Source organism: Aeromonas sp. R7-5 (assembly GCF_040908015.1).
In the GTDB taxonomy this organism is placed as follows: domain Bacteria; phylum Pseudomonadota; class Gammaproteobacteria; order Enterobacterales; family Aeromonadaceae; genus Aeromonas; species Aeromonas caviae.
Map to the genome: position 1 here is coordinate 450,369 of NZ_JBFOCZ010000032.1, position 48,546 is coordinate 498,914.

48 protein-coding genes, 1 tRNA gene and 1 riboswitch (1 of these 50 cut by a window edge) are annotated in these 48,546 nt (G+C 61.4%); of the genes, 32 read left to right on the forward strand and 17 right to left on the reverse strand.

Translation table 11 applies throughout. The features are described 5' to 3' along the window. The 4 genes from AB5Y53_RS15105 to AB5Y53_RS15120 form a co-directional block, all read left to right on the forward strand. Positions 1 to 617, forward strand: partial view of an alpha-ketoacid dehydrogenase subunit beta gene (locus AB5Y53_RS15105; protein ID WP_139736365.1) — the 3' portion only. It extends 370 nt beyond the left edge of the window; the window shows 617 of its 987 coding nt (coding positions 371-987); its start codon lies off the left edge, out of view; it ends in the stop codon at positions 615 to 617. 94 nt (positions 618 to 711) lie between these two features. Beyond that, positions 712 to 1,812 carry a dihydrolipoamide acetyltransferase family protein gene (locus AB5Y53_RS15110; protein WP_010675312.1) on the forward strand — a complete coding sequence of 367 codons (1,101 nt, stop codon included), beginning with the start codon at positions 712 to 714 and terminating at the stop codon, positions 1,810 to 1,812. 206 nt (positions 1,813 to 2,018) lie between these two features. After that, a complete protein-coding gene (locus AB5Y53_RS15115; protein ID WP_005302803.1) occupies positions 2,019 to 2,228 on the forward strand; it encodes a cold-shock protein in 210 nt (69 codons plus the stop codon). Positions 2,229 to 2,305: 77 nt separating this feature from the next. Next, positions 2,306 to 2,617 (forward strand): hypothetical protein, encoded by a 312-nt coding sequence (locus AB5Y53_RS15120; protein ID WP_103254967.1) that lies wholly within the window; start codon positions 2,306 to 2,308, stop codon positions 2,615 to 2,617. Here AB5Y53_RS15120 and AB5Y53_RS15125 read toward each other — a convergent pair. Beyond that, positions 2,604 to 2,852, reverse strand: a complete 249-nt coding sequence (locus tag AB5Y53_RS15125; RefSeq protein ID WP_010675310.1) for a TIGR02647 family protein — start codon at positions 2,850 to 2,852, stop codon at positions 2,604 to 2,606. The two genes, AB5Y53_RS15120 and AB5Y53_RS15125, sit on opposite strands and share 14 nt — an antisense overlap. Before the next feature lie 246 nt (positions 2,853 to 3,098). Between AB5Y53_RS15125 and AB5Y53_RS15130 the strand changes: the two genes are divergently transcribed. Next, positions 3,099 to 3,647 carry a hypothetical protein gene (locus AB5Y53_RS15130; RefSeq protein ID WP_368182442.1) on the forward strand — a complete coding sequence of 183 codons (549 nt, stop codon included), beginning with the start codon at positions 3,099 to 3,101 and terminating at the stop codon, positions 3,645 to 3,647. A gap of 94 nt (positions 3,648 to 3,741) precedes the next feature. Next, positions 3,742 to 4,134 carry a DUF2750 domain-containing protein gene (locus AB5Y53_RS15135; protein ID WP_010675308.1) on the forward strand — a complete coding sequence of 131 codons (393 nt, stop codon included), beginning with the start codon at positions 3,742 to 3,744 and terminating at the stop codon, positions 4,132 to 4,134. An 89-nt stretch (positions 4,135 to 4,223) separates the two neighbouring features. On the opposite strand, the gene AB5Y53_RS15140 is transcribed toward AB5Y53_RS15135, so the two are convergent. Both AB5Y53_RS15140 and AB5Y53_RS15145 read right to left on the reverse strand, forming a co-directional pair. Beyond that, entirely contained in the window at positions 4,224 to 6,074 is a 1,851-nt protein-coding gene (locus tag AB5Y53_RS15140; RefSeq protein ID WP_368182444.1) for an extracellular solute-binding protein, read from the reverse strand. 90 nt (positions 6,075 to 6,164) lie between these two features. Then, positions 6,165 to 7,058 carry an EamA family transporter gene (locus AB5Y53_RS15145; RefSeq protein WP_010675306.1) on the reverse strand — a complete coding sequence of 298 codons (894 nt, stop codon included), beginning with the start codon at positions 7,056 to 7,058 and terminating at the stop codon, positions 6,165 to 6,167. Positions 7,059 to 7,236: 178 nt separating this feature from the next. Between AB5Y53_RS15145 and AB5Y53_RS15150 the strand changes: the two genes are divergently transcribed. Next, on the forward strand, positions 7,237 to 7,425 hold the full coding sequence (locus AB5Y53_RS15150) for a hypothetical protein (RefSeq protein WP_010675305.1): 189 nt from the start codon (positions 7,237 to 7,239) through the stop codon (positions 7,423 to 7,425). Here AB5Y53_RS15150 and AB5Y53_RS15155 read toward each other — a convergent pair. Continuing rightward, on the reverse strand, positions 7,422 to 8,612 hold the full coding sequence (locus AB5Y53_RS15155; protein WP_041213169.1) for an HD-GYP domain-containing protein: 1,191 nt from the start codon (positions 8,610 to 8,612) through the stop codon (positions 7,422 to 7,424). The two genes, AB5Y53_RS15150 and AB5Y53_RS15155, sit on opposite strands and share 4 nt — an antisense overlap. Positions 8,613 to 8,784: 172 nt before the next feature. Between AB5Y53_RS15155 and rsuA the strand changes: the two genes are divergently transcribed. Further along, complete coding sequence (rsuA, locus tag AB5Y53_RS15160; protein ID WP_039040228.1) at positions 8,785 to 9,477, forward strand: 16S rRNA pseudouridine(516) synthase RsuA; 693 nt, start codon at positions 8,785 to 8,787, stop codon at positions 9,475 to 9,477. Positions 9,478 to 9,578: 101 nt separating this feature from the next. On the opposite strand, the gene AB5Y53_RS15165 is transcribed toward rsuA, so the two are convergent. Next, complete coding sequence (locus AB5Y53_RS15165) at positions 9,579 to 10,481, reverse strand: DMT family transporter (protein ID WP_010675302.1); 903 nt, start codon at positions 10,479 to 10,481, stop codon at positions 9,579 to 9,581. A 289-nt stretch (positions 10,482 to 10,770) separates the two neighbouring features. Here AB5Y53_RS15165 and AB5Y53_RS15170 point away from each other — a divergent pair, with 289 nt between their 5' ends. Both AB5Y53_RS15170 and yfcE read left to right on the forward strand, forming a co-directional pair. After that, complete coding sequence (locus AB5Y53_RS15170) at positions 10,771 to 12,408, forward strand: peptide ABC transporter substrate-binding protein (RefSeq protein ID WP_039040230.1); 1,638 nt, start codon at positions 10,771 to 10,773, stop codon at positions 12,406 to 12,408. A 10-nt stretch (positions 12,409 to 12,418) separates the two neighbouring features. Continuing rightward, positions 12,419 to 12,961, forward strand: coding sequence for a phosphodiesterase (yfcE, locus tag AB5Y53_RS15175; RefSeq protein WP_128318221.1), 543 nt, complete (start codon positions 12,419 to 12,421; stop codon positions 12,959 to 12,961). A gap of 43 nt (positions 12,962 to 13,004) precedes the next feature. On the opposite strand, the gene AB5Y53_RS15180 is transcribed toward yfcE, so the two are convergent. The 3 genes from AB5Y53_RS15180 to flgA form a co-directional block, all read right to left on the reverse strand. Then, the gene (locus AB5Y53_RS15180; protein ID WP_039040232.1) at positions 13,005 to 13,421 is read right to left on the reverse strand and encodes a flagella synthesis protein FlgN; all 417 of its coding nucleotides are present in this window, start codon (positions 13,419 to 13,421) and stop codon (positions 13,005 to 13,007) included. After that, a complete protein-coding gene (flgM, locus tag AB5Y53_RS15185; protein ID WP_010675298.1) occupies positions 13,418 to 13,738 on the reverse strand; it encodes a flagellar biosynthesis anti-sigma factor FlgM in 321 nt (106 codons plus the stop codon). Before flgM ends, AB5Y53_RS15180 begins: the two co-directional genes overlap by 4 nt. Positions 13,739 to 13,832: 94 nt before the next feature. Next, entirely contained in the window at positions 13,833 to 14,438 is a 606-nt protein-coding gene (gene flgA, locus AB5Y53_RS15190; protein ID WP_039040281.1) for a flagellar basal body P-ring formation chaperone FlgA, read from the reverse strand. 237 nt (positions 14,439 to 14,675) lie between these two features. Here flgA and AB5Y53_RS15195 point away from each other — a divergent pair, with 237 nt between their 5' ends. The 14 genes from AB5Y53_RS15195 (at position 14,676) to mgtE (ending at position 29,209) form a co-directional block, all read left to right on the forward strand. Continuing rightward, entirely contained in the window at positions 14,676 to 15,587 is a 912-nt protein-coding gene (locus AB5Y53_RS15195) for a chemotaxis protein CheV (RefSeq protein ID WP_010675296.1), read from the forward strand. A 17-nt stretch (positions 15,588 to 15,604) separates the two neighbouring features. Next, positions 15,605 to 16,429 carry a protein-glutamate O-methyltransferase CheR gene (locus tag AB5Y53_RS15200; protein WP_010675295.1) on the forward strand — a complete coding sequence of 275 codons (825 nt, stop codon included), beginning with the start codon at positions 15,605 to 15,607 and terminating at the stop codon, positions 16,427 to 16,429. A gap of 61 nt (positions 16,430 to 16,490) precedes the next feature. Further along, complete coding sequence (flgB, locus tag AB5Y53_RS15205; RefSeq protein ID WP_010675294.1) at positions 16,491 to 16,892, forward strand: flagellar basal body rod protein FlgB; 402 nt, start codon at positions 16,491 to 16,493, stop codon at positions 16,890 to 16,892. Further along, positions 16,889 to 17,308: a flagellar basal body rod protein FlgC gene (flgC, locus tag AB5Y53_RS15210; protein ID WP_005329775.1), complete on the forward strand. Its 420-nt coding sequence runs from the start codon at positions 16,889 to 16,891 to the stop codon at positions 17,306 to 17,308. Before flgB ends, flgC begins: the two co-directional genes overlap by 4 nt. Before the next feature lie 90 nt (positions 17,309 to 17,398). Further along, positions 17,399 to 18,136 (forward strand): flagellar hook assembly protein FlgD, encoded by a 738-nt coding sequence (locus AB5Y53_RS15215; protein WP_010675293.1) that lies wholly within the window; start codon positions 17,399 to 17,401, stop codon positions 18,134 to 18,136. A 10-nt stretch (positions 18,137 to 18,146) separates the two neighbouring features. Next, the gene (flgE, locus tag AB5Y53_RS15220) at positions 18,147 to 19,493 is read left to right on the forward strand and encodes a flagellar hook protein FlgE (RefSeq protein ID WP_139736370.1); all 1,347 of its coding nucleotides are present in this window, start codon (positions 18,147 to 18,149) and stop codon (positions 19,491 to 19,493) included. Positions 19,494 to 19,639: 146 nt separating this feature from the next. Beyond that, positions 19,640 to 20,386 (forward strand): flagellar basal-body rod protein FlgF, encoded by a 747-nt coding sequence (gene flgF, locus AB5Y53_RS15225; RefSeq protein WP_010675291.1) that lies wholly within the window; start codon positions 19,640 to 19,642, stop codon positions 20,384 to 20,386. Between the two features lie 14 nt (positions 20,387 to 20,400). Beyond that, positions 20,401 to 21,189 carry a flagellar basal-body rod protein FlgG gene (gene flgG, locus AB5Y53_RS15230; protein WP_010675290.1) on the forward strand — a complete coding sequence of 263 codons (789 nt, stop codon included), beginning with the start codon at positions 20,401 to 20,403 and terminating at the stop codon, positions 21,187 to 21,189. Between the two features lie 16 nt (positions 21,190 to 21,205). Next, positions 21,206 to 21,877, forward strand: coding sequence for a flagellar basal body L-ring protein FlgH (gene flgH / locus AB5Y53_RS15235; RefSeq protein WP_010675289.1), 672 nt, complete (start codon positions 21,206 to 21,208; stop codon positions 21,875 to 21,877). 60 nt (positions 21,878 to 21,937) lie between these two features. Further along, entirely contained in the window at positions 21,938 to 23,035 is a 1,098-nt protein-coding gene (locus tag AB5Y53_RS15240; RefSeq protein WP_010675288.1) for a flagellar basal body P-ring protein FlgI, read from the forward strand. 46 nt (positions 23,036 to 23,081) lie between these two features. Continuing rightward, positions 23,082 to 24,182 (forward strand): flagellar assembly peptidoglycan hydrolase FlgJ, encoded by a 1,101-nt coding sequence (flgJ, locus tag AB5Y53_RS15245; RefSeq protein WP_069652528.1) that lies wholly within the window; start codon positions 23,082 to 23,084, stop codon positions 24,180 to 24,182. A 3-nt stretch (positions 24,183 to 24,185) separates the two neighbouring features. Then, on the forward strand, positions 24,186 to 26,183 hold the full coding sequence (gene flgK / locus AB5Y53_RS15250; protein ID WP_048207975.1) for a flagellar hook-associated protein FlgK: 1,998 nt from the start codon (positions 24,186 to 24,188) through the stop codon (positions 26,181 to 26,183). A 3-nt stretch (positions 26,184 to 26,186) separates the two neighbouring features. Continuing rightward, a complete protein-coding gene (flgL, locus tag AB5Y53_RS15255) occupies positions 26,187 to 27,395 on the forward strand; it encodes a flagellar hook-associated protein FlgL (protein WP_010675285.1) in 1,209 nt (402 codons plus the stop codon). Between the two features lie 177 nt (positions 27,396 to 27,572). Next, positions 27,573 to 27,742: riboswitch (M-box (ykoK) riboswitch) on the forward strand. 123 nt (positions 27,743 to 27,865) lie between these two features. Further along, positions 27,866 to 29,209, forward strand: coding sequence for a magnesium transporter (mgtE, locus tag AB5Y53_RS15260; RefSeq protein ID WP_042017552.1), 1,344 nt, complete (start codon positions 27,866 to 27,868; stop codon positions 29,207 to 29,209). Positions 29,210 to 29,267: 58 nt separating this feature from the next. Here the strand turns inward: mgtE and ppx are convergent, their stop codons facing one another. From ppx to AB5Y53_RS15275, 3 genes are all read right to left on the reverse strand, one after another. Continuing rightward, positions 29,268 to 30,758 carry an exopolyphosphatase gene (gene ppx / locus AB5Y53_RS15265; RefSeq protein WP_041214872.1) on the reverse strand — a complete coding sequence of 497 codons (1,491 nt, stop codon included), beginning with the start codon at positions 30,756 to 30,758 and terminating at the stop codon, positions 29,268 to 29,270. Beyond that, a complete protein-coding gene (ppk1, locus tag AB5Y53_RS15270; RefSeq protein ID WP_201956279.1) occupies positions 30,748 to 32,817 on the reverse strand; it encodes a polyphosphate kinase 1 in 2,070 nt (689 codons plus the stop codon). The genes ppx and ppk1 overlap by 11 nt, the downstream gene beginning before the upstream one ends. A gap of 76 nt (positions 32,818 to 32,893) precedes the next feature. Beyond that, positions 32,894 to 33,406, reverse strand: coding sequence for a glycine cleavage system protein R (locus tag AB5Y53_RS15275; protein ID WP_010675281.1), 513 nt, complete (start codon positions 33,404 to 33,406; stop codon positions 32,894 to 32,896). A gap of 258 nt (positions 33,407 to 33,664) precedes the next feature. Here AB5Y53_RS15275 and AB5Y53_RS15280 point away from each other — a divergent pair, with 258 nt between their 5' ends. The 5 genes from AB5Y53_RS15280 (at position 33,665) to AB5Y53_RS15300 (ending at position 39,576) form a co-directional block, all read left to right on the forward strand. Next, positions 33,665 to 34,504: a DUF2726 domain-containing protein gene (locus tag AB5Y53_RS15280; RefSeq protein WP_368182447.1), complete on the forward strand. Its 840-nt coding sequence runs from the start codon at positions 33,665 to 33,667 to the stop codon at positions 34,502 to 34,504. Between the two features lie 239 nt (positions 34,505 to 34,743). After that, the gene (locus tag AB5Y53_RS15285; protein WP_041213159.1) at positions 34,744 to 36,162 is read left to right on the forward strand and encodes a sigma-54 dependent transcriptional regulator; all 1,419 of its coding nucleotides are present in this window, start codon (positions 34,744 to 34,746) and stop codon (positions 36,160 to 36,162) included. Positions 36,163 to 36,267: 105 nt separating this feature from the next. Continuing rightward, positions 36,268 to 37,302 carry a PAS domain-containing sensor histidine kinase gene (locus AB5Y53_RS15290; RefSeq protein WP_010675278.1) on the forward strand — a complete coding sequence of 345 codons (1,035 nt, stop codon included), beginning with the start codon at positions 36,268 to 36,270 and terminating at the stop codon, positions 37,300 to 37,302. 70 nt (positions 37,303 to 37,372) lie between these two features. Next, positions 37,373 to 38,707, forward strand: a complete 1,335-nt coding sequence (locus AB5Y53_RS15295) for a sigma-54 dependent transcriptional regulator (RefSeq protein WP_010675277.1) — start codon at positions 37,373 to 37,375, stop codon at positions 38,705 to 38,707. Positions 38,708 to 38,814: 107 nt separating this feature from the next. Next, the gene (locus AB5Y53_RS15300; RefSeq protein WP_010675276.1) at positions 38,815 to 39,576 is read left to right on the forward strand and encodes a Nif3-like dinuclear metal center hexameric protein; all 762 of its coding nucleotides are present in this window, start codon (positions 38,815 to 38,817) and stop codon (positions 39,574 to 39,576) included. 114 nt (positions 39,577 to 39,690) lie between these two features. On the opposite strand, the gene purN is transcribed toward AB5Y53_RS15300, so the two are convergent. After that, positions 39,691 to 40,329 (reverse strand): phosphoribosylglycinamide formyltransferase, encoded by a 639-nt coding sequence (gene purN / locus AB5Y53_RS15305; RefSeq protein ID WP_368182462.1) that lies wholly within the window; start codon positions 40,327 to 40,329, stop codon positions 39,691 to 39,693. Positions 40,330 to 40,361: 32 nt separating this feature from the next. Further along, a complete protein-coding gene (gene purM / locus AB5Y53_RS15310; protein ID WP_010675274.1) occupies positions 40,362 to 41,399 on the reverse strand; it encodes a phosphoribosylformylglycinamidine cyclo-ligase in 1,038 nt (345 codons plus the stop codon). 176 nt (positions 41,400 to 41,575) lie between these two features. On the opposite strand from purM, the gene upp reads away from it, so the two are divergent. From upp to hda, 3 genes are all read left to right on the forward strand, one after another. Continuing rightward, positions 41,576 to 42,202, forward strand: coding sequence for a uracil phosphoribosyltransferase (gene upp / locus AB5Y53_RS15315; RefSeq protein WP_005302745.1), 627 nt, complete (start codon positions 41,576 to 41,578; stop codon positions 42,200 to 42,202). Positions 42,203 to 42,342: 140 nt separating this feature from the next. Further along, positions 42,343 to 43,371, forward strand: coding sequence for a DUF2066 domain-containing protein (locus AB5Y53_RS15320; RefSeq protein WP_368182448.1), 1,029 nt, complete (start codon positions 42,343 to 42,345; stop codon positions 43,369 to 43,371). Between the two features lie 102 nt (positions 43,372 to 43,473). Continuing rightward, positions 43,474 to 44,175 (forward strand): DnaA inactivator Hda, encoded by a 702-nt coding sequence (hda, locus tag AB5Y53_RS15325; protein ID WP_010675272.1) that lies wholly within the window; start codon positions 43,474 to 43,476, stop codon positions 44,173 to 44,175. A 206-nt stretch (positions 44,176 to 44,381) separates the two neighbouring features. Here hda and aceA read toward each other — a convergent pair whose 3' ends face one another. The 4 genes from aceA to AB5Y53_RS15345 form a co-directional block, all read right to left on the reverse strand. Continuing rightward, on the reverse strand, positions 44,382 to 45,695 hold the full coding sequence (gene aceA / locus AB5Y53_RS15330) for an isocitrate lyase (RefSeq protein WP_041214877.1): 1,314 nt from the start codon (positions 45,693 to 45,695) through the stop codon (positions 44,382 to 44,384). Positions 45,696 to 45,764: 69 nt separating this feature from the next. Beyond that, entirely contained in the window at positions 45,765 to 47,372 is a 1,608-nt protein-coding gene (gene aceB, locus AB5Y53_RS15335; RefSeq protein ID WP_368182449.1) for a malate synthase A, read from the reverse strand. 692 nt (positions 47,373 to 48,064) lie between these two features. Further along, a complete protein-coding gene (locus tag AB5Y53_RS15340; RefSeq protein ID WP_010675269.1) occupies positions 48,065 to 48,205 on the reverse strand; it encodes a hypothetical protein in 141 nt (46 codons plus the stop codon). 256 nt (positions 48,206 to 48,461) lie between these two features. Next, positions 48,462 to 48,538, reverse strand: a tRNA-Pro gene (locus tag AB5Y53_RS15345). Between the last annotated feature and the right edge of the window lie 8 nt (positions 48,539 to 48,546).

The following is a 48,546-nucleotide window of genomic DNA, read 5'->3' on the forward strand; positions in this document are numbered from 1 at the left end:
ATTCACCCGAGCACCACAGCGAGAGCGTCGAGGCCCTGTTTGCCCATATCCCCGGGCTGCGGGTCGTGATCCCTTCGAGCCCGAAGCGGGCTTACGGCCTGCTGCTGTCGGCCATTCGGGATCCGGATCCCGTGATGTTCTTCGAGCCGGATCGCATCTATCGCTCCATGAAGTCGGATGTGGTGGATGACGGCATCGGTCTGCCGCTGGATGTCTGCTTCACCCTGCGTCCCGGCCGGGACATCACTGTGGTGGCCTGGGGTGCCTGCATCCAGGAAGTCATGCGTGCGGCGCACCTGCTGGCGGAGCAGGACATCCAGTGCGAGGTGCTGGATCTTGCCACCATCAAACCCCTGGACATGGAGAGCATCCTGACCTCGGTACGCAAGACTGGGAGGCTGCTGGTGGTACACGAAGCCTGTGGCAGTTTCGGGGTGGGTGCCGAAATCGTGTCCCAGGTGACCGAAGAGGCGATGACTGCCCTCAAGGCGCCGCCAAGACGCCTCACCGGCGTGGATGCCGCCGTCCCCTACTATCGCAACGAGGAGTATTACCTCATCACCGAGCAGGAGATCGCGCAGGCGGCTCGGCAACTGATGGAGAACCAGTGGCTATGACGCACGACAGGTACGGATGCGCAAGTGCCAGGGCCACAGGGCTCTATGGTGTCTGTCAATGTTTGGTGATGTCCCAGCAGAGGGAGAGCAGGTCATGAAATTTTTCAAATTGCCGGATCTGGGCGAAGGACTGGCCGAGGCCGAGATCGTCGAGTGGAAGGTGAGCGCCGGTGATACGGTGCAGGTAGATCAGGTACTGCTGTCGGTGGAGACAGCCAAGGCGCTGGTGGATGTGCCCTCGCCGGTGGCCGGGGTCATCGCCAGATTGTGCGGGCAGGAGGGGGACATCCTCCACATCGGGGCACCGCTGGTGGAGTTTGAAGGGGGCGAGGATGACGGCACCGTCGTTGGCAAGGTCAGCGCCCATCAGCAGCATATCGAGGATCATTTCGTGGTGGGGGCCATGGCGCCCGGCGGCACGCTGGTGCAAGCCATGCCAGCGGTACGTCTGCTGGCGCAAAAACTGGGGCTGGACATCGACAAGGTCAAGGGAACCGGCAGCGCTGGCATGGTGACCGAGCAGGATGTGCAACAGGCGTTCGAGGCCCAGCAGGAGAGTGGCAACGAATTCCTGAAAGGCTCGCGCCGGGCCATGGCCAAGGCGATGGAGCTCTCGCACCGGACTGTGGTGCCGGTGAGCATCACCGACGAAGTGGACTTGCGCCACTGGCGCCCGGATGAAGATGTGACGGTGCGCCTCATCAAGGCGATCGGCGTGGCGTGTCGGGCCGAACCCTCCATGAATGCGTGGTTTGACGGAGAGACCCTGTCGCGGCGTCTGTTCAGGGAGGTCAATGTGGCCATCGCGGTCGACTCCAAGCATGGGCTCTATGTGCCCGTGATGGAGAACGTGGCAGAGCGGGACCCGGCTGACATACGGCAGGGGCTGGATCGGATGATCGCCGATGTGAAGGCCCGTGCCGTGCCGCGGGAAATGCTGCAGGGGGCAACCATCACCCTCACCAACTTTGGCGCCATCGCTGGCCGTTACGCCAGCCCCATCGTCACACCACCCCAGGTGGCCATCATAGGAGCGGGCAAGTTGTTCGAGAAGGTGGTGTTCATCCACGGCGAGGCGCGCCCGGTGCGTGCACTTCCCCTGTCGATGACGTTTGACCACAGAGCCTGCACCGGTGGAGAGGCGGCTCGCTTCCTCAAAGCCCTGGTTCAGGCACTGGAGTCGGCACAGGTCTAAACCGCCGTACCCCGCTGCTGGCGGGGTACAAATTTGTTTGCGTAATCGACAAAGGCACGTATAATCTCAACCAGCTTGAAAGGGCGATAGTTATGTCAATGAATATGATGTTTTACATCTTTTCCTGTTGTTCATAAGTAATCCCGTTTTTTGAGCTTTACCCGCTGAAAAGCATAAGTAATTATTTTGAATACAGGTTTAAAGATATGTCTAACATGATCACCGGTACCGTTAAGTTTTTCAACGAAACCAAAGGTTTTGGCTTCATCCAGCAAGAAAACGGCCCGGACGTTTTCGTTCACTTCAGCGCCATCCAAGGTAACGGCTTCCGTACCCTGGCTGAAGGTCAGCGCGTACAGTTCTCTGTGACCCAAGGTCAAAAAGGCCCGCAGGCTGAGAACGTAACTGCTCTGTAATTCTTGCAGAATTTAAGAAAGCCGTGGTACCTCTGGTGCCACGGCTTTTTGTTTTCATGGCTTCATCAATACGCGTCATGACCCTGATCTCCTCCCTCTTGCTGACCGTGGCGTTGACCGGTCAGGCCAGCACGCCAACGCCGGATCCTGCGGTGAATGATGCCGTGTCCGTGTGTCAACAGTTTGTACATGTTCGTCTGGGAAACGCGGTGAAACCCGATGAGATCAGGGTACAGCCGGTGCCAAAACGGGCGGGAGAGTGGCTGGTCGATGGCAAGATAAAAGGACCCGAAGGTCCTTTGCTGTTTGCTTGTCTGCTGCGACAAGGAGAGCGCTGGGAGTTGCTCAACTTCTCGCTCTGGGCACCACAACCGCTCAATTCGGCTTGAGTGCGACCAGCAGGTGTTGGAGATGCTCCAGCATGGTCATGCCGAAAGGGGTCAGATAGCCGCCATCTGCTGCGGTGATCAGGCCCTGGCTGTGCAGGCGCGCTGCCGCCTGGCAAAGCGCTTCCGACATGTCGCTGCGCAGCTTGATCCCCAGGCTCATGTTGGCCGGATCAAAACACGCCAGTATTTTCAGCTCATTCACAAAATCGTCAGAAACCTGGTTGATCCCACTCATGGATGCACTCCTTACGCTAAAGATGTATGCAACCTAGCATCCCCGGTGCCTCTTTAGTGGGCGCTGGCTCAAACAATTGGCCTTTATCGGGGCCGCTCTGGTTCAAACGCTGCTTTTTTGGGCGCTATCTATCACCGGCCCGGCTGGACGCAAACGCCCCCAGCAAGGCAAACATGCTAGAATGGCACCCTCGTTCACCCTCATGACCAGGCGTGATGCCAGGTCATCTTGTTCAAGGCGCGTCTCATGATCACTGTTACTCTGGTCTCTCTGCTGCACTCTCTGGGTCCCCGTTTTCCTGTTTATGCTCCCTCCTTGCTGCTCCCTCTCCTGGCGCAACATCAAGGAGATCTCTGGCTGCCGACCATTCGTGGGGAAGACGTGACAACCCTGCGTCAGCATGGCAAGGATGCCCAGAGTCTGGCTACCTTGTCGGCAGGCTGGTGCGAGTTCGCGGCCCAGAGCAAAGAGACGCCGGAGCTCGATGCGCTGGCAAGCTACGATGAGGAGATGCTGGACAACCTGCAGATGTACTGGCGCCACCCGAGCAAGATAAACAGCCCGATCACCGATAACCTGTTCGAGTTGCGCCGTGAGGTGGTGGACGAGGCCCATGGCGGCACGCTGGTTGCTGCCTGGAGTGCCGCCCAGCAAGCACGGCTTGAGCAGATCATGGTGGGGGTCGCTGCGGGGCGGGATCAGCTCTGCTTTGTGGAAGTGGAGTCCGCCTATTGGCTGAGGGAGCGACTGGGTGAGACCGCGGGACTCCGGCTGTTGACCCCCGAGCTGGGGTGAGGCGATGGAAAGACGGATGACCCATTACTCCTGCTGGACAAGGGGTCGGCAAGATGTGAACATGTCGCCCTTTATTGAACGAGAGACTTGACCGATGAGCTATGAACTTAGCGACACCGAGCGCAATGCCGCGCTGCAACTGAACGCCGATTACCGCTTTGATCACTTCATCAGCAAGTTGGTCGAGCACGAAGAGCTGTTTGTCCTGACCGACGAACACGGCGTCATGATGCTGACGACCGAAGAGGAAGACTGTATCCCGGTATGGCCGCATCCCGACTACGCCAAGGCCTGGGCCGAAGGGGAGTGGGCCGAGTGCAAGCCGCAGTCCATCACCCTCAAGGTGTGGCTGGATCGCTGGGTGGACGGCATGGAGCAGGATGATCTCTGCGTGGCCGTGTTCCCGACGCCGGATCAGGAAGGCATTGTGCTGGACCCGGCCGACGTCGCCGACGCCATTGCGCAAAAGCAGGCCAAACGCGGCTGAGCGCCCTCCGCCTGGTGCCATCCTGGTTGTAACAAAGACCCCGCCAATGTGCGGGGTCTTTTGTTTTGGGGCTGACGGTGCCAGCTGCCCTATTTTTGCTGGTAGGTGGTATCCGTGATGGTCACTGGCAGGAAGGTCTGGCCCCCTTTGATGGCGGCCCGGGTCTGCGCCTTTGCCGCTTCGTCAATCCAGAGCAGGCCGCCGAAGCTGTAACCCGAGTTGGAGCCGTCAAGGGGCCAGTAGAGCAAGTCGCTCTGGGGGGTTGCCGGCACCTTGGGCAGGCGTACCCAGCGCCAGGCGCCGGCCCGGGTATAGGGCACCTGATAGGCGGGGACGAAGCTGGCGAGCTCATAGAGTCGCTGCTGGATCTGGCGGGAGAGGTCGGCCTTCTTGCCGAAATCGAACGCCTTGTCGTATTGCTCCACCAGGGCAGAGATCCTGTCGTCATCGATGTTCATGATGTTGTTGGTCTGGGGCTTGTTGGCATTGACCCTGTGGAAGTGTTCCCAATAGGCGGGATAGCGACCACCGCTCCAGGCCATCCAGGCACTCTGGTGTTTTTTCTCCAGCATGGATTTGAAGCCGGAAGACGCATCCATCAGATTGAGCTCGAGGTTGAGCCCCGCCTTTTTCGCCTCTTCCCGCAGCAGGGTGAGGCGTTGTGCATGTTCCGCCGTGGTGTAGGTGATGCTGAGGGAGAGGGGCTGGCCCTTATCGTTTCGCAAGATGCCATCCGGCCCGGTCTTGGTAAAGCCCGCCTTGGCAAAGAATTCGCGAGCAAGGGCGGGATCGAAGGGGCGCGCCTTGAGGTCGGTATTGGTGAAATCTCCCTGGCCCGAGCCATAGGTGTTGAGACGCTGGTAGTCCCCCCGCAGCAGGGTTGCGATCATCTTGTCCAGGGCGAGGGCGTGCTGGATGCCGAGTCTGACGTCGAGATTGCTCAGCAAGGGATCGGCGGTGTTGAGATAGAGCCCCATGGGGGGCTGAGGCGTCTGGTTGTAGAACCAGAGCCGCTCGATATAGCCCTTCTCGAATTCGGCGGTTTTGCTCTTGTCATGCCACCAGTTGGGCATCACGAGGGGGAAGGTGTCGAGCTCACCGCGCAGGAAGTGCTGCCAGGCGATGTTCTGATCCCTGAGCACCTTGATCTCGATGCGATCCGGATTGAAGCGGTGCTGGAAGTAGCGCTCGTCGTTCCCCCACCAATCCTTGACCCGGTCGAAGGTAACCGACTTGCCCTTCTTGAGCTCGCCAATCTGGTAGGGGCCGGTGACCGGCAGCACCTTCCAGTTGTACTCCTTGACCCAGTTGGCGGTCAGCTTGATGGCGTGGCTGGGCTCCGGGGTGAAGGGGAGAGCTTCGAGCAGATCTTCCCGGCTCTTCTCGGTGCCGCTGGTGATGGCGAGGGTGTGATCGTCAAACTTGGTCACTTCGCTTATCTGGGTGCTGTAGTAGTTGTTGTACCAGGGGTCGTTGATCTCCTTGCTGCGCATCATCTTGAGGGTGAAGACCCAGTCGTCCGCAGTGACGGGCTGGCCGTCCGACCAGCGGGCCTTGGGGTTGATACGAAAATAGAGCGTCTTGTTATCCGCGCCGAAAGCCCACTGGTTGGCCAGCATGGGGATGGGATTGCGCGTCACGGGATGGGTGCTCAGGAGCGGCAGGTTGGTCTCGCGCACGTAGGCCGCAAAACCGCCGTTGGAATCCGGCCCGTATTTGCGCAAGGTGAGCGGAAAGCTCGACATGAAATCCCGGAAGGTGCCGCCTCGCTTGGCCTCTGGGTCTGCATAGACGGGGTCGGTGTCGTTGCTCTCCCATTTGAGATCTGCCGGCAGGGTGGCACTCCAGCCGAACGGGCTCCAGCAGAAGGGGAGCAGCATGGCCGTGACCCGCATGATGCCTGGTAAAGAGGGGATGATCGAAAATGACGGATGACGCATGTCCTTGCTCTCCTGATGATGGCGTCCTGCCGAAATAACGGGGTGGGCCCAAGAGGGCCTGACCCATGATGGGAAGTTTCCCGGGCGAGGTCAATCCTCGGTTTGGGTCTTCAAGAAGCGCATCTTGCCCCCCAGCAGATGCACCACGAAGCCGAGCAGCACCAGACCCGAGCCCAGCCATTGCAGGGGAGTGGGGTGTTCATCGAGCAGCAGGGCTGCGGCCACCATGCCGACACAGGGCACCAGCAGTGAGAGGGGGGCAACCTGGGCCACCGGATAGCGCATCAGCAGCCTCCCCCACAGGCCATAACCGAGCCAGGTGGCGATAAACGAGAGATAGAGCACGCACAAGACGCCCTGCCAACGGATGTTGAGCAGGCTGCTTGCGATGAGTTCGGGCCCCTCGAACAGCCAGGAGAGCGCGAAGAAGGGCAGGATGGGCACCAGCCCGCCCCAGGCGACCAGGCTCGGCAGAGAGGTGCGATAGCGCAGACCTATCTGGCGATTGATGACGTTGCCAAGGCCCCAGCAGGCGGCTGCGCACAGTGTCAGCACAAACCCGATGAGGGTGAGGTTGCCCTCGCCATGGGTGGCAATGAGATAAAGACCTGCTCCCGCCAGCGGCAGTGCCACCCAGTGGTGGGGCTGCCAGCGCTCTCCCAGCCAGATCATGGCGAACAGCAGGGTGAAGACCACCTGGGATTGCAGCACCAGGGAGGCCATGCCGGCGGGCATGCCGAATTTCATGGCGCAGAACAGGAAGGCAAACTGGCCCAGGCTGATGGCACCGCCATAGGCCAGCAGCCAGCGCCAGGGCATGGCAGGCCTGGGGACCAGCAGAATGGCGGGGAAGACGACTCCGACGAAACGCAGTGCTCCCAGCAGCAGTGGGGGGATGCCTTCCAGCCCCCACTTGATGGCAACGAAGTTGAGTCCCCAGCAGAGAATGACCAGGGCGGCCAGACACTTGTCCTTGGTTTGCATGCAGCATCCTTGTTTGAGCGGCGCCGGCACGGCAGGGCGCCGAAGGGGTCGAGCATACCTGCTACAGGGTGGGCACCGTCAAGGGCGCAGGTGTCTGCCGGGCGAGTGCGGGCGGGCTAAGCTAAAAGTGAGAGCCCGGATTGACGGGCTGGCGTCGATGGCTGACCGGAGGTATTCCATGAGCGACCATACCCTGCTGCCCCATGGTGAAGACTTGCGCCGCGCGGTGCGCTGGCTCAGCGAACACCATCAACACGACATCCGGGCCATCGAAGAGGCCTGCCTGCGCTTCGATCTCTCCCCGCTGGATGAGGAGTTCCTGATTCGCCATTGCCGCGAGCAGCCGCCAACAAGCCGGACAGGTTAGACGAAGTTGGCCAGGTTGATGCCAAACTCCTTGGGGTCCACCGTGCTCTCTATGGTCTCCTGAACCCCGTTTTTGGCGAGATCCAGCCACTGCACCTCAAGATAATGGCGATGGCCTGCGTGATAGATCACCTTGACTACGGGCTTGAGCGGTTGCTGTTCGTTGCGCTGCATCACGATGGCCAGGCGCTGGTTGGAGAGCTGTACCAGGGTGCCCACCGGATAGACTCCCATGCACTTGATGAACCTGGTTACCAGGTCGGCATCAAAATGCAGGTCAACCCCCTTGAGCAGAATGCGAAACGCCTGGGTTGGCTGCATGCCCTGTTTGTAGACCCTGTCTGCCGTCACCGCATCGTAGACATCGACGATGCCGCTCATGCGGGTGTAGAGGGAGAGCTGATCCCCCTTGAGGCGCCGCGGGTAGCCGGTGCCATCGATCCGCTCGTGATGGTTGGCGGCCACCTCCAGCATGATGGGGGTGATGCCAGCGGTGGCGGCCAGGATGTCGTGGCTGTGGACCACGTGCTCGCGCATCACCTCCAGCTCCTCATCGGTGAGCTTGCCCGGTTTGTTGAGCACCTCGTCCGGGGTCATGATCTTGCCCACGTCGTGGAGCAGGCCACCGAGGGTCAGCTCCTTGAGCACGCTGCGATCCAGCCCCAGGTAGCGGCCGAAGTTCGCCAGGAGGATGGCGACATTCATGGAGTGCTCCATCAGGTAGGCATCCTTGGCACGGATCCGCGCCAGACAGAGCATGGCATCGCCGTGGGTGAACATGGTATCGACCATCTCTTCGGCCACGGCGGCAAGGGGCGTGATGTCGATGGGCTCTCCGGCCTTGAGATGGCGAATGAACTTGCCCTGGAGTTCGCGCGCTTCCTGATAGAGCCGACGGATCTTGAGCTCGCGCCCTTCACCACTGCCGATCTGACGAGAGGAGCCCGCCCCGTTTGTCACCACATCCGCCGGGCTTGCCGTGCCCCCTCCCGGCAGCTTGCTGCGGGCAAGATCCACCCGCACCGTCAGCACACCGCGCCGGATCAGCGCCTCCACCTGTTGGGGGTTGGTCACCATGCCGGTCTGGGCAATCTCCATGGCGCCGGTCTGGCTGGCAATGGCAATGACGTACATGCCAGGTTTTAGCTGGCTGACGGGGATGACGGGGTGAGACTTCGTCGGCTTCATGGGTACATCCTGGGCTTATTATTATGTGTGATGTCGGTCTGCTGACGGCAGTCTATCACTGGCACATCATGGCGTCAGGCGCCATCTTGAGTCCCTGTCGCTTAGTACTGGTGTTGTCGGGTCTGACCGATATAATGTCGCCCCCAATCATGATGGATTCCGAGGTTTTTGCATGCGGCTCGACAAATTTCTTTGCGATTGCTCCGATTTGACCCGTTCCCAGGCGGGCAAGCTGATCCGTCAGGGGGAAGTGCTGGTAGACGGCGTGCTGGTCAAGCAGCCCGCCTTTCACATCAATGAGCAACACCAGATCGAGTTTGACGGTGTGACCTTGACCCTGAACCTGCAGAATCGCTACTTCATGCTGCACAAGCCGGAAGGATATGTCTGCTCCAACGAGGATCCGGATCACGCCACCGTGTTCCACCTGCTCGACGAGCCGGCCATGGGCAAATTGCACGTGGTGGGGCGCCTCGACCTCGATACCACCGGGCTGGTGCTGATCACCGACGACGGCCAGTGGTCCCATCGCATCACGTCGCCCCGGCACGAGTGTGCGAAGACCTACCACGTCTGGCTGGCTGATCCCGTGAGTGAAGAGGCCATCTCGCTCTTTGCCGACGGTATCTACCTGCGCAACGAGAACGACAAGACCCGCCCTGCGGAGCTGGAGATCCTGGACGAGCGGGAAGCACGCCTGACCATCCACGAGGGCAAGTATCACCAGGTGAAGCGGATGTTCGCCGCCATCGGCAACAAGGTGGTCGGGCTGCATCGGGAACGCATCGGCGATCTGGCTCTGGACGATGAGCTGGCTCCGGGGGAATACCGGGAGTTGACCGAAGAGGAAGTCGCTCTGTTCTAGGGGCGCGATCGCCTCTCTCCCTGTCCGGCACGGGGGAGCATCGGCGGCTCAGTGCCGCCGATGGGCGTGTTGGTCCTTCCTTCTTGCAGGAGAGACGTGGCTCAGTTCCCCATTCCCAGCACCAGGGCCGTGCCCAGGGTGGCCAGCAGGGCTCCGGCCCAGGCGGGGAGCGAGGGACGCATCCCCGAGTGCCACCACAGCAAGGGCAGCAGAATGACCGGTGTGGTGGAAGACAAGATGGCCACCATGCCCACATCTCCCTGACGCAGGGCCACCAGGATCAGGGTCATTCCCAGCGTCATCGCCAGAAATCCGTTGATGCCTATCATGCCGAGCACCTGCCGGTTGATGGGGTTGTGCGGCATGGCGAGCGGCAGGCGCAGTGCCCGCAAGACGCAGTGTGCCAAGAGGGCGCTGCCCATGCGCACGCCGGAAGCGCTCACCGCGTCCACGGTGCCGCTCATCATCACCGGCTTGGCGATGATGGCTCCGAGGCTCTGGCACAGGGCTGCGGTGAGGCCAAGGGCTATGCCGACCACGAGGCGGCCGCGCACCTGCTCCCATTCGTTCTGCTGGTTGTCGCCACGACGACCAAACAGGATGGCGAGCATGACCCCGGCCAGGACCAGCAAGGCGCCTGGCAGGCGCCAACCATCGAGCCGCTCGCCAAAGAGCCAGAGCCCAAGCAGGGCGGAGAAGAGGGCGTGGCAGGAGAAGAGCAGACCGCTGCGCCTGGGGCCGAGCCGGTTCATGCAGGCAAAGAGGGCGGTGTCGCCGACGAAGATGCCGATGAGGCCGGAGAGGGCCAGCAGGGGAAGGGCGCTCTCGGTGAGGGTCTGCCAGCCTCCCGTCACCAGACTTGCGCTGGCCAGCATCAGGCTGACCAGGAACATCCGCCAGCGGCTGTAGGCAAAGGCCCCCAGATGGCGAGCCGGTTTGACGGAGATGAGGGCGGCGATCGCCCATAAACTGGCGGCAGCCAGCGCCAGCCATTCGTAACCCATAAAGACCCCTGAAACGGTAGACGACAACCGGACTTGCAGGCGACACATCGCCCCGGGGCGATTGCCAAGGGGGCAGGGGAGTGCGCCTTCTGGCGATTGCGCCCACCCGTGGCGGCCGTGTCGTCATAAACCTTGAAAAAAATAGCCCGAAAGACTCCCTCTATCGGGCAGGCCCGATACAATACGGGTCGTCTTCGGGGATAACAAGCGCGGCATGATGCATTCGGTTCCAGGCGCGCCGCCGGCCTTCCCCCCATTGCAGTCAAAAGAATTGAACGAGGTTGATGTCATGTTTTACCGTTTCGCCGCCAGGCCAGCCCGCCGCTGGCTCTCTCCCTTGCTGTTCGGGTTGATGGCGGTGCCGCCGCTTCAGGCCACTACCGTGGTGCAGCAGCCCGTGCTGTCGGACAGGCAGACCCTGGTCAAGGGCAATGGCGCCGAACCCGAGTCCCTCGATCCGGCCCTGATCCGCTCCGGTTTCCCGGGGGAGGTGGTGCTGGTGGACCTGTTCGAGGGGCTGGTGAGCGAGGATGGTCAGGGCAAGATAGTGCCCGCCCAGGCCCAGCGCTGGGAGACCAGCGAGGATGGGCTGGTGTGGCGCTTCTTCCTGCGTCCCCAGCTCAAATGGTCCAACGGCGAGCCCCTCACCGCCAGGGATTTCGTCTACGCCTGGCGGCGGCTGCTGAACCCGGCGCAGGCTTCCCCCTCCGCCGGTCTGCTGCTGGCGACCGGCATCAACAATGCCCAGTCCATCTATGCCGGGGCGCTCGACCTCGATGCCCTGGGGGTGGAGGCAGAAAGCGACCAGATCCTGAAAGTGACCCTGGAGCGCCCCGTTCCCTATTTCCTGCAACTGGTCAGCCAGCGCCCCTTCGTGCCGGTCAACGAGCGGGTCATCGCCCAGTTTGGCAAGCAGTGGACCCAGCCAGGCAAGATGGTGAGCAATGGCCCCTACAAGCTGGCGAGCTGGGTGGTGAACGAGCGCATCGAAGCCGAACGCAACCCCCAGTACTGGGATGACGCCCATACCCGGATCCAGCGGGTGACCTACCTGCCGCTCGCTTCCCAGCATGGGGAGCGCCTGCGTTACGAAGCGGGGGAGATCCAGCTCACCAACAAGGTGGCGCTGGAGTACTACCAGAAGACCATGCAGGAGGCACCGGAGCGGATCTGGGGTCTGCCGCTGCTTGGCACCTATCTTTACACCTTCAATCTCAATCGCCCCGAGTTGCAGGATGTGCGGGTGCGCCAGGCGCTCTCCATGGCCATCGATCGCCACCTGCTGACCGAGAAGGTGAGCGGCCAGGGGGAGCGCTCTGCCTGGTCACTGCTGCCCGCCATGCCGGGTTATGACGAGCTGGATATCCCCCTCTCCCGGGAAGACCAGCCGACCCGGTTGGCCCGGGCCGCCGCACTGTTGGCCCAGGCGGGCTACAACAGCGCCCATCCCCTCAGGCTGACGCTGACCTACAACACGTCGGAGAACCACAAGAAGCTGGCCCTGGCGGTGGCGGCCATGTGGAAACCGCTGGGGGTCGAGGTCTCCCTCAACAACATGGAGTGGAATGCCTATCAGGTGGCCAAGGACAGTGGTGATTTCATGCTGGCTCGTTCATTTTTGTTTGGTGATTATGTCGAGCCGTCGTCCATGCTTGGCAGTTTCCGCTGCCAGGATCCCCAGAACGAGAGCGGCTACTGCAACCCCGCCTTCGATGGTCTGCTGCAGCAGGCCTCCGAGACCCTGGATGCCAACGCCCGGTCCGGGATCTATCATCAGGCCGAGCAACTGCTGATGGAGGAGGTGCCCGTCATCCCCGTCTATCACTACAACCAGATGCGACTGGTGGACCCGGCACTGCGCGGCTTGCCGAGCCGCAACCTCAAAGGCGCCATCGCCACCAAGGATCTCTATTTCAGCCAGCCATGAGGAGTGTGGAATGAAGATTGCCATTATCTCGGATCTGCACGGCAGTCTGACTGCCCTCGAGCAGGTGCTGGCGCAACTCGCTCCCTGGCAGCCTGATCACTATTTGCTGCTCGGGGATCTGCTCAATCACGGGCCGCGCAATCCGGTGCCCGAGGGGTATGATCCTGCAGCTGTGGCGGCAAGGCTCAACGAGCTGGCCCCCCGCATCATGGCGGTGCGTGGCAATTGCGATTCGGAGGTGGACCAGATGCTGCTCCATTTCCCCATCACGGCGCCCTACAACCAACTGCTGGTGGATGGGCGGCGCTGGTTTGTCAGCCACGGTCATCTCTATGAGCCCGGCAACGTGCCCCTGCCAGCAGGGAGCCTGTTCATCAGCGGTCATACCCATGTGCCTGTGCTGCGCCAGGAGGGAGAGATTTTCCTGATGAACCCGGGGTCTATCTGTTTTCCAAGGGGCGAGTGGGTGGCCAGTTATGGGCGCTATGACGAGGGCTGCATGAGCATCCATGCCTGCAAGGATGGAGAAACCCTGATGCAGCTGGTGCTCTGACTAGGGGCTGACAAGGAGAGGAAACCAGAAGGGAGAGAGGAGATCAGGCCTTGATCCCGAAAGAGCGGGTGCCCGAGCGGGTATTGCCTTTGGCGTCATAGGTCAGGGAGCTGCTGTCTCTGAGCTTGCTGAGGAAGCTGGCGAGACGGCGATTGGAGACAATGCTGAGTTCGAGCAGACGTCCATTGAGGTTGTTCTGCTCCTGACAGGCTTCCAGTTTGGCTTGAAGGGCCTGCAATTGGGTCGGGAAGGCGCCCAGCTGTTGCTGCAGGTCGGGTAGCTCTGCCAGAGTCTTGTCCAGCGTCTCGATGGCCACCAACAGTTGCTGCTTGCGATCGGCGAGTGCCGGCAAGGCAAGGGCCCGGTGAGCCTTGAGCAGGTCGAACTCCTCTGCCAGCAAGCCTTGCATCTGGGAGAGGTTGTCGTCCTGAGCGCGCAGCAGCGAAGGGAGGTCCATCATCCCAACCGTTTATCCAGATCGGCTTCGAAGCTGAACATCTTTCTGGCCACGGCTTCGCTGTTGACCTTGTACTCCCCACTGGCCACGGCCTTCTTCAGGCTCTCGACGCGGCTCTCGTTACCGGTGGAGGCGGTGTTGAGGGTCTTCTGCATCTGTTGCAATTGCTGCGCCTCACTGGTCAAGGAGACAGAGTCGCTCTTGACGGTCGTCGCACGGCTGCTCTCGCTGGAGGTCGCCGACTTGGTGGCTACACCTTGACTGCTGCCGCTGTTTTGCAGGCGGTTGTTAGCCAAGTTGTTGATATTGTTGATAGCCATAAGGTTTACCTTCGTCTGCTTTGCTGTTCGCTTACCTGTATATCGGTGACGGCGGTCAGAACTTTAGAAAAAAATTGCGCAGTGCATTCATGTGTCAGAATGTCACGACCACGGAGCCCACTGCACTGACCTGGCCTTGCACCGTTCTGCCCGAGCGCGTGTTGACAAGCCGGATCATGTCTCCGAAGCTGCCATCTTGCAAGGCGCGGGCCATGGTTTTGATCTGCATGCTGCTGTTTTCGGCGCTCAGGGTGACCTGGTCCCCCTTGCAGACCACGCATACCTGGGTGAGCCTGATTGGCTGACCCGGTTTGAGCTCACGCTTGCTGCGTACCCCGATGAGGGCGGTCGGGTCGGTAAGGTAGTCGCCACGGATCAGGGTCTGGTCCTGGTATGCCAGGGTCAGCATGGGTTCACTCAGAATGTCTCCCTTGGCAACCGGGACGGCGACGGTGACATAGGGTTTCTGGATGCTGACCCGGACCGGTAGATAGAGATCCCAGGATTTCTCTCCCTCGCACTTGAGGTAGACGGTGGTGTTGCGACGGATCTCCATCCTGGCGGGGAGGGAAATAGTGAGGGCATCTTCGCAGCGCGTGAGGGGGAGGCGCTCGTCAATGGTACCGGCCTTGACGTCGGCCTGTGCATCGAGGGGAATATCGAGCTGGTCGAGCACGAACGCCTGTGCCTGTTCTTGCAGATAGTCGGTGACCTCGGACGCCATGGCGTGAGACAGACTGCAAAACGGCAGTAAGATAAGGAAAAGTCTACTAATCATTTTTGCTTACCGGTCGATAAGTTATTCACGTATACCACCGTAGTTAACTATGCTTGCTCCAGAATTATTCGATTGTTGAAACAACGATGATCTGATGCAAGCCAATGTGCATGCATAATGACATGCACGATCAGTGCCAAGCATTTTTAGGGAGTGTTTATGGCGAGTATTCTGGACTCGGTCAACCAGCGAACCCAGCTAGTGGGACAAAACAGGCTGGAGCTGCTGTTGTTTCGTCTCAATGGACGTCAAAGATTTGGCATCAACGTATTCAAGGTACGCGAGGTGCTGCAGTGTCCCCCTCTGACCGTCATGCCCAAGCTCAACTCCTGCATTCGCGGCGTGGCACATATCCGTGGCCAGACCATCTCGGTGATCGATCTCAGCATGGCGATGGGCAAGCGCCCCATCCAGGATCTCTCCAAGTGCTTCATCATCATCTCCGAGTACAACCGTTCCATTCAGGGGTTCCTGGTCCACTCGGTCGAGCGCATCATCAACATGAACTGGGAGTCCATCCTGCCGCCACCCAAAGGGGCAGGTCGCATCAACTACATGACGGCGGTGACCGAGGTAGATGGTGAGCTGGTGGAGATCCTGGACGTGGAGCGCATTCTCAACGAGATCTCACCGGTCTCCACCGAGGTGTCCACCGAACTGGTGGAAGCAAGCGTGGAGCGCAATCCTCACGGGCGTCCCGTGCTGGTTGCAGACGACTCTTCGGTGGCGCGCAAGCAGGTTCAACGGGCACTGGAGGCAATCGGGGTGCAGTGCGTGCTGGCCAAGGATGGACGGGAAGCGCTCAACATGTTGCTGGAGATGTCCAAGAACGGTCCCATCAAGGATCAGATAGCCCTGGTCATTTCGGACATCGAGATGCCGGAGATGGACGGTTATACCTTCACCGCCGAGATCCGCAACAATCCCAACCTCAAGGATTTGCATGTTATCCTGCACACTTCCCTCAGTGGGGTGTTCAATCAGGCCATGGTGCAGAAAGTCGGAGCGAACAATTTCATTGCCAAATTCCAGCCGGATGAATTGGCCAAGGCCGTACAAGGCGCTCTCTAATCAAGAAGAACAACTGCATGAAGACACTTTCGGACGACTTATACAGGCAATTCAGCAATTTTCTGGCGCAACAGAGCGGCATAGTGCTGGGTGACAACAAACAGTATCTGGTCAAGAGCCGCCTGTCGCCCTTGATGACTCAGTTTGGTATCGAGAGTCTGTCTGATCTGGTCACCCGGGCGATGAGCGTGCGCGAGCGGGAGCTCAAGATGGCGGTGGTCGATGCCATGACCACCAACGAGACCCTGTGGTTTCGCGATACCTATCCGTTCCAGCTGCTGAGCGACAAGATTTTCCCGGAGCTTGGCAAGAGCGGTCGTCCCATCAAGATATGGTCTGCCGCCTCTTCATCCGGGCAGGAACCCTACTCCATCGCCATGACGGCGCTGGAGCAGCAAGTCAAGCGGCCGGGTACCTTGCCGGGCGGGGTGCAGATAGTGGGGACCGATATCTCCAGCACCATGCTCAACCAGTGCAAGGAGGGGGTCTACGACAGCCTGGCGCTGGCCCGCGGGCTCTCCCCCGAGCGCAAGCGACTCTTTTTCGAACCCTGTGGCGACAACAAGATGCGGGTGGTGGAGCGTGTCAGAAAATTGACCAGCTTCCGTCCCCTCAACCTGCTGGAGAGCTACAGCCTGCTCGGCAAGTTTGACATCATCTTCTGCCGCAACGTGCTCATCTACTTTGCGCCCGAAGTGAAATCCAAGATCCTCAACCAGTTCGCCAGCAGCCTCAATCCTGGCGGCTACCTGATGCTGGGGGCCTCCGAGTCTCTGGCCGGCCTCACCGACAAGTTCGAGATGATCCGCTGCAACCCCGGCATCGTCTACAAGGTCAAATAACCCCGCTCAATACCCTCTTGGCACACCTCTTGCTAAATATTCATGAAGCAGGAGGTGTGCTATGGCAATTTCATTCGACAAGGCATTCGGTGTTCATCAGTACACGCTGAGCGTGCGCGCCAAGCGTGCCGAGGTGTTGTCCAGCAACATCGCCAATGCGGACACGCCGGGCTTCAAGGCTCGTGACATCGACTTCTCACAGGCGTTGCAGGATGCCCAGGGCCAGCAAGGGTTCGGGCTCAGCACCACCAGCGAGAAGCACTTCGCCTTGCAGATGGATACCCCGGGCACGACCCAGTACCGCAATCCCCTGCAACCGGATACCGGTGACGGCAACACGGTGGACGTGCAGCAGGAGCGCAGCGAGTTCCTGCGCAACAGCCTCGAATACCAGGCCTCCCTTGAATTCATGAACAGCAAGATAAGCGGCCTGCTCAAGGCACTGAAAGGAGAGCAAGGATGAGTTTGTTCAAGGTCTTTGACATTGCAGGCTCTGCCATGAGCGCGCAGTCCGTTCGCCTCAACACGGTGGCGAGCAACATGGCTAACGCTGACAGCGTCAGCTCCAGCGTGGAAAAAACTTACCACGCCAGGCGGCCAGTCTTTGCCGCCCAGCTGGATCAGGCCATGTCCGACAAGCAGGCCTCGGTCGGGGTGGATGTGAAGGGCATCGTCGAGAGTGATGCGCCCCTGCTCAAGGAGTACAACCCGAATCACCCCATGGCGGACAAGGATGGCTTCATCTTCAAGCCCAACGTCAACATGGTGGAAGAGATGGCGGACATGATAGCGGCGTCGCGCAGCTACCAGACCAACGTCCAGGTGGCCGATGCGGCCAAGAAAATGTTGCAGCAGACCCTGGGTCTGGGCAAGTCCTGACAGAGGTGAACCCGGATGAGAGTGACCCATGATCGCCTGCCAGGCGGCAACAATCGGCCCAGTGGGCACGCCCTAGAGGGGGGAGCATAAGTGGCAGATACCTATGACAGCCTGCTGGGCGTCAATCGGACGACGTCGGCCCAGACCAGTACGGTCAACACCAGTACCCAGAAAAAGGAGCTGGATCAGGAGTCCTTCCTGAAGCTGCTGACCATGCAGCTCTCCTATCAGGATCCGTTCAAACCGGTGGACAACGCCCAGATGCTTTCCCAGATGACCTCGATGTCGACGTCTCAGGGGATCAGCAGCCTCTCCACCCAGATGGAGAGCCTCAACAGCCTGATGACTTCCAGCCAGGCGCTGCAGGCCTCCGCGCTGGTGGGACAGAACGTGCTGATCCCGTCCAACACGGGTTACGTGGAGAAGGGAGGCACCCTCACGGGGGTCATCGCCACCGGCGATGGCGGCAGCAACATCAAGGTGACGGTGAAGGACGAGAGCGGCCAGGTCATCCGAGAGTTCGCCATCGAAGGGAGCCACAAGGGGAACGTGGCCTTTGAATGGGATGGCAAGGACAAGTCCGGCAACCAGGCCAAGAGCGGCAAATATTCGATAGAGGCGCATGCCACCGTCGACGGCAAGTCGGAGAGCGTCCCCGCCCTGACTTACGCCAAGGTGGAGAGCGTCACCCTGGGAACGAGCACCAACCCCAGCACCCTCAAACTCAAGGGACTGGGCGGCATCTACCTGACCGATGTATTGGAAATTGGCGCGACGACCGGCAAGACCACCACCCAGTCGGCTTCGTCCTCTAACGCAGTGATCTAAGGAGAAAGACATGTCATTCAACAATGCCCTCAGCGGCATCAATGCGGCTCAAAAAGACCTGAACGTCACCGCGAACAACATTGCCAACGTCAATACCACCGGCTTCAAGGAGTCCCGCGCCGAGTTCGCCGACGTCTACGCCAACTCCATCTTCGTCAACGCCAAGACCCAGGTCGGCAACGGGGTGGCGACTGGCGCGGTGGCCCAGCAGTTCCACCAGGGCGCGCTGCAATTCACCAACAACGCGCTGGATCTCGCCATCCAGGGCAACGGCTTCTTCGTGACCTCGGACGGCCTGACCAACCTGGATCGCACCTACACCCGTTCAGGCGCCTTCAAGCTCAATGAGAGCAGCTACATGGTCAGCAACTCCGGCGGTTATCTGCAGGGGTACGAGATCAACTCTGATGGCACCCCCAAGGCGGTGAGCATCAATGCCACCAAGCCCATCCAGATCCCGGACAAGGCCGGTGAACCGGTGCAGACCACGACGGTCGAAGCTGGTTTCAACCTGCCTTCCAGCACGAAAACGCTGATGGATGTCAATGCCTCCAAATTCGATCCCACTGACTCGACCACCTACTCCTCCTCTACTTCCGTGGTGGTCTATGACTCCCTGGGCGAGCCACACACCATCACCCAGTACTTCACCAAGGAAGCGGATCCGGCCGATCCTACCCAAGCGGCGGTGCCGACTGCCTGGCGCATGTACCTCTATGAAGGGGACAAGCCCATCGACATCGTAGGCGGTACGGCCACCACCATGGCGACCGGTTTGAGCCAGGCCCCCCTGAGCGCCCGGGTGACCTTCGATGCCTCCGGCAAGATGGTCACACCCACCACCCCGGCGGTCATCAAGACGGAACCCCTGGGGGCGACAGGGGCTGGTATTATCACCAATGGCGCCGATGGCACCCAGGAGATTGAGTTCAAGCTCGGTACCGTGACCCAGTACGCCTCCCCCTTTGAAGTGAGCAAGCTGACTCAGGACGGCTCCACCGTCGGCCGCCTGACCAAGGTGGAGATCGGGGCGGATGGCATTGTCTCCGCCACTTACAGCAACGCCACCACCGTCAAGGTGGCCATGGTGGCCATGGCGAAGTTTGCCAATGCCCAGGGTCTCACCCAGGTCGGCGACACCTCCTGGCGCCAGTCCCTGCTCTCTGGCGATGCCTTGCCCGGCACCCCGAACTCCGGCACGTTCGGCTCCATCAAGTCGTCGGCACTGGAGCAGTCCAACGTGGATCTCACCACCGAGCTGGTCGACCTCATCACTGCCCAGCGCAACTTCCAGGCGAACTCCCGTTCCCTGGAAGTGAACAGCTCCCTGCAGCAGAACATACTGCAGATCCGCTAAGACGGCGGGTAGTTGGCAGGGGCGCTTCGGCGCCCTTTGTCATTTCCGTCCCGCCTCATTTCCTCCTTTCATTCCGTCTTCGTCATCTCTCTTGGCATTCAACTTGCAGTTGAGCTGTGAGAGTCATCTGTTTGACGGAGGATCCCATGGATCACCTGCTTTACATCGCCATGTCCGGGGCCAAGGAGAACATGAACAGCCTGGCTGTTCGTGGCAACAACCTTGCCAACGCCAACACCATTGGCTTCAAGTCTGACTTCGAGCAGGCGCGCAGCATGCAGGCGTTTGGCGAAGGGCTGCCCACGCGGGTGTTCGCCATGACCGAGCGGCCGGGCCAGAACCTGCAGCACGGCATGCTGATGACCACGGGTCGGGATCTTGACGTTGCCGTCGATGGGCCGGGCTGGATTGCGGTGCAGGATCCCAACGGTGCGGAAGCCTATACCCGCATGGGCAACCTGCAGCTCAATGCCACCGGCAATCTGCAGACCTCCACCGGTCTGAACGTGGTGGATGATGCCGGTCAGCCCATCGTGCTGCCCCTGCCCATGGAGAAGATCGAGATCAATCGTGACGGTACCATCAGCGGCCGTCCCGAGGGGGCAGCCGCCAACCTGCCGGAAGATTTCCAGCGTATCAAGCTGGTCAACCCGGCGGCAGATGCGGTGGAGAAAGGCCAGGACGGCCTGTTTCGCCGCAAGGATGGCCAGAATGAGGCCGCGTCTGCGGATGTGGGCCTGATCGCCGGCTCCCTTGAGGGGAGCAACGTCAACGTGGTCGACGAGATGACCAACCTTATTCGCTTGCAACGTCAGTTTGAAACTCAGGTCAAGATCATGAAGACCGCCGAGGAGAACGACGAGGCACAAACCCAGCTGCTGCGTATCAGCTAATCAAGGAGCACCCCATGAATCCTGCACTCTGGATCAGCAAGACCGGCCTCGATGCCCAGCAGACCAACATCTCGGTCACTTCGAACAACCTGGCGAACGCCAGCACAGTGGGCTACAAGAAGGCGCGGGCCATCTTCGAGGATCTGCTTTATCAGAACATCAACCAGCCTGGCGGTCGTTCCTCGGCGGACACCGAGCTCCCTTCCGGCCTGATGCTGGGGGCGGGGGCCAAGGTGGTCGCCACCCAGAAAAACCACAGTCAGGGCAACGTCCAGACCACGGACAACTCCCTTGACCTGATGATCAGCGGTCGCGGCTACTTCGAAATCCAGCTGCCCGATGGCAGCGCCGCCTATACCCGTAACGGCCAGTTCACCCTGAACGACGAGGGGACCATCGTCACCCCGGGCAACGGTTACCCGCTGCAACCGGAGATCCAGATCCCCGAGAACGCCCAGAGCGTCACCGTGGGGGAGGATGGCCAGGTCTCCGTCCAGCTCAAGGGGGATGGCCAGTCTCAGGTGGTGGGCCAGATCAACACCACGGACTTCGTCAACCCCACCGGCCTGCAGCCCATGGGGGAGAACCTCTTCCTCGAGACCCAGTCCAGCGGCGCACCCATTCAGGGGACAGCCGGTGCGGACGGGCTGGGGGTGATCAAGCAGGGGATGCTGGAGACCTCCAACGTCAACGTGACCGAGGAGCTGGTGAATCTCATCCAGGCTCAGCGGGTCTACGAGATGAACTCCAAGGTCATCTCCGCCGTCGACTCCATGATGTCCTTCCTGACCCAGCGTACCTGATGAAAGGAGTGTCATGATGAAAGCCATATGGATGCTGGGACTGCTGACGCTGGCGGGTTGCACCAGTACCCCCAATACCGCCAAACCGGATGACCCGGATTTCGCCCCCGTCTACGGGGAGTCGGAGCCGGTGTCGGTGCGCCCGACCGGCGCCATCTTCCAGCCCGAGCAGGTCAACGGCATCTACTCGGACATCAAGGCGCACCGGGTGGGTGACATCATCACCATCCAGTTGGCGGAGTCGACCTCGGCGTCGAAAAAGGCCAACACCCAGAGCGGCAAGGACAACAAGCTGGCGCTCGACCCCGTCACCCTGGGTGGCGTGCCGGTCACGGCGGGGCCCTACGATCTGTCGGCCTCCATCGGCCAGAACAGTGCCTTCAAGGGACAGGCCAAGGCGGATCAGAGCAACAGCCTGCAGGGCAACATCTCGGTCAGCGTGGTCAAGGTACTGCCAAACGGGAACCTGCTGGTGCGCGGCGAGAAGTGGATCATGCTCAACAATGGCAACGAATACATCCGCATCACCGGTCTGGTGCGCCCGGAGGACGTGAGCTCGGAAAACAGCGTCTCCTCCCAGAGGGTGGCCAATGCGCGTATCTATTACGGCGGTACCGGGGATCTGGCGAACACCCAGGAACAGGGCTGGCTCACCAGCTTCTTCAACGGCCCCTGGTGGCCCATTTAAGACTCAAAAGTCCCGGGCGTTCACGGGCCCTGGATCAGGAAGGTTTTGTTAGGAGATGTCATGAACCGATTCCGTCTGCTTGCCCTGCTGTGCTGCCTGCTGCCCTTCGGGCTGGCGCACGCATCCCGCATCAAAGACCTCGCCTCGGTGGAAGGGGTGCGCAGCAACCAGCTGATCGGTTACGGTCTGGTGGTGGGCCTGCCCGGCACGGGGGAGAAGAACAACGCCTTCACCGAGCAGACCTTCAGGACCATGCTCAACAACTTCGGCATCAAGGTGCCTGACAACATCAAGCCCAAGATCAAGGACGTGGCACCGGTAGCCATCCACGCGGATCTGCCCCCCTTCTCCAAGCCGGGTCAGACCATAGACGTCACCGTCTCCGCCATCGGCGAGGCGAAGAGCCTGCGTGGCGGCACCCTGCTCCAGACCTTCCTGAAAGGGCTGGATGGCCGCGTCTATGCGGTGGCCCAGGGCAGCCTGGTGGTCGGTGGCCTCGGGGCCGAAGGGGCGGACGGCTCCAAGGTGGTGGTGAACACGCCCACAGTGGGGCGCATCGCCAACGGGGCGACTGTGGAGCGGGAGGTTCCCAACTCCTTCAGCCAGGGCGACACCATCACCTTCAACCTGAACCGGCCGGACTTCACCACCGCCCGCCGTCTGGCGGACGTGGTCAACGATCTGGTGGGTCCGAACACCGCCCAGGCGATGGACGCCACCTCCATCAAGGTATTCGCACCGCGGGATCCGGCCCAGCGGGTCTCCTACCTCTCCACCATCGAGAACCTGGAAGTGGACCCGGCGAGCGAGTCCGCCAAGATCATCGTGAATTCGCGCACCGGGACCATCGTCATCGGCAGCGAGGTCAAGCTGCGCCCGGCGGCCATCAGCCACGGTGGGCTGACGGTCACCATCGCCGAGAACCAGCAGGTCTCCCAACCCAATCCGCTCGCTGGCGGGCAGACGGCGGTCACCAACAACTCCACCATCAACGTGCAGCAGGATCCCGGTCGGATGTTCAAGCTTGATACCGGCGCGACCCTGGACGACCTGGTGCGGGCGGTGAACCAGGTGGGGGTCGCCCCCGGGGATCTGATGGCGATCCTGGAGGCGCTGCAGCAGGCGGGCGCGATCCAGGGCCAACTGGTCATTCTGTAATTTCGTGAGCGGCAAGCGGTTGCCACGGGCGGCAAAGAGGTAGGTTATGGCAGAGTTCGACACCCAGAGCGGTATCAATATTGGCATGGTGCAGGATGTCCAGAACCTGGACAAACTGCGCCAGATGAGCCTGAGCAAGGAGGGGAAGCAAGGGGCCCTGATGGCGGCCGCCCGCCAGTTCGAATCCATCTTCACCCAGACCCTGTTCAAGGGGATGCGCCAGGCCAACTCGGTGCTCACCGAGGGCAACCCGATGAACAGCAGCTACACCCAGTTCTATGAAGGGATGCTGGACGAGCAGCGGGTGGCCGACATGTCGAGCAAGGGGGGGCTGGGCATTGCCGAGATGGTGGCCAGGCAGCTCTCACCCGAGCAGACCTTCACCCATCAGGATGGCCGGGTACTCAAGCTGCCCCAGCGTACCGAGCGGGTCTACAAGCCCTATCAACCCCCCAGTGCCTCCAACGATCTGATTGCTGCCTCCAAAGTTGGCAAAGATTTTGCTGATAACGAAATGAAGGGTGAGCTGAATGGGGCCGAGCGTACGCTGGCCATGCCAAGACGCCCCCACCGCACCGTGCCGCCCATGGGCAGCAGCCAGAGGCCTTCGGCCCTGGATGGCAGCGCCAAGGTGTTTGACAGCCCGGAAGAGTTCGTCGACAGGCTGATGCCGCTGGCCAAGAAGGCGGCGGACAAGCTGGGGTTGAGCCCGGCGGTGCTGGTGGCCCAGGCCGCCCTTGAGAGTGGCTGGGGCAAGCGGGTGATCAAGGATGCAGACGGAAACGTGACGCACAACCTGTTCGGCATCAAGGCCGATCCGCGTTGGGAAGGCCCCAAGGCGGTGGTGAGCACCCTGGAATACGAGCAAGGGGTGGCCTCGCGCCAGAAGGCGGCGTTTCGCTCCTACGAGTCGTTCGAAGAGAGCTTCAACGACTACGTGGATTTCCTGACCTCTGGGAGTCGCTACAAGGGGGCGCTGGCCAAGGTGGACAGCCCGGATCGTTACTTCGAGGCGTTGCAGCAGGCCGGTTATGCCACCGATCCCCAGTACGCCAGGAAACTTAAACAAGTGTTGCGCAGTGATGCCATCGCCGGTTACTCGACGCCCGGCAACATTGCAGACAGGAACACAGAGATGGAGCTGTAAGCTATGGCAAGCGATCTGCTTGGAATTGGGACCTCGGGTGTGTTGGCCCAGCAGCGACTGCTGCAGACCACCAGCAACAACATAGTGAACGTCAATAGCCAGGGCTATGTACGTGAACGCACCCTGATCTACACCAATTCCGTCGGATTGGGGACGGGCGACATGGTGAGCGAGCGCATCATCAACGCCTATGCTCAGGCCGAGGTGCGCCGGGATACGTCCGCCTATCAGGCGGCCAACACCCGCTACGATCAACTGTTCCGGCTCGACAGCCTGCTCGGTGATGCCAGCAACAGCGTGGGGACCACCATCACCTCCTACTTCAAGGCTTTCCACACCGCCAACGAGTCACCGTCCGAGATCGGGGGGCGCAAGACGACCCTGAGTGAACTGAGCGGCATGGTGGACAGATTCCATACCCTCTCCGCCCAGCTCGACAAGCAGTCCGATACCATCAACGCCACCATAGGGGATGAGACGGACAGGGTGAACAGCCTGCTGAACAGCATCAACGATCTGAACCAGGCCATTGTCCGCACCCAGGGCTCCCCTGAAGAGAACCTGATGCTGTTCGATCAGCGGGATGAGGCCATTCGCCAGCTCTCCGAGAAGATGGAGATCCGCACCGTGACCCAGCCCAATGGCAGCATGCTGGTCAACATGAGCACAGGGCACTCCCTGGTGCTCGATGGCGGCGTGGCCCAGTTCAAGGTGGTGCCGGGGGATCCGGATTCCCGTGAGCCTTCCCTGCAGCTGACCCTGGGCAAGAACCAGGCCAGCATCAACGACCAGGATATTGGCGGTGCCATCGGTGGCCTCTTCACCGCGCGCCGGGATCTGGAGCCCGCCAAGCGGGAGCTGGGGCAGCTGGCCGTCGCCCTGGGGGATGCCATGAACCAGCAGAACCGGCTGGGGATGGATCTCGACAACGAGCTTGGGGGGGATCTCTTCACCCTCAAGGGAAGCCAGGGGCTGCCCTACGCCAGCAACCAGGGTAACGGGGCGGCCAGCGTCAACTTCGTCCCCGGCAAGGGGAGCGAGGTGACCACCTTCGACTACGAGGTGCGGTTCAACAGCGCCACCGGTTACGAGGTGTTCGCCATCGACGGCAGCGGGCAGCGTACCTCGCTCGCCACGGGGACCACGCCGCCAGCCACCTTCGAGGTGGCGGGACATGGCATCGAAATCGATCTCTCCGGCACTCCGGTCGCGGGTGACAAGATCTTGTTGCAACCCACCCGGAATGCGGCTGCCAACCTGGAGCAGGCGATCACCCGTCCCGAGGATATCGCGCTGGCATCCCCCTTGAAGGCGGACAAGGGATCCCAGAACCTGGGCTCGGGCGAGATAACGCTGGGCGGTGTCTACAACACCGGCACGGGCTCGGGTTTTGGCACCAACACTCTGGACCCGAGTGCACCCCAGGTCATCAAGATCGACGGCAGCGGCAACTACGAGGTCTATGACAAGAACAACAACCTGCTCGGTGTGGCCCCCGCCTCCAGCAAGGGAAAGAACCTGATGGCCGCCCTCGAGAGCCCCCTGGGGGGGCCCAAGGTCTACGCCGATCCGACCCAGAGCCCGGGCTATGAGTTCAGCATCACCGGCAAGGTGGAGGCCAGCGACAGCTTCACGCTCAGCTACAACAAGGACGGCTTTGCGGACAACGCCAACGGCCTGGCGCTGGCGGAGCTGCAGAACAAGGAGCTGGTGCGCAAGAACAACAACGCCGCCACCAGCAACGACAAGATGACCTTCAACGATGCCTACTCGGGTCTGGTGAGCGGCATTGGCAACAAGACCAGCCAGGCCAAGACCCTGCTGCAGGCCAACGAGGCGAAGCTGACCCAGAGTACCGCCATCTTCGAGAGTGTCTCCGGCGTCAATCTGGAGGAGGAGGCGGCCAACCTCATCCGCTTCCAGCAGTCCTATGCGGCCTCGGCCCAGATAGTGAATACCGCCAAGACCATCTTCGACACCCTGCTCTCCTCCGTGAGGTAAGTCATGCGCATCACCACCAACATGATCTATGACCGCAACCTTGCCTCCATGAGCAAGGTGAGCGAGCGCCAGAACACCGCCTACAACCAGTTGATGACGGGGGATAAATTCTCCCGTTCCGGGGAGGACCCGGCCGGCATGAGCCAGAAGATGGCGCTGACCAAGGAGATCGATCTCTTCAAGCAGTACGGCGTCAACGGCAGCCTGCTGGAGAACAGCCTGGGCCACGAGGAGACGGTGCTGACCTCCCTCAACAACGCCATGCTGAGTGCCCAGACCCTGATCCAGAAGGCGAACAACTCCGCCATGGGCTCCGAGGAGCGCAACGCCATCGCGAGCGAACTGGAGGGGCTGCAAAAGCAGATGTTCGACCTGATGAACAGCAAGAACTCCCAGGGGGAGTACATCTTCGGCGGCAATCAGAGCAAGACCCAGCCCTTCGTCAAGGATGCCAGCGGCAACTATGTGTTTCAGGGGGACACGGGGCAGCGCAACATCCAGGTCTCTCCCACGGTGCAGATCCCGGCCAACGACTCCGGTTTCGATCTGTTCGAGATGGTGGCGACCCGGCGCACCGCCAGCGCCGCCAGTGGCAACATCCAGGTGTCGGTGGCGGATCAGGGGAACTTCGAGAGCTTCTATCGCAACAACTATGATGCTTCCCTGCCGAGCAACCAGTATGCGGTCAGCACCCTGGCCGGGCCGCCGGACACCTACGAGATCCGTGACAGCGGTGGCACCCTGCTGCAAAGCGGCGACTATGTGGCGGGCAACAAGATCCCCTTCAACGGCCTGGCGCTCACCCTCGACCTCCCTGCGGGGTCGGCGACCCAGAACTTCGTGCTGGATACCCCGAAAAACGACAACATCCTCAATGGCATGTCCGATTTCATCTCCGCCATGCGCGATCCGACCCTGTCCGAGAGCGATTTCCAGCTGGCGGTCTCCGATGCCACCACCCACATGAGCAACGCCAGAACCAAGATAGACCGGGGACTGGGGGAGCTGGGGGGAAGGATGAACAGCCTGGAGCAGGTGATGAGCTCCAACGACGGACTCAGCACCCTGAACCAGCAGGCGCGGGCCAAGGTGTCCGAGGCGGACATGTACGAGGTGATCGCGGCCCTCTCCAAGGAGGATGCAGCCATGAGCGCCTCCCAGCTCGCCTTCAGCAAGATAAGCAAGCTGACCCTCTTCGACTATATCCGCTGACGTTCGTCCGTTGACCGCAGGCTCCCCCGTGCCACGCACGGGGGAGCCTCGTTTCATGAAAGGCCCGTCGTCCGGCCAATTTGTAACAACCCGTTGCCAGGGGCCCGTTTGCCTTGACTCGACATGCGCCTGGGCAGATGATGCCGCCCGCACGGTAGCGCCGTGCAATCAATGTTCGCAGCATCTCGTTAGGCGAGGCTCCTGCATAAACACAGGCCACTGATCTCACGACGTCCAGAGACGCCCAAGATCAGGACAGTTTTCATCGGATTAAGGTGTCAACCCAAGTGGCTTCCGGCATGCCGGATACGTTATGCAGTGCTAAAGCTGGTACGTGGGGATGAAAACACGCCGGACGGCGTCATTTCCTGCCTGTTACTCGTCAATCAAATTGCTGTTTTCTTGCCGTTGCATCCGGCCAGGTGCCGGAGGCGTTCAGGTTCGCCTGAAATCACATGAGGACATCTGTGATGAAGAAAACACACACCCTGCTCAATCGTCATCAACTGCTCGACCCGGTTGCCCTGCGCAACTGGCTGGCGCACAACCTGGATCCGGTGGCCCGTGCCGATCAGCTTCTGACCCTGCGCCCGGAAGAGCTCAACTGCATCTTCGATACCCTCTCCATGCCGGAAGGGGCGTCCTTGCTCGCCTCCCTCCCGGCGGAGTGTGCCGGCCATCTGCTGCTCAGGCTGCATGGCAGCATCGTGGGAATACTGCAGGGCACCCTGGCCCGTCGTGACCTGCTGGCCATCCTGCGCAGGCTCGACGAGCACGATCGCAAGACCCTGCTCGCCCGGCTGCCAGACCCCGCCCGTAAAGCTTTCCAGTCCCTGCTGGCCTGGCCGAACGAGTCGGTGGGGGCCAACATGCGCCACGAATACCTGGCAGTGGAGGCCGATGCGACGGTGGAAAGCGCCAAGCAGCTGATCCACGGCGCCTGGGATCAGGCCAGGCTGTTCGGTCATCTCTATGTGGTTGACGGCGAGCAGCGCCTGCTTGGCAGCGTCTCCCTCAAGTCGCTGCTGATCGCCGATCCGCTGCTGCCGGTGGGGGAGCTGATGGAGGGGGAGGCGGTGCGCATCAACGCCCGGGCGGATCAGGAGCTGGCGGCCCGCCTGCTCATTGACCGCGACCTCTCGCTCCTGCCGGTGGAAGATCAGGGTCGTCTGGTGGGGGTCTTCCACGTGGATGATGCCGCCGATATCCTGGAGCTGGAGTCCACCGAGGATGCGGAGCTGCAAGGGGGCTCCTCGCCACTCGACACCCCCTATCTGCAGGCCACCCCCTGGCAGTTGTGGCGCAAGCGGGTGGGCTGGTTGCTGATCCTGTTCGTGGCGGAAGCCTACACAGGCACCGTGCTGCGGGCCTTTGAAGAGCAGCTGGAGGCAGCCATCGCCCTGGCCTTCTTCATCCCGCTCCTCATCGGCACCGGTGGCAACAGCGGTACCCAGATCACCACCACCATAGTGCGCGCCATGGCGGTGGGGGAGGTGAGCCTGAAAAACCTCGGCACCGTGCTGAAAAAGGAGATCTCCACCGGTCTGCTCATCTCGGCCGCCATCGCACTGGCGGCCTGGGTGCGGGCCTGGAGCCTGGGGGTGGGGCCCGAGATCGGCATGGTGGTGACCCTGACCATCGTCGCCATCGTGCTCTGGAGCGCCACCGTCGCCTCGGTGATCCCCATGGTGCTGCGTCGCTTTCGCATCGACCCGGCGGTGGTCTCCGCCCCCTTCATCGCTACCCTGGTGGACGGTACCGGCCTCATCATCTACTTCGAGATAGCCAAGCTGATCCTGCCGGATCTGCAGTAGGAAAGGACAAGAGACAAAAAAGGCAGCCATCGGCTGCCTTTTTGCACAGAGGGGCGGATCACCCGAGCTGGAACAGCAGGGGCCAACCCTGCTCGTGGCAGTAGCGGTGCTCCTTTTCCAGGTTCTGCATCAGCAACTTGTTCTCGTCGCACCAGTCCAGAGGCAGGGTGACCACCAGCTGATCCCCGGCGGCCTGCACGTTCCACTCGGGCAGCAGGTTGTCCTGACGCCTGTGGTGGGCCGCCACCGCGAGGCGTAGGATGCGGATGCAGCGCAGCACCGTCTGCTCGTCGTGGTTGGGCAGGGCCGGCAGCTCGGAGAGCTTGAGCCCCTTGCGATGAAAGCGCACCAGGGCCGCCAGCAGGGCCTGATCGTCCTGGTTGAAGCCGGGCAGGTCGGTGTTTTGCAAGATGTAGGCGGAGTGTTTGTGGATGCCGCTGTAGTTGATGGCAAGGCCGATTTCGTGCAACCGCGCCGCCCAGCCGAGGATGGCGCGATAGGGCTCTTCCGGCATCTCCCAGGGGCCGCTCAGGGCGTCGAACAGGGAGAGGACGCTGCTCTCTACCCGGGTGGCCTGGCGCTTGTCGATGCGATAGTGGGTGCTGAGTGCAAGCGCGGTGCGTTCGCGAATGTCGTGATGCTGCAGGCGCTCCTCGAACTCGTAGAGCAACCCTTCGCGCAGGGCGCCGTCGGAGTACTCCATCCGCTCGATGGGCAGGGAGGTGAAGAGCCCGAGCAGGATGGCCACCGCGGCGGCGAACACCCCCTGACGCTCCTCGGTGAGGCCCGCCAGCTTGAGCTGGTCGACCCGCTTGTGCTTGAGCATCTCTTCTTTCAGCCGCTCCAGTCCCGCCAGGGTGATGGCACCATCGGTCCACTCTTCCCCCTGCAACACGTCGCGCACGGTGCGGATGGAGCCCGAGCTGCCGAGGCAGCTCTGCCAGCCCAGCTTGCGGTACTGGTTGATGATGGGGGCGAGCTGATGCTGGGCTTCCAACACGGCGGCGTTGAAGGCCTTCTCGCCGAGCTTGCCGTTGCCAAAGAAGCTCTGGGTGAAGCTCACGCAGCCCATCTTGCGGCTGGTGAGCGCCTTGTGCTCAAACCCTTCGCCAATGATGAGCTCGGTGCTGCCGCCGCCGATGTCCACCACCAGCACCTGGCCCTCGATGTGCTGGGTATGAGCGACCCCCTGATAGATGAGGCGGGCCTCTTCCTGGCCGCTGATGATCTCGATGGGGTGGTTGAGCACCTTGGCCGCCTCGCGCACGAAGTCGCGGGCGTTGCTGGCGCGGCGCAATGTGTAGGTGCCGGCGATGCGGATCTGATCCGGCTTGATGTTGGTGAGCCGCTCGGCGAACAGGGCGAGGCAGTCCAGCCCGCGCGCCATGGCCTCCTGGGACATGCGGCGCTGCTCATCCATCCCTTCGGCGAGGCGCACTCGCTCTTTGATGCGATCGATGATCTGCATCCGCCCCTCGGTGAGGCGGGCAATGACCATGTGGAAGCTGTTCGAGCCCAGATCGACAGCGGCGTACAGACTATTGTCCATGGTTTGACTCTATGCGTTTGAGGTAGTCGTAAATCGCCACCTGGGAACGGACCTTGCGGCGGTTGCCCCGCTTCACGTACTCGTTCTTCTGGTCGGCATCGATCACCCGCGCCTTGCAGGTATCACTCAGTTGTAGCTCGAGAATGTCGAGGATGCGCTGCTTGAGCCGCTCGTCATAGATGGGGGTGCCCACCTCGATGCGACCGTCGATGTTGCGGCTCATCCAGTCGGCACTGGAGATATAAAGCTGGGGATTGCCCTTGTTGTGGAACACCATCACCCGCGGATGTTCGAGGAAACGGTCGATGATGCTGATGACCCGGATGTTGTCGCTCAGGCCCGGCACCCCCGGGCGCAGGGCGCACATGCCCCGGATGATCATCTGGATGGGCACCCCGGCCTGGCCGGCGGCATAGAGCCGGTTGATGAGGTCTCTGTCCACCAGGTTGTTGATCTTGAGGGTGATGCCGCTGGGTTGCCCCGCCTTGGCGTTGGCCAGCTCGTTGTCGATGAGGCGATAGAGCTGGCGGCGGCTGTTGATGGGGGAGACCAGCAGGTGGTTGAACTTGTAGCGCCGGTAGGGGTACTCGATGTACTCGAACACGCTTTCCACCTCGGCGGTGATGTCCGGATGGCGGGTCAGCAGGGAGAAGTCGGTGTAGATCTTGGCGGTCTTCTCGTTGAAGTTGCCGGTCCCGATATGGGCGTAGCGCACCGCCTCGCCGTTCTCGTGGCGGGTGATGAGGCAGAGCTTGGAGTGGATCTTGAGGCTGGGCACCCCGAACACCACCTTGACGCCTGCGTCGGTCAGGATGTTGGCCCAGTCGATGTTGGCCGCCTCGTCGAAGCGGGCGCGCAGCTCCACCACCACGGTCACCTTCTTGCCGTTGTTGGCGGCGTCGATGAGGGAGTGGATGATCCGCGACTTCTTGGCCACCCGGTAGATGTTGATGCGAATGGCGCTGACCGCCGGGTCGAAGGCCGCCTGGCGCACCAGCTCGGTGAAGTGGTGGAACTTGTGATAGGGGTAGTAGAGCAGGATGTCCTGCTTGGCGATGGCGTCAAAGGCGTTGACGAAGCCGTCAAAGTCGCGGCAGTCCAGGGCCGGCAGCTTGGGGTTTTCCAGATAATCCCGGCCCACATTGGGGAAGCCGATGAAATCCTTGAAGTTGTGATAGCGCCCACCGGGCATGATGGCGTCGTAGGAGCTGATCTGCAGCTTGAGCTTCAAGAAGCTTATCATGGCCGCCGGCATCTCCCGCTCGTAGACGAAGCGCACCGGCATGGCGGTGAGACGCTGTTTCAAGCCGTCACTCATCTTGTCCACCAGACTGAGGTCCAGCTGGTCGGAGAGGTCATATTCGGCATCCCGGGTCAGCTTGACCGCGTAGGCGGCAATCTCGTCGTAGTCGAAGAAGCCCTTGAAGATCTCGTCCAGACAGAAGCGGATAACGTTGTCCAGGATGATGATCTGCTTCTTGCGACGGGTGCCCTCCGGCGGTAGCTGGAAGAAGCGGGGCAGATCGTCGGTGGGTACTTCCACCAGGGCGTACTGGATCACCTGGCCGTTCTTCTTCATCTCGATGGCGAGATAGGTGTGCTCGTCTTTCAGGAACTTGACCGGGTTGACCTCTTTGTTGAGCAGGATCGGGATGATGTGGCGCAGCACCTTTTCCCGGAAGAAGACCCGCAGCCACTGCTGGATGGACTCGGAGAGCTGGCTTTCGTTCACCAGGAAGATGTTGTGGCGGGCCAGCGCGATCAGCAGCTCCTTGTAGGTGTTGTCGAATGCCTCGCCGAGCGCCATCACCTTCTGCTGGATGGCGCGCAGCAGCACCTTGGCCTCGTCGTCGCCGCCGTGGACTTCGTTGATGAGGATGCGACGCTTGACGTCCGACACCCGTACCTTGAAGAACTCGTCCTGATTGGAGGAGAAAATCCCGAGGAAGCGGACCCGCTCGATGAGGGGTACCGTCTTGTCCATCGCCTCTTGCAACACCCGTTCATTGAATGAGAGCCAGCTAAGCTCTTTCTCTTCATACTGCTTGTCGGTGCTCATCTGGTGCCTCTTTGCTCTGGTTGCGTCTGCGCGGAAGTTATGGCGTCAAACCATGACAAATTTATGACAGGCGACACTATTCGCTCAGATCCTGATCGATGTCGACGACGAGGTCGTCGGAGAGGGACTCCAGGGCCGTGACGAGATCGTCCAGTTCGAGCTGCGGCGGCAGGGCCACCAGAGCGTGGGCATAGAAGAGGGGGGCGCCTGAGTGGGGCGCAGGTTCGCAACCTGTGGTGAGGTCGGCGACGTTGATGTTGAGCTGTCGCAGGATGCTGGCCACTTCGTGGACGATGCCCGGTCTGTCGTTGCCGGTGACGCTCAGCATCACCTGATGGGCCGGTTGCGGGCTGAGCTGCCCTTCGGCGAAGCTCACGGTGAGGCCAGGCAGCATCACCAGGGCCTCGCACAGGCTGCGGTAATGCTCGTCAGGCACGGCGACGTGCAAAATGCCGGCAAATTGCCCCGCCAGCTCGCTCATGGAGCTGGCCAGCCAGTTGCCCTGTTGCCGGGTGATGGTATCGGCCAGGCTCTCGACGATCCCGGGTTTGTCTGCGCCGATCACGGTGACGACCAATTGCTTTTGCATCCTGCTCTCCTTGAATGGGGCTGCGTGGGGTCCGTTGACGCCTGGCGGCGACGGGGTGCGCGCCAGAACGTCCATGGGCTCTAGCATTGTGCCTGCTGTGACAGGCCATATGAAGCCCGCCTTGCGCAAATTCAGTGAAAAAACGCGAATGCCGGGACGGGCTTGATTTCTGCGCTGCCTGAGTCGCTTTCCCCGTGGTAGAGTGTGCCCCTTCCTCTGGTGTGAACTGAATTTGTCTTGTAAACGGGATGTGCGTGTATGAATAGCCTTGTCGTATCGGGAGCCGTGTTGCTGGGGTTGCTCCTGCTGGTGATCGTCTGGCGCAGGGAGAAAGGGGGCAAGGCCGAGCCCTATGATCTGCAGGAAACCTTGATGAGCCCAGCCGAGCGCACCTTCTTCGGGGTGCTGGATCAGGCGGTGGGGGACAAGGCCCGTGTCTTTGCCAAGGTACGAGCCTCCTTTGTACTGGCGCCCGAGGCGCATCTTGGCAAGGGCAAGCGCCAGCAGGCCCTCGGCAAGATAGGGGAGAAGCACTTCGATTTTCTGCTCTGCCACCCGGCGGATCTCTCTTTCCTGTGTGCCGTGGAGCTGGATGACGAGGGGCACCGCCACCAGAAGCGCAAGGCGCGGGATCTCTTCCTGAAGGCGGCCTGCGATGGCGCCGGTCTGCCGCTGTTGCAGATCCCGGCCAGCAGCCACTACCAGGTCGACGAGTTGCGGGAGCAACTGCTGCCCCTGCTGGCGAGAACGACGGCGCCGGTGGATGACCTGCTGCCCGGCGAGCGCCGCGAACCGACCTTCAGCCCGCTGCTGCTCGATGGTGTCGATCTGGGCACGTCACACCCGGGGGCTGCCAGGGAGCCCCAGGTGCCGCCCCCCCAGGCCGAAGAGGCAATGCCCGTGTTGATGGGGGAGAATCCCTTCCTCGATCCGGATGAGGAGGAGCCCCGGGAGACGACCCCTCATTGCCCCCGCTGTGCCGCGCCCCTGGTGGCACGGGAAGCACGAAAGGGTCCTCATGCCGGTCGCCTGTTCCTCGCCTGCAGCCGGTTTCCCGAGTGCCGCTATGCCGCACCCCAGGAGAGCGTGAAACACTGATCCCTTCTCTGACGCCGCGCCCTGTCGGCGTCATTCTTTCCCCTTCGCTGGTTTTCATCCGATACTCAATCTGGCTGGAAGCGTGATCCCCGTCCCGCCAGGGTCCGGGAGGATGCGACAAGTTTTGACAATCCGCCAGAATTTTGGCACTTTGTCCCCCTTATGACACAGTGCGAAATTGGTTTTAATAAGCACTTAAAAAACAATAACTTGGCGTCAGGTGTGAAAATATGGATAGGATGGCTATGGGTGTGCTGCTTGTTGATGCCGATGATGTGCGGCGCCAGCAACTGGGGACTGTGCTCTCCTTCATGGGGATCCCCTGGCAGGAGGTGGTGGAGAGCGATCTCGATGTGGCCATCGAGACTGCCGGGCCCTTGCAGGGGATTCTGGCCGGGGAACTGCGCGAGCGCGCCCTGAGTGAGCTGCTTGCCGCCCATCCTCGTCTGCCCTTCCTCTCCCTGATGCCGGCGAGCCATGGTTGCAGCAACTTCATCGGGGTGGCCGAGGCCCCCTTTACCTATGAGTCCCTCACCCGTCATCTGCACTTCTGCCAGGCCTTCATCTCCCTGCATCCCCGTCATCAGACCCACGACAAGGGTCAGACCCTGCTGCGCCTGCTGGTGGGCAAGGGGAGGGGCATCCAGGAGGTGCGTCGTCTCATCGGCCAGGTGGCCGAGACCGACGCCAACGTACTGATCCTCGGTGAGTCCGGGACCGGCAAGGAGGTGGTGGCTCGCGCCATCCACGAGCTGTCCGCCCGAAGCGCGGGCCCCTTCGTGCCCATCAACTGCGGCGCCATTCCGGCTGAACTGCTCGAGAGCGAGCTGTTCGGTCACGAGAAGGGGGCCTTCACCGGTGCCATTGCCGCCCGGCGCGGCCGCTTCGAACTGGCCCAGGGGGGCACCCTCTTCCTCGACGAAATCGGCGACATGCCGCTGCCGATGCAGGTCAAGTTGCTGCGGGTGCTGCAGGAGCGCCAGTTCGACCGGGTCGGGGGCGGCAAGGCCGTCCAGGCAGATGTGAGGGTGATCGCGGCGACCCACCGGGATCTGGAAGCCATGATCCGCACCCAGGCATTTCGCGAAGATCTCTACTACCGCCTCAATGTGTTCCCCATCGAGACGCCCCCCCTGCGGGATCGGGCCGACGACATCCCGCTGCTGCTGCAGGAGCTGCTCAATCGCCATGCCGAACAGCACAAGGGGATCATCCGTCTGACCCAGCGCGCCATGGAGTCCCTGATGCAGTACGCCTGGCCCGGCAACGTGCGCGAGCTGTCCAACCTCATCGAGCGCCTGCTCATCCTCTATCCGAACCAGATCGTCGATGTGGCGGATCTGCCCGGCCGCTATCGCCTGCTGCCCTGCGAGCCACGAGATGAACGGCTCACCGAGATGGACGAGCGGGACGCCCTGGCTGCCGTGTTCCAGTCCCCACCAGAGCTGGATCCCGGCATCGCCATGCCCCTGCCCATGCAGTTGCCTCAAGAGGGGGTCAACCTCAAGGAGATGCTGGCCGACCTCGAGGTGGAGCTGATCCGCCAGGCCCTGGAGTCCCAGGACGGGGTGGTGGCCCGCGCCGCCGACCTGCTCAGCATGCGCCGCACCACCCTGGTGGAGAAGATGAAGAAGTACGGCATGAGCAAGGACAATTGAGGTCAATGCTTTGACGCATTGACCCAATACATTGATAAATAACGTCTATTTTGCTGGCATGGAAATTGAATAAGCTGACTCAATCGCCAGTTTGAGGTCAGCTTTATGACAATCTTGCAGCAGGATGCCCCCCTCCAGTCACATGAAGTGAGTCAGCTTTACGCCATCTTCACGGCGCTGCCGACCGGCGTGCTGCTGCTCGATGGCGAGGGGCTGATCACCCGCGCAAACCCTGCCGCCCTGGCGCTGCTGGGAGAGCCACTGGAAGGCCTTTCCTGGCGCCAGATCATCGCCCGCTGCTTCGAACCCCGTGAGGATGACGGTCACGAGATCTCCTTGCGCGACGGCCGCCGGGTCCAGCTGTCGACCCAGCCGCTGCCGGATCAGCCCGGCCAACTGGTGTTCATTACCGACTTGACCGAGACCCGCCAGTTGCAGGACAGGGTCAACCACATGAAGCGCCTCTCCGCCCTTGGCAACATGGCGGCTTCCCTGGCGCACCAGATCCGCACCCCGCTCTCCGCCGCCATGCTCTATGCGGCCAACCTGGCCAACCGCACCCTCAAGCCTGAATCCCGCAGCCAGTTCCAGCAAAAATTGATGGCGCGCCTGCAGGATCTCGAGAAGCAGATCAACGACATCCTACTGTTTGCCCGCAATGGCGACAACCAGGTGGTGGCGCCCCTCTCGGTGCAGGGCCTGCTGGCGGAAGTGCAGGCGGGGGCCGAAGCCTTCTGCCAGCAGCAGGGGTGCGCCTTGCATCTGGAGGCCCCTGAGCCCGATCTCTGTCTGCTTGCTAACAGCAGTGCCCTGGCGGGGGCCATCAACAACCTCATCGCCAATGCCCGGCAGGCCGGCGCCGATTCGCTCCTGGTGAGCGCTGTGCGCAGCGGCAACCGGGTGGAGATGCGGGTCATCGACAACGGCAAGGGGATGGCCCCCTCCCTGCTCAACCAGATCTTCGAACCCTTCTTTACCACCCGATCTCAGGGCACGGGCCTCGGTCTTGCGGTGGTGCAGTCGGTGGTACGAGCCCATCAGGGGGAGGTCAGCGTGGCCTCGGTCCCTGGCGAGGGCACCTGTTTTACCCTGTCCTTCCCCCTGCATCAGCAACAGGTTCAGTTGGGGGGCGTGGCATGAGGCGCGCAAAAGCCGGAGCGCCGGTGAAGATGATTCTCGACAAGGCCATGTTGGTTGTAGGAGGTGTGGCATGACCCAGGCTCGCATTCTGGTAGTGGAAGATGACAACGGCCTGCGCGAGGCGCTGGTGGATACCCTGCTGCTCGGTGGCTATGAGTGCCGCGAGGTGGACAGCGGCGAGCGGGCCCTGCTTGCCCTGTCCCGTCAGCGCTTTGACATGGTGATCTCCGACATCCAGATGGGGGGCATGGATGGTCTGACCCTGCTCGCCAACATCCGCCAGCAATATCCCCAGGTGCCGGTGCTCCTGATGACTGCCTACGCCAACATCGACGGGGCGGTGCGCGCCATGCGCGAGGGGGCGATCGACTATCTGGCCAAGCCCTTCTCCCCCGAGGTGCTGCTCAACCAGGTCAGCCGTTATGTGCCGGCCCAGAAGGTGGAGAAGCGGGCCGTGGTGTACGGGGACCCCAGGACTGCGGAGCTGTTCCAGCTGGCGACCCGGGTGGCGAGAAGCGAAGCCACCGTCATGGTGACCGGACCGAGCGGGACGGGCAAGGAGGTGCTGGCTCGCTACATTCACGACCACTCCAGCCGGGCAGAGCAGGCCTTCGTCGCCATCAACTGCGCCGCCATTCCGGAGAACATGCTGGAAGCGACTCTGTTTGGCTACGAGAAGGGCGCCTTCACCGGTGCGGTGCAGGGGTGCCCTGGCAAGTTCGAGCAGGCTCAGGGAGGAACCCTGCTGCTCGACGAGATCACCGAGATGGATCTGGGGCTGCAGGCCAAGCTGCTGCGGGTCTTGCAGGAGAAAGAGGTGGAGCGGCTCGGCAGCCGCAAGATGATCCCCCTGGATGTGCGGGTCATTGCCACCAGCAACCGGGATCTGAAAAAAGCGGTGCAGGACGGGCTGTTCCGCGAGGATCTCTACTACCGCCTCAACGTCTTCCCCCTGCGCTGGACGGCGCTCTGGGAGCGCCCGGGGGACATTCTTCCCCTGGCGGAGCATCTGCTGGCGCTGCATGCCAGCCAGATGGGGCTGCCGACGCCGCAGCTCGCAGAGGACGCCCGAGAGCGTCTGATGGCTCACCCCTGGCCCGGCAACGTGCGCGAGCTCGACAACGTGGTGCAGCGGGCCCTGATCCTCTGCCCAGACGGCCTCATCGACTGTGAGCACCTGATCCTGGAGGAGACGGACGAGACCCTGGTGCGCCCGCTCGAGCGGTTGTCAGGGGAGGGGCTCGGTGGCGAACTCAAGCAGCAGGAGCACCAGATCATTCTGGACACCCTGCAGGAGTGCAACGGCAGTCGCAAAGCGGTGGCCGACAAGCTCGGTATCAGCCCGCGCACCCTGCGCTACAAGCTGGCCCAGATGCGTGACGCCGGCATCGAGCTGCCCGCCTAGGCCTGACAGGCGCATGGCCTTGCCGGTCCGGCTCGATTATCATGGGCCCTGACGATCGGAATCCGGTTCCCCGCGCAGTACATGGGGAGCCCAGCTAGGAGACCCCCATGATCTCTCATCGTAAACTGGAAAGCCTGCTCAACCACCTGCTCGAACCCCATGCCATCAAGGATTACTGCCCCAACGGCCTGCAGGTGGAGGGGCGCGAGCGCATTCGCAAGGTGGTGACCGGCGTCACCGCCAGCCAGGCCCTCATCGATGCCGCCGTGGCCGCCGATGCTGACGCCATCCTAGTCCATCACGGCTACTTCTGGAGCGGCGAGCCGGCCCAGATCACCGGCATGAAGCAGCGTCGTCTCAAGACCCTCTTGACCCACGACATCAACCTGTTTGCCTATCACCTGCCGCTGGACGTGCACCCCGAGGTGGGGAACAACGCCCAGCTTGCCAGGCTGCTCGGCATCAAGGTGCGTCGCGGCCTCGAACCCTGGAACAGCAAGAGCGTCGCCATGGTGGGCAAGCTGGAGGAGCCCATGAGCGGCAGCGATTTTGCCAAGCTGATTGCCGAGCGTCTCGGTCGCGAGCCGCTTCATTGTGGTGACAGTGGCCCCGAGCTCATCCGCTCCGTGGCCTGGTGCACCGGCGGTGGCCAGAGCTACATCAGCCAGGCGGCGGAGCAGGGCATCGATGCCTTCATCTCCGGCGAAGCCTCCGAGCAGACCATCCACACCGCCCGCGAGATGGGGATGCACTTCTACGCCGCGGGCCACCACGCCACCGAACGTTACGGCGTCAAGGCGCTGGGAGAGTGGCTCGCCACTGTACACGGGTTGGAGGTGACCTTTATCGATATCGACAATCCGGTGTAGGGCCGATTAGCCGCGCAGCGGCGTCATCGGACGTGATGACAGCCATTGCGCTGGTCGATGGAAATGACAAGGGAGGCCTGAGCCTCCCTTGTTGTGTCTTACTGCTGCTAGCGGTTACTCGCTGGCATAGCCTGCCAGGCCAAGCTGCTTGCCATCGAGGAAGGCAGACCCTTCTCGCATCTGCAAGCGCCCTTCACAGAACCACTGCACTACCAGGGGGTAGATGCTGTGCTCCTGCACCTGGACCCGGGCGGCGACCTCGTCGGCATTGTCCCCTTCGAAGATGGGGACCCGTGCCTGGAGGATCACCGGGCCGCCGTCAAGCTCTTCGGTGACGAAGTGGACGCTGGCGCCGTGCTCGTCATCACCGGCCTCGATGGCGCGCTGGTGGGTGTGCAGCCCCTGGTATTTTGGCAGCAACGAGGGGTGGATGTTGATCATCCTCCCCGCGAAGTGGCGCACGAGGTCGGCGCTCAGGATCCGCATAAAGCCGGCCAGCACCACCAGATCCGGCTGATAATCCGCCATCAGGGCCAGCAGGGCGGCATCATACTCCTCCCGGCTGGCGAACTGCTGCTGAGCCAGGATAGCGGTTGCCACCCCGGCTTCCCTGGCACGCACCAGGCCATAGGCATCAGCCTTGTTGCTGATGACGCCGACCACCTGACCGGCAATCTTGCCGCCGGCACAGCCGTCGAGGATGGCCTGCAGGTTGCTGCCGCTGCCTGAGATGAGGACGAGGATGCGTTTCATAGGGGAGGTCATCTGGCCGTTGATACGATCATTCATTGAATGATGACCTGCTCCTCACCATCGGCCGCCTTGGCGATGTGGCCGATGTGCCAGGCGTTCTCGCCTTCGGCCTTGAGCAGGGCCAGGGCCTTGTCCAGCTGATCCGCCGGCAGGGCGATGATCATGCCGACGCCGCAGTTGAAGGTGCGGTACATCTCGTGGCGGGTGACGTTGCCTGCCTGTTGCAGCCAGCTGAACACCGCCGGCCACTGCCAGCTCTGCTCGTCGATGACCGCCTGGGTGTTGGCGGGCAGCACGCGCGGGATGTTCTCCCAGAAGCCGCCGCCGGTGATGTGGGACAGGGCGTGGATCTCGCACTCCTTGATGAGCTTGAGCACTGGCTTCACATAGATGCGGGTCGGCTCCAGCAGGGCGTTGGCCAGGGTGGTGTCACCCAGCGGCTGCTGCACGTCGGCCTTGGAGACTTCCAGGATCTTGCGAATAAGGGAGAAGCCGTTGGAGTGGGGACCGCTGGCGGCCAGGGCGATCAGGGCATCCCCTTCGCCAACCTTGCTGCCGTCGATGATCTCGCTCTTTTCCACCACGCCGACGCAGAAACCGGCGATGTCGTAATCTTCCCCTTCATACATGCCAGGCATTTCGGCAGTTTCACCGCCGACCAGGGCACAGCCGGACTGTTCGCAGCCGGCGCCGATGCCGGTGACCACGGCAGCGGCAGTGTCCACGTCCAGTTTGCCGGTGGCATAGTAGTCGAGGAAGAAGAGGGGCTCGGCGCCCTGCACGATGAGGTCATTGACGCACATGGCGACCAAGTCGATCCCCACGGTGTCGTGCTTCTTCAGGTCGATGGCCAGACGCAGCTTGGTGCCCACCCCGTCGGTACCGGAGACCAGTACCGGTTCCTTGTAGCCAGCAGGGATTTGACACAGGGCCCCAAAGCCGCCAAGACCACCAAGGACTTCAGGACGACGAGTGCGTTTTGACACGCCCTTGATACGTTCAACCAGTGCATTGCCGGCATCGATATCTACGCCAGCATCCTTGTAGCTCAGTGAGGTTTTGTCAGTCACGCGTATTCCCCGTCATATAAAGAAGTGGAGGGTAAAATTCGGGGCGTATTCTACCAGCGGGCACGAAAAACCAGAAAGAAAATCGTTTGCGCGTTTTTGAATCGAAAAGCTCTACAAGCCGTGGCTTTTGTTGTATGATTCCGCGATTTTTTTGGCGCCGGTTAGAGGAGATAATAATGAAAGTCGTTGAAGTCAAACACCCCCTGGTCAAGCACAAGATCGGCCTGATGCGCGAAGGCGACATCAGCACCAAGCGTTTCCGTGAACTGGCCAAGGAAGTGGGCAGTTTGTTGACCTACGAAGCGACCTCTGACTTCGAAACCGAAAAAGTGACCATCGATGGCTGGAACGGCCCTGTGGAAGTCGACCAGATCAAGGGCAAGAAGGTCACCGTCGTGCCCATCCTGCGCGCCGGTCTTGGCATGATGGACGGGGTGCTTGAGCACATGCCGAGTGCCCGCGTCAGCGTGGTCGGTATCTACCGTGACGAAGAGACCCTGCAGCCGGTTCCCTACTTCGAGAAGATCGTCAGCAACATCGAAGAGCGTCTGGCCCTGGTCATCGACCCCATGCTGGCCACCGGTGGCTCCATGATCGCCACCATCGATCTGCTCAAGAAGAAAGGTTGCCAGTCCATCAAGGTGCTGGTGCTGGTTGCCGCCCCCGAAGGCATCAAGGCCCTGGAAGCCGCTCACCCGGACGTGGAGCTGTTCTGTGCCTCCATCGACCAGGGGCTGAACGAGAAGGGCTATATCGTCCCGGGTCTGGGGGATGCTGGCGACAAGATCTTCGGCACCAAGTAAGCATCACCCCATCGCCGCGCCCAAGGCGCGCAAACGGAGCCGGCACCCTGCCGGCTCCGCTGTTTCTCCCCCCTTTGCTTGCTGCCATGCGCGCCTTGCCGCTACCATAAGCACCATCCCCCATTTCGAGAATCTTCTTTATGCTGAAACGCTTAGCGACTCTCCTCTGCTGCTGTCTGCCACTCGTGGTGTCGGCCGCCCAGGTAACCGACCTTTATCAGGGCAAGGCTCCCACCAGTGGCGACATGACGGCCGCCCAGTCCCAGGCGCTGGGGGATGTGCTCGTCAAGGTGACGGGCAAGCGCGATATCCTCACCCAGCCGGATGTGGTGAAGGCCCTGGCGGCGCCGGCGGATTACGTGCAGCAATACAGCTATCAGGACATCGGCTCGGTCAAGTTTCTCAAGGCGGATTTCAATGTGGTCAAGGTGAACGCCCTGGTCGGCCAGAGCAAGTTTGCCCTGCTTGGCCCGGTGCGGCCGCAGGTCGCCATCTGGCTGGTGGTCGACGAAGGGGAGCGGCGCATTCTGCCGGATCAGTCCGGCGATGGCTGGTCCGAGGCGCTGCGTGCCCAGACCCAGGCCATGGGGCTGCCGGTCAGTCTCCCGCTGATGGACTTGGATGACAACATGGCAGTCAATGCCACCGATGTCTGGGGCCGCTTTGCCGATCCCGTGCTCAAGGCGAGCCAGCGTTACGGCGCCGAAATGGTGGTGCTCGGCAAACTGAGCCCGGAGGGGGAGGCCTGGAGCATCGACTGGGGTCTTTATGGTACCAAGCCGGGGGCGCAGGCAGGAGAGCTGACCGAGCTGACCAAGGGCTCGGGTTCAGGTACCCAGGCCGAGGTGGCAAAGGGCTTTGCCGATGCCCTGGCCGGTTGGCTGGTGCAGCAGTACGGTACCCGTCTCTCCGGTGTCGCCTCCAGCCAGACCCTGGTGGTGGAGGGGCTGTCCGATATCGATGGCATGATCCAGATCCAGAAGCTGCTGCAGGGGATGGCCAGTGTCACCAAGGTGGCCATCGGCAAGCTGGAAGGGGACAAGGTGACCTTCAACCTCTCGCTGCAGGGGGACAAGGCCGAGCTGGTGAGGGGGTTGCAACTTGAGAGCCGCCTTCATCAGGTGGAAGACAACGAGAACGGCCTGCGCTATCAATGGTCGCAGCCCTGATCCCGGGGAAGGATCCTGACCGCCCGGCATGGTCCGGGCGGTTCTCTATCTGCCCCGCTGGTGATACACTTGCCCGCAAATATCACAGTCAAAGCCCAACGAGTGAAGCAACCGGCCCAACTGTCTTTAGCCGTACAACTACCGGATGATGAAACCTTCGTCAGTTTTTATCCCGGCAACAACGCCCATCTGATCACCGCCCTCAAGAATGCGGCCATCGGTCAGGGCTCGCCCTTCCTCTATTTCTGGGGAGCCAAGGGGTCGGGCCGCTCCCATCTGCTCCATGCCACCTGTGCCGAGGTCAACGCCCGCGACGCGGCGGCGGCCTATCTCTCCCTCGATCAGTTCGAACAGCTTGACCCCAGCATGCTCGATGCTTTGGAGAGCCTGCCCCTGGTCTGTCTCGACAGCCTGGAGGCGATCGCCGGCAACGCCCTGTGGGAGCGGGCCCTGTTCGACTTCTACAATCGCTGGAAGGAGAAGGGGGAGGGGACGCTCATCGTTACCGGCTGCAGCGCGCCACGCAAGCTGGGGCTGCAACTGCCGGATCTCGCGTCCCGTCTCGACTGGGGAGTGAGTTTCCACCTCGACGAGCTGGACGACGAGGGCAAACTCAGCGCCCTGCAACTGCGCGCCGAGCTGCGGGGTTTCAAGCTGCCCATCGACGTGGGCCGTTTCCTGCTCAACCGCCTCTCCCGCGACATGCGCACCCTGCTTGCCACCCTCAATCGTCTCGACAACGCCTCCTTTCGCGCCAAGCGCAAGCTCACCATCCCTTTCGTCAAAGAGATCCTCGAGCTCTGAAAACCTATCCCATTAGGCTAACTTATTCGCCATTTTGAACCTGGGCAGTGCTCGAAATCCTCACGTACTACAGTACGATCCGGTTTCTGCGCGCTGTCCGTGTTCAAACTGCCTTCAACGATTACGCCTACTGGGATAGGTTCTAAGCCCCATAACGACAAACCCCGGGACTTGGCCGGGGTTTGTTTGCGAGCATTACACAGCTATCAGTGGAACTGATCTTCTTCGGTCGAGCCGGTCAGCGCGGTCACCGACGACTGGCCGCCCTGAATGACGGTGGTCACCTTGTCGAAGTAACCGGTACCCACTTCCTGCTGGTGTGCAACGAAGGTGTAGCCCCGCTCGGCAGCGGCGAATTCCGGCTGCTGCACCATCTCGACATAGTGCTTCATTCCCTCGCCACGGGCGTACTGGTAGGCCAGCTCGTACATGTGGAACCACATGTTGTGGATACCCGCTAGGGTGATGAACTGGTACTTGTAGCCCATGTCGGAGAGCTCCTGCTGGAAGCGGGCGATGGTGGCATCGTCCAGGTTTTTCTTCCAGTTGAAGCTCGGGGAGCAGTTGTAGGCCAGGATCTTGTCCGGGTACTGGGCCTTGATGGCCTCGGCAAATTTGCGCGCCTCGTCCAGATCGGGCTTGGCTGTCTCGCACCACACCATGTCGGCGTAAGGGGCGTAGGCCAGGCCGCGGGAGATGGCCTGCTCGATGCCAGCCTGCACCTTGTAGAAGCCCTCGCTGGTGCGCTCACCGGTCAGGAAGCCGGCATCGTAGGGATCGGCATCCGTGGTCAGCAGATCCGCTGCGTTGGCGTCGGTGCGGGCGATGACCAGGGTGGTGGTACCGCAGACATCTGCCGCGAGGCGGGCTGCGATGAGCTTTTGCACCGCTTCCTGGCTCGGGACCAGTACCTTGCCGCCCATATGGCCGCATTTTTTCACGGACGCGAGCTGATCTTCGAAGTGCACGCCGGCGGCGCCCGCTTCAATCATCCCCTTCATCAGCTCGAAGGCGTTCAACACGCCGCCGAAACCTGCCTCCGCATCCGCTACTATGGGCAGGAAGTAGTCGATGAAGCCCTTGTCCTCTGGTCCAACTTTGTTGGCCCACTGGATCTGGTCGGCCCGGGCGAAGGAGTTGTTGATGCGCTCCACCACGGAGGGGACGGAGTTGGCCGGGTAGAGGGACTGATCCGGGTACATGGTGGAGGAGAGGTTGTTGTCCGCCGCCACCTGCCAGCCGGAGAGATAGATGGCTTCGATGCCGGCCTTGGCCTGCTGCACCGCCTGGCCGCCGGTCAGGGCGCCGAGGCAGTTTACATAGCCTTTCTTGGCGCCGCCGTGGATCAGCTCCCACAGTTTGTCGGCGCCGCGTTGGGCCAGAGTGTGTGCCGGCTGCAGGCTGCCACGCAGGTTCACCACGTCCTCGGCGCTGTAGCCGCGCTTGATCCCTTTCCAGCGGGGGTTTTCTGCCCAGTCTTTCTCGATAGCCTGGATCTGTTGCTCACGGGTCAGTGCCATATCAGTTCCCTCTTTCATTGATTTCACGTTTCCATTGACTTGTTATGGGGGCCGTTACCGGCCCGGGTCTCACAGCCGCTCGTAGCCGGGCAGCGTCAGAAAATCGATCAGAGTATCGGCGCAGGTGATCTCTTCCATCAGCGCGCTTGCCTCGGCAAAGCGACCCGCCTGCCAGCGCTCGGCACCCACCTCGGCTTTGACCACCTCCTGCTCCTCGGCGAGCATCTGGCGGAACAGCGCCTTGGTCACCGCCTGACCGTTGGAGAGGGTCTTGCCGTGGCGGATCCACTGCCAGATGGAGGTGCGGGAGATCTCGGCGGTGGCGGCATCTTCCATCAGTCCGTAGATGGGCACGCAGCCGTTGCCGTTGATCCAGGCTTCCAGGTATTGCAGGGCGACGCGGATATTGGTGCGCATGCCCGCCTCGGTGCGATCACCCTCACAGGGGGCCAGCAGGTCGGCGGCCGTGATGGGGGCATCCTGCTCGCGCAGCACGCCGATCTGGTTCTGGGCACCCGCCGGAATGGTGGCGTTGAACACCGCCATGGCGGTATCGGCCAGACCGGGGTGGGCCACCCAGGTGCCATCGTGGCCGTTGTCGGCCTCGCGCTGCTTGTCCGCGTGTACCTTGGCAAACACCTGTTCGTTGACGGCCGCGTCCTTGGCCGGAATAAAGGCAGCCATGCCCCCCATCGCCAGCGCGCCGCGCTTGTGGCAGGTCTTGATGAGGAGTCGCGAGTAGGCAGAGAGGAACGGCTTGTCCATGGTCACCACCTGACGATCCGGCAGGACGCGATCCGGGTGGCTTTTCAAGGTCTTGATATAGCTGAAGATGTAGTCCCAGCGACCGCAGTTGAGGGCGACGATGTGATCCTTCATCTGATAGAGCAGCTCATCCATCTCGAACACCGCCGGCAGGGTTTCGATGAGCACGGTGGCCTTGATGGTACCGCGGGGCAGACCGAATTTGTCCTCGGTCCAGGCGAACACCTCGCTCCACCAGCGCCCTTCCAGATGGCTCTGCAGCTTGGGTACGTAGAAGTAGGGACCGGAGCCCTTGGCCAGCAACGCCTTGTGGTTGTGCAGGAAATAGAGGGCGAAGTCGAACAGGCCGCCGGGAATGGGGGCTCCATCAAAGGTGACGTGCTTCTCCGGCAGATGCAGACCGCGCACCCGGCAGATGAGCACGGCCGGATTGGGATTCAAGGTATAAGCCTTCCCCTCCGGGCTCTGGTAGGCAATGGTGCCGTTGACCGCATCGCGCAGGTTGATCTGGCCCTCGATCACCTTGTTCCAGGCCGGGGCCAGGGAGTCCTCGAAGTCGGCCATGAAGACCTTGACGTTGGCGTTGAGGGCATTGATCACCATTTTGCGCTCGACCGGGCCGGTGATCTCCACACGGCGGTCCTGCAGATCGGCGGGGATGCCGCGAATGGTCCAGTCACCATCGCGAATATGGGCGGTCTCTGGCAGGAAGTCCGGCAACTCACCGCCATCGATACGGGCCTGGCGTGCGACTCGCTGCTTCAGCAGCTCATTGCGTTGGGGAGCGAAACGTTCCACCAGTTCGGACACCAGGGCCACCGCATCCGGCGTCAGGATCTGCGCGTAATCGGGAAGCATCTCGCCTTGAATGCGCAGGCGGGTGCTGCTGATGGTCTGGGCCGGTGCCGACATAGTGGGTACTCCTCCAAAAGTTACATTTTGAATTTATTAACTACGACTAACGTCTATATCCCTTTCTTTCAAACTCCCCGTAACAGCGGGGTAACACGATTCATAAGGTGCAAAAGAATGGCGGATTCGTCAACTTGATTTTTAAAACAGGTGTTTTTTGATGATAGTTAAGATGCTGTTTTAAATGGATTTATGTGATTAGTGTAAAAGCTCTTTGCAGATGGTTATGCTCTTGGGTTGCCGGGGCGGCAGGGGGGAGGATTTCGGTAGAGGGGATGGGTTAAAAATGTAACTAATTACGTAATAAAATTACAAATGCAAAAACAAATCCCGACATTACTCCAAGCTTTGCAAAAACAGCTGTATGAAATGCCTTCGTTCAATCCAGCCTGCATGAGGGCTATGAAGTGACCGGGTAGTGAACCGGTGTTTAAAACTAAAATGTCAAATTGGGTCAAAATGGCGAAGGCGAACAGGAGAGAGGGAAATGACGAGCAATAACGTAGGTTTGTATCACGGCGTGTCCATGAAGGAGAGGGAGGTTGGGGCGCAGAAGATGGTCAATTAAACTGATTTTTGAAGAAAAACCAGCATTTTGTCGTTATTTGCGGTGGCGGTCTGTTGGCCGGGGTCAAGGGCGGTGCCGGACAGCAAAACCGGCGTCTTGAACCGCACTATGGTACGGGCTCGTCTCAGTAATCTTCATCCGGGGCGGCGAGATCGATCACATCGAGGTGCACTGAACTGCCAAACCCGTGCTCTGCGGAATCGAGCTCGGAGGGCGTGGGGGAGATCAGGGGCTGAACGGGCTGGGAGTCAACAGCTTGGGTCATGGATGCTTGCCTCATTGATTGCAAGCCGGTCGGTGATTCCATCACCCTAGTGTCCACCTCCCTGTTTTTATGGCCGGCGGAAAAGTTGCGTATCCTAGCGGCACTTTATGAAAGCTTCAAGTGGTTCTGTATAAAATTCATGCCAATAAAAAGTGGCGACCCGATGAACGGGGGAGGCGAGAGGAAAAGAGGCAAGCGTCGGGCGTGCAGGCAAAAAAATAGCCCAGTCGTTTGACTGGGCTATTTTCGGGGAATTTGGTCGGTGTGAGAGGATTCGAACCTCCGACCCTCTACACCCCATGCAGATGCGCTACCTGGCTGCGCTACACACCGACGGAGTC

What these genes read in the sequence shown, in the direction of transcription:
- AB5Y53_RS15110 (WP_010675312.1), top strand. Translation starts at nt 712, where the DNA reads ATGAAATTTTTCAAATTGCCGGATCTGGGCGAAGGACTGGCCGAGGCC.
- AB5Y53_RS15115 (WP_005302803.1), top strand. Translation starts at nt 2,019, where the DNA reads ATGTCTAACATGATCACCGGTACCGTTAAGTTTTTCAACGAAACCAAA.
- AB5Y53_RS15120 (WP_103254967.1), top strand. Translation starts at nt 2,306, where the DNA reads ATGACCCTGATCTCCTCCCTCTTGCTGACCGTGGCGTTGACCGGTCAG.
- AB5Y53_RS15125 (WP_010675310.1), bottom strand. Translation starts at nt 2,852, where the DNA reads ATGAGTGGGATCAACCAGGTTTCTGACGATTTTGTGAATGAGCTGAAA.
- AB5Y53_RS15130 (WP_368182442.1), top strand. Translation starts at nt 3,099, where the DNA reads ATGATCACTGTTACTCTGGTCTCTCTGCTGCACTCTCTGGGTCCCCGT.
- AB5Y53_RS15135 (WP_010675308.1), top strand. Translation starts at nt 3,742, where the DNA reads ATGAGCTATGAACTTAGCGACACCGAGCGCAATGCCGCGCTGCAACTG.
- AB5Y53_RS15140 (WP_368182444.1), bottom strand. Translation starts at nt 6,074, where the DNA reads ATGCGTCATCCGTCATTTTCGATCATCCCCTCTTTACCAGGCATCATG.
- AB5Y53_RS15145 (WP_010675306.1), bottom strand. Translation starts at nt 7,058, where the DNA reads ATGCAAACCAAGGACAAGTGTCTGGCCGCCCTGGTCATTCTCTGCTGG.
- AB5Y53_RS15150 (WP_010675305.1), top strand. Translation starts at nt 7,237, where the DNA reads ATGAGCGACCATACCCTGCTGCCCCATGGTGAAGACTTGCGCCGCGCG.
- AB5Y53_RS15155 (WP_041213169.1), bottom strand. Translation starts at nt 8,612, where the DNA reads ATGAAGCCGACGAAGTCTCACCCCGTCATCCCCGTCAGCCAGCTAAAA.
- rsuA (WP_039040228.1), top strand. Translation starts at nt 8,785, where the DNA reads ATGCGGCTCGACAAATTTCTTTGCGATTGCTCCGATTTGACCCGTTCC.
- AB5Y53_RS15165 (WP_010675302.1), bottom strand. Translation starts at nt 10,481, where the DNA reads ATGGGTTACGAATGGCTGGCGCTGGCTGCCGCCAGTTTATGGGCGATC.
- AB5Y53_RS15170 (WP_039040230.1), top strand. Translation starts at nt 10,771, where the DNA reads ATGTTTTACCGTTTCGCCGCCAGGCCAGCCCGCCGCTGGCTCTCTCCC.
- yfcE (WP_128318221.1), top strand. Translation starts at nt 12,419, where the DNA reads ATGAAGATTGCCATTATCTCGGATCTGCACGGCAGTCTGACTGCCCTC.
- AB5Y53_RS15180 (WP_039040232.1), bottom strand. Translation starts at nt 13,421, where the DNA reads ATGATGGACCTCCCTTCGCTGCTGCGCGCTCAGGACGACAACCTCTCC.
- flgM (WP_010675298.1), bottom strand. Translation starts at nt 13,738, where the DNA reads ATGGCTATCAACAATATCAACAACTTGGCTAACAACCGCCTGCAAAAC.
- AB5Y53_RS15195 (WP_010675296.1), top strand. Translation starts at nt 14,676, where the DNA reads ATGGCGAGTATTCTGGACTCGGTCAACCAGCGAACCCAGCTAGTGGGA.
- AB5Y53_RS15200 (WP_010675295.1), top strand. Translation starts at nt 15,605, where the DNA reads ATGAAGACACTTTCGGACGACTTATACAGGCAATTCAGCAATTTTCTG.
- flgB (WP_010675294.1), top strand. Translation starts at nt 16,491, where the DNA reads ATGGCAATTTCATTCGACAAGGCATTCGGTGTTCATCAGTACACGCTG.
- flgC (WP_005329775.1), top strand. Translation starts at nt 16,889, where the DNA reads ATGAGTTTGTTCAAGGTCTTTGACATTGCAGGCTCTGCCATGAGCGCG.
- flgE (WP_139736370.1), top strand. Translation starts at nt 18,147, where the DNA reads ATGTCATTCAACAATGCCCTCAGCGGCATCAATGCGGCTCAAAAAGAC.
- flgF (WP_010675291.1), top strand. Translation starts at nt 19,640, where the DNA reads ATGGATCACCTGCTTTACATCGCCATGTCCGGGGCCAAGGAGAACATG.
- flgG (WP_010675290.1), top strand. Translation starts at nt 20,401, where the DNA reads ATGAATCCTGCACTCTGGATCAGCAAGACCGGCCTCGATGCCCAGCAG.
- flgH (WP_010675289.1), top strand. Translation starts at nt 21,206, where the DNA reads ATGAAAGCCATATGGATGCTGGGACTGCTGACGCTGGCGGGTTGCACC.
- AB5Y53_RS15240 (WP_010675288.1), top strand. Translation starts at nt 21,938, where the DNA reads ATGAACCGATTCCGTCTGCTTGCCCTGCTGTGCTGCCTGCTGCCCTTC.
- flgJ (WP_069652528.1), top strand. Translation starts at nt 23,082, where the DNA reads ATGGCAGAGTTCGACACCCAGAGCGGTATCAATATTGGCATGGTGCAG.
- flgK (WP_048207975.1), top strand. Translation starts at nt 24,186, where the DNA reads ATGGCAAGCGATCTGCTTGGAATTGGGACCTCGGGTGTGTTGGCCCAG.
- flgL (WP_010675285.1), top strand. Translation starts at nt 26,187, where the DNA reads ATGCGCATCACCACCAACATGATCTATGACCGCAACCTTGCCTCCATG.
- mgtE (WP_042017552.1), top strand. Translation starts at nt 27,866, where the DNA reads ATGAAGAAAACACACACCCTGCTCAATCGTCATCAACTGCTCGACCCG.
- ppx (WP_041214872.1), bottom strand. Translation starts at nt 30,758, where the DNA reads ATGGACAATAGTCTGTACGCCGCTGTCGATCTGGGCTCGAACAGCTTC.
- ppk1 (WP_201956279.1), bottom strand. Translation starts at nt 32,817, where the DNA reads ATGAGCACCGACAAGCAGTATGAAGAGAAAGAGCTTAGCTGGCTCTCA.
- AB5Y53_RS15275 (WP_010675281.1), bottom strand. Translation starts at nt 33,406, where the DNA reads ATGCAAAAGCAATTGGTCGTCACCGTGATCGGCGCAGACAAACCCGGG.
- AB5Y53_RS15280 (WP_368182447.1), top strand. Translation starts at nt 33,665, where the DNA reads ATGAATAGCCTTGTCGTATCGGGAGCCGTGTTGCTGGGGTTGCTCCTG.
- AB5Y53_RS15285 (WP_041213159.1), top strand. Translation starts at nt 34,744, where the DNA reads ATGGCTATGGGTGTGCTGCTTGTTGATGCCGATGATGTGCGGCGCCAG.
- AB5Y53_RS15290 (WP_010675278.1), top strand. Translation starts at nt 36,268, where the DNA reads ATGACAATCTTGCAGCAGGATGCCCCCCTCCAGTCACATGAAGTGAGT.
- AB5Y53_RS15295 (WP_010675277.1), top strand. Translation starts at nt 37,373, where the DNA reads ATGACCCAGGCTCGCATTCTGGTAGTGGAAGATGACAACGGCCTGCGC.
- AB5Y53_RS15300 (WP_010675276.1), top strand. Translation starts at nt 38,815, where the DNA reads ATGATCTCTCATCGTAAACTGGAAAGCCTGCTCAACCACCTGCTCGAA.
- purN (WP_368182462.1), bottom strand. Translation starts at nt 40,329, where the DNA reads ATGAAACGCATCCTCGTCCTCATCTCAGGCAGCGGCAGCAACCTGCAG.
- upp (WP_005302745.1), top strand. Translation starts at nt 41,576, where the DNA reads ATGAAAGTCGTTGAAGTCAAACACCCCCTGGTCAAGCACAAGATCGGC.
- AB5Y53_RS15320 (WP_368182448.1), top strand. Translation starts at nt 42,343, where the DNA reads ATGCTGAAACGCTTAGCGACTCTCCTCTGCTGCTGTCTGCCACTCGTG.
- aceA (WP_041214877.1), bottom strand. Translation starts at nt 45,695, where the DNA reads ATGGCACTGACCCGTGAGCAACAGATCCAGGCTATCGAGAAAGACTGG.
- aceB (WP_368182449.1), bottom strand. Translation starts at nt 47,372, where the DNA reads ATGTCGGCACCGGCCCAGACCATCAGCAGCACCCGCCTGCGCATTCAA.
- AB5Y53_RS15340 (WP_010675269.1), bottom strand. Translation starts at nt 48,205, where the DNA reads ATGACCCAAGCTGTTGACTCCCAGCCCGTTCAGCCCCTGATCTCCCCC.